At 67.2% G+C, this 51,077-nt stretch carries 47 protein-coding genes; 26 read left to right on the plus strand and 21 right to left on the minus strand.

The features are described 5' to 3' along the window. The coding region (locus HFGMBDPB_RS28595) for an RHS repeat domain-containing protein (protein WP_212646741.1) at positions 1-1,188 on the minus strand (1,188 nt) is incomplete at its 3' end. Positions 1,189-1,445: 257 nt separating this feature from the next. Here HFGMBDPB_RS28595 and HFGMBDPB_RS28600 point away from each other — a divergent pair. Both HFGMBDPB_RS28600 and HFGMBDPB_RS28605 read left to right on the plus strand, forming a co-directional pair. Then, entirely contained in the window at positions 1,446-2,348 is a 903-nt protein-coding gene (locus HFGMBDPB_RS28600; protein WP_016453252.1) for a LysR family transcriptional regulator, read from the plus strand. Between the two features lie 2 nt (positions 2,349-2,350). Continuing rightward, the gene (locus HFGMBDPB_RS28605; protein WP_016450580.1) at positions 2,351-2,854 is read left to right on the plus strand and encodes a hypothetical protein; all 504 of its coding nucleotides are present in this window, start codon (positions 2,351-2,353) and stop codon (positions 2,852-2,854) included. Between the two features lies 1 nt (position 2,855). Here the strand turns inward: HFGMBDPB_RS28605 and HFGMBDPB_RS28610 are convergent, their stop codons facing one another. Beyond that, complete coding sequence (locus HFGMBDPB_RS28610; RefSeq protein ID WP_046241376.1) at positions 2,856-3,395, minus strand: pyridoxamine 5'-phosphate oxidase family protein; 540 nt, start codon at positions 3,393-3,395, stop codon at positions 2,856-2,858. A gap of 227 nt (positions 3,396-3,622) precedes the next feature. Between HFGMBDPB_RS28610 and HFGMBDPB_RS28615 the strand changes: the two genes are divergently transcribed. From HFGMBDPB_RS28615 to HFGMBDPB_RS28625, 3 genes are all read left to right on the plus strand, one after another. After that, a complete protein-coding gene (locus tag HFGMBDPB_RS28615; RefSeq protein ID WP_016450578.1) occupies positions 3,623-5,314 on the plus strand; it encodes a long-chain fatty acid--CoA ligase in 1,692 nt (563 codons plus the stop codon). A 143-nt stretch (positions 5,315-5,457) separates the two neighbouring features. After that, positions 5,458-6,270, plus strand: coding sequence for a class D beta-lactamase (gene blaOXA, locus HFGMBDPB_RS28620; protein WP_212646742.1), 813 nt, complete (start codon positions 5,458-5,460; stop codon positions 6,268-6,270). 61 nt (positions 6,271-6,331) lie between these two features. Next, positions 6,332-6,550 carry a hypothetical protein gene (locus HFGMBDPB_RS28625; protein ID WP_016450576.1) on the plus strand — a complete coding sequence of 73 codons (219 nt, stop codon included), beginning with the start codon at positions 6,332-6,334 and terminating at the stop codon, positions 6,548-6,550. An 87-nt stretch (positions 6,551-6,637) separates the two neighbouring features. Here HFGMBDPB_RS28625 and HFGMBDPB_RS28630 read toward each other — a convergent pair whose 3' ends face one another. The 5 genes from HFGMBDPB_RS28630 to HFGMBDPB_RS28650 form a co-directional block, all read right to left on the minus strand. Beyond that, positions 6,638-7,537, minus strand: coding sequence for an NAD(P)/FAD-dependent oxidoreductase (locus tag HFGMBDPB_RS28630; protein WP_212646743.1), 900 nt, complete (start codon positions 7,535-7,537; stop codon positions 6,638-6,640). Beyond that, positions 7,524-8,009: an Rrf2 family transcriptional regulator gene (locus tag HFGMBDPB_RS28635; RefSeq protein ID WP_016453247.1), complete on the minus strand. Its 486-nt coding sequence runs from the start codon at positions 8,007-8,009 to the stop codon at positions 7,524-7,526. Before HFGMBDPB_RS28635 ends, HFGMBDPB_RS28630 begins: the two co-directional genes overlap by 14 nt. A 71-nt stretch (positions 8,010-8,080) precedes the next feature. Beyond that, entirely contained in the window at positions 8,081-9,073 is a 993-nt protein-coding gene (locus HFGMBDPB_RS28640; RefSeq protein WP_016450573.1) for a tripartite tricarboxylate transporter substrate-binding protein, read from the minus strand. 47 nt (positions 9,074-9,120) lie between these two features. Beyond that, entirely contained in the window at positions 9,121-10,269 is a 1,149-nt protein-coding gene (locus HFGMBDPB_RS28645) for a porin (protein WP_016450572.1), read from the minus strand. A gap of 194 nt (positions 10,270-10,463) precedes the next feature. Continuing rightward, positions 10,464-12,173 (minus strand): tannase/feruloyl esterase family alpha/beta hydrolase, encoded by a 1,710-nt coding sequence (locus HFGMBDPB_RS28650; protein WP_160854530.1) that lies wholly within the window; start codon positions 12,171-12,173, stop codon positions 10,464-10,466. Between the two features lie 195 nt (positions 12,174-12,368). Here HFGMBDPB_RS28650 and HFGMBDPB_RS28655 point away from each other — a divergent pair, with 195 nt between their 5' ends. Continuing rightward, on the plus strand, positions 12,369-13,256 hold the full coding sequence (locus tag HFGMBDPB_RS28655; RefSeq protein WP_016450570.1) for a 4-hydroxyphenyl-beta-ketoacyl-CoA hydrolase: 888 nt from the start codon (positions 12,369-12,371) through the stop codon (positions 13,254-13,256). A 6-nt stretch (positions 13,257-13,262) separates the two neighbouring features. Here HFGMBDPB_RS28655 and HFGMBDPB_RS28660 read toward each other — a convergent pair whose 3' ends face one another. Continuing rightward, the gene (locus HFGMBDPB_RS28660) at positions 13,263-13,763 is read right to left on the minus strand and encodes a MarR family winged helix-turn-helix transcriptional regulator (RefSeq protein ID WP_016453244.1); all 501 of its coding nucleotides are present in this window, start codon (positions 13,761-13,763) and stop codon (positions 13,263-13,265) included. A 216-nt stretch (positions 13,764-13,979) separates the two neighbouring features. On the opposite strand from HFGMBDPB_RS28660, the gene HFGMBDPB_RS28665 reads away from it, so the two are divergent. The 9 genes from HFGMBDPB_RS28665 (at position 13,980) to HFGMBDPB_RS28705 (ending at position 23,768) form a co-directional block, all read left to right on the plus strand. Further along, on the plus strand, positions 13,980-15,809 hold the full coding sequence (locus tag HFGMBDPB_RS28665; protein WP_212646744.1) for a CocE/NonD family hydrolase: 1,830 nt from the start codon (positions 13,980-13,982) through the stop codon (positions 15,807-15,809). A 51-nt stretch (positions 15,810-15,860) separates the two neighbouring features. Further along, positions 15,861-16,487: a TetR/AcrR family transcriptional regulator gene (locus tag HFGMBDPB_RS28670; protein WP_043790249.1), complete on the plus strand. Its 627-nt coding sequence runs from the start codon at positions 15,861-15,863 to the stop codon at positions 16,485-16,487. Then, the gene (locus HFGMBDPB_RS28675; protein ID WP_043790250.1) at positions 16,484-17,533 is read left to right on the plus strand and encodes a DUF418 domain-containing protein; all 1,050 of its coding nucleotides are present in this window, start codon (positions 16,484-16,486) and stop codon (positions 17,531-17,533) included. Before HFGMBDPB_RS28670 ends, HFGMBDPB_RS28675 begins: the two co-directional genes overlap by 4 nt. 218 nt (positions 17,534-17,751) lie before the next feature. Next, positions 17,752-18,870: a LuxE/PaaK family acyltransferase gene (locus HFGMBDPB_RS28680; protein ID WP_212646745.1), complete on the plus strand. Its 1,119-nt coding sequence runs from the start codon at positions 17,752-17,754 to the stop codon at positions 18,868-18,870. Next, positions 18,867-20,363 (plus strand): acyl-CoA reductase, encoded by a 1,497-nt coding sequence (locus HFGMBDPB_RS28685; protein WP_212646746.1) that lies wholly within the window; start codon positions 18,867-18,869, stop codon positions 20,361-20,363. Before HFGMBDPB_RS28680 ends, HFGMBDPB_RS28685 begins: the two co-directional genes overlap by 4 nt. A gap of 1 nt (position 20,364) precedes the next feature. Beyond that, the gene (locus HFGMBDPB_RS28690) at positions 20,365-21,150 is read left to right on the plus strand and encodes an ABC transporter ATP-binding protein (RefSeq protein ID WP_016453238.1); all 786 of its coding nucleotides are present in this window, start codon (positions 20,365-20,367) and stop codon (positions 21,148-21,150) included. Next, complete coding sequence (locus tag HFGMBDPB_RS28695) at positions 21,147-21,908, plus strand: ABC transporter permease (protein WP_212646747.1); 762 nt, start codon at positions 21,147-21,149, stop codon at positions 21,906-21,908. Before HFGMBDPB_RS28690 ends, HFGMBDPB_RS28695 begins: the two co-directional genes overlap by 4 nt. Before the next feature lie 38 nt (positions 21,909-21,946). Further along, positions 21,947-22,969 (plus strand): ABC transporter substrate-binding protein, encoded by a 1,023-nt coding sequence (locus HFGMBDPB_RS28700; RefSeq protein WP_209672901.1) that lies wholly within the window; start codon positions 21,947-21,949, stop codon positions 22,967-22,969. A gap of 1 nt (position 22,970) precedes the next feature. After that, a complete protein-coding gene (locus tag HFGMBDPB_RS28705; RefSeq protein WP_046239924.1) occupies positions 22,971-23,768 on the plus strand; it encodes an SDR family oxidoreductase in 798 nt (265 codons plus the stop codon). 7 nt (positions 23,769-23,775) lie between these two features. Here HFGMBDPB_RS28705 and HFGMBDPB_RS28710 read toward each other — a convergent pair whose 3' ends face one another. From HFGMBDPB_RS28710 to HFGMBDPB_RS28720, 3 genes are all read right to left on the minus strand, one after another. Continuing rightward, entirely contained in the window at positions 23,776-25,584 is a 1,809-nt protein-coding gene (locus HFGMBDPB_RS28710; protein WP_212646748.1) for a methyl-accepting chemotaxis protein, read from the minus strand. A 93-nt stretch (positions 25,585-25,677) separates the two neighbouring features. Continuing rightward, on the minus strand, positions 25,678-26,871 hold the full coding sequence (locus HFGMBDPB_RS28715) for a helix-turn-helix domain-containing protein (protein WP_212646749.1): 1,194 nt from the start codon (positions 26,869-26,871) through the stop codon (positions 25,678-25,680). 181 nt (positions 26,872-27,052) lie between these two features. Further along, entirely contained in the window at positions 27,053-27,403 is a 351-nt protein-coding gene (locus HFGMBDPB_RS28720) for a hypothetical protein (RefSeq protein WP_126312084.1), read from the minus strand. 300 nt (positions 27,404-27,703) lie between these two features. Between HFGMBDPB_RS28720 and HFGMBDPB_RS28725 the strand changes: the two genes are divergently transcribed. After that, positions 27,704-30,322, plus strand: a complete 2,619-nt coding sequence (locus tag HFGMBDPB_RS28725; protein ID WP_212646750.1) for a midcut-by-XrtH protein — start codon at positions 27,704-27,706, stop codon at positions 30,320-30,322. A gap of 54 nt (positions 30,323-30,376) precedes the next feature. Here the strand turns inward: HFGMBDPB_RS28725 and HFGMBDPB_RS28730 are convergent, their stop codons facing one another. From HFGMBDPB_RS28730 to HFGMBDPB_RS28750, 5 genes are all read right to left on the minus strand, one after another. Further along, positions 30,377-31,645, minus strand: coding sequence for a ferritin-like domain-containing protein (locus tag HFGMBDPB_RS28730; RefSeq protein ID WP_043790255.1), 1,269 nt, complete (start codon positions 31,643-31,645; stop codon positions 30,377-30,379). 8 nt (positions 31,646-31,653) lie between these two features. Further along, entirely contained in the window at positions 31,654-32,520 is an 867-nt protein-coding gene (locus HFGMBDPB_RS28735; protein ID WP_016450660.1) for a phosphate/phosphite/phosphonate ABC transporter substrate-binding protein, read from the minus strand. A gap of 64 nt (positions 32,521-32,584) precedes the next feature. Then, entirely contained in the window at positions 32,585-33,694 is a 1,110-nt protein-coding gene (locus HFGMBDPB_RS28740; protein WP_026062547.1) for an acyl-CoA dehydrogenase family protein, read from the minus strand. Between the two features lie 308 nt (positions 33,695-34,002). Beyond that, complete coding sequence (locus HFGMBDPB_RS28745) at positions 34,003-35,235, minus strand: sensor domain-containing phosphodiesterase (RefSeq protein ID WP_034367634.1); 1,233 nt, start codon at positions 35,233-35,235, stop codon at positions 34,003-34,005. Between the two features lie 369 nt (positions 35,236-35,604). After that, positions 35,605-36,420, minus strand: a complete 816-nt coding sequence (locus HFGMBDPB_RS28750) for a helix-turn-helix domain-containing protein (protein WP_046986573.1) — start codon at positions 36,418-36,420, stop codon at positions 35,605-35,607. 73 nt (positions 36,421-36,493) lie between these two features. Between HFGMBDPB_RS28750 and HFGMBDPB_RS28755 the strand changes: the two genes are divergently transcribed. Beyond that, positions 36,494-37,210: an aspartate/glutamate racemase family protein gene (locus tag HFGMBDPB_RS28755; protein WP_016450656.1), complete on the plus strand. Its 717-nt coding sequence runs from the start codon at positions 36,494-36,496 to the stop codon at positions 37,208-37,210. Between the two features lie 96 nt (positions 37,211-37,306). On the opposite strand, the gene HFGMBDPB_RS28760 is transcribed toward HFGMBDPB_RS28755, so the two are convergent. The 3 genes from HFGMBDPB_RS28760 to HFGMBDPB_RS28770 all read right to left on the minus strand — a co-directional run bounded on the left by HFGMBDPB_RS28760 (position 37,307) and on the right by HFGMBDPB_RS28770 (position 40,273). Continuing rightward, positions 37,307-38,473, minus strand: coding sequence for a GGDEF domain-containing protein (locus tag HFGMBDPB_RS28760; protein WP_212646751.1), 1,167 nt, complete (start codon positions 38,471-38,473; stop codon positions 37,307-37,309). A 524-nt stretch (positions 38,474-38,997) separates the two neighbouring features. After that, on the minus strand, positions 38,998-39,681 hold the full coding sequence (locus HFGMBDPB_RS28765) for an energy-coupling factor ABC transporter permease (RefSeq protein WP_016453227.1): 684 nt from the start codon (positions 39,679-39,681) through the stop codon (positions 38,998-39,000). A gap of 202 nt (positions 39,682-39,883) precedes the next feature. After that, positions 39,884-40,273 (minus strand): MerR family transcriptional regulator, encoded by a 390-nt coding sequence (locus HFGMBDPB_RS28770; protein ID WP_043790259.1) that lies wholly within the window; start codon positions 40,271-40,273, stop codon positions 39,884-39,886. 72 nt (positions 40,274-40,345) lie between these two features. Between HFGMBDPB_RS28770 and HFGMBDPB_RS28775 the strand changes: the two genes are divergently transcribed. The 3 genes from HFGMBDPB_RS28775 to HFGMBDPB_RS28785 all read left to right on the plus strand — a co-directional run bounded on the left by HFGMBDPB_RS28775 (position 40,346) and on the right by HFGMBDPB_RS28785 (position 44,359). Next, the gene (locus HFGMBDPB_RS28775; RefSeq protein ID WP_212646752.1) at positions 40,346-41,425 is read left to right on the plus strand and encodes an SDR family oxidoreductase; all 1,080 of its coding nucleotides are present in this window, start codon (positions 40,346-40,348) and stop codon (positions 41,423-41,425) included. A gap of 161 nt (positions 41,426-41,586) precedes the next feature. Beyond that, positions 41,587-42,483: an oxidoreductase gene (locus HFGMBDPB_RS28780; RefSeq protein WP_046986576.1), complete on the plus strand. Its 897-nt coding sequence runs from the start codon at positions 41,587-41,589 to the stop codon at positions 42,481-42,483. Between the two features lie 250 nt (positions 42,484-42,733). Continuing rightward, entirely contained in the window at positions 42,734-44,359 is a 1,626-nt protein-coding gene (locus tag HFGMBDPB_RS28785; RefSeq protein ID WP_016450650.1) for a sensor domain-containing diguanylate cyclase, read from the plus strand. A 22-nt stretch (positions 44,360-44,381) separates the two neighbouring features. Here HFGMBDPB_RS28785 and HFGMBDPB_RS28790 read toward each other — a convergent pair whose 3' ends face one another. Then, positions 44,382-44,870 (minus strand): MarR family winged helix-turn-helix transcriptional regulator, encoded by a 489-nt coding sequence (locus HFGMBDPB_RS28790; RefSeq protein ID WP_034395585.1) that lies wholly within the window; start codon positions 44,868-44,870, stop codon positions 44,382-44,384. Continuing rightward, positions 44,867-45,772: an alpha/beta hydrolase gene (locus HFGMBDPB_RS28795; protein WP_065347527.1), complete on the minus strand. Its 906-nt coding sequence runs from the start codon at positions 45,770-45,772 to the stop codon at positions 44,867-44,869. The genes HFGMBDPB_RS28790 and HFGMBDPB_RS28795 overlap by 4 nt, the downstream gene beginning before the upstream one ends. A 197-nt stretch (positions 45,773-45,969) precedes the next feature. Between HFGMBDPB_RS28795 and HFGMBDPB_RS28800 the strand changes: the two genes are divergently transcribed. The 6 genes from HFGMBDPB_RS28800 to HFGMBDPB_RS28825 all read left to right on the plus strand — a co-directional run. After that, positions 45,970-47,145, plus strand: a complete 1,176-nt coding sequence (locus HFGMBDPB_RS28800) for an ABC transporter substrate-binding protein (protein WP_016450648.1) — start codon at positions 45,970-45,972, stop codon at positions 47,143-47,145. 110 nt (positions 47,146-47,255) lie between these two features. After that, on the plus strand, positions 47,256-48,176 hold the full coding sequence (locus tag HFGMBDPB_RS28805) for a branched-chain amino acid ABC transporter permease (protein WP_013801787.1): 921 nt from the start codon (positions 47,256-47,258) through the stop codon (positions 48,174-48,176). A gap of 2 nt (positions 48,177-48,178) precedes the next feature. Next, positions 48,179-49,141 carry a branched-chain amino acid ABC transporter permease gene (locus HFGMBDPB_RS28810; protein WP_070080314.1) on the plus strand — a complete coding sequence of 321 codons (963 nt, stop codon included), beginning with the start codon at positions 48,179-48,181 and terminating at the stop codon, positions 49,139-49,141. Next, positions 49,138-49,932 (plus strand): ABC transporter ATP-binding protein, encoded by a 795-nt coding sequence (locus HFGMBDPB_RS28815; RefSeq protein ID WP_212646753.1) that lies wholly within the window; start codon positions 49,138-49,140, stop codon positions 49,930-49,932. Before HFGMBDPB_RS28810 ends, HFGMBDPB_RS28815 begins: the two co-directional genes overlap by 4 nt. Then, positions 49,932-50,645, plus strand: a complete 714-nt coding sequence (locus tag HFGMBDPB_RS28820; RefSeq protein ID WP_212646754.1) for an ABC transporter ATP-binding protein — start codon at positions 49,932-49,934, stop codon at positions 50,643-50,645. Before HFGMBDPB_RS28815 ends, HFGMBDPB_RS28820 begins: the two co-directional genes overlap by 1 nt. A 235-nt stretch (positions 50,646-50,880) precedes the next feature. After that, positions 50,881-51,077, plus strand: a 197-nt coding sequence (locus tag HFGMBDPB_RS28825; RefSeq protein ID WP_212646707.1) for a contractile injection system protein, VgrG/Pvc8 family, incomplete at its 3' end; no start/stop codon positions are given.

Here is a 51,077-nt window from a genome sequence, read left to right on the forward strand (position 1 = left end):
GGGCTGGCTGAGGTCCAGGGTGACTTTTTCCTGCTGGCTGTCCGGCGGGCCGCGCACGCTCAAGATGGCGCGGCCGGTGTCGCCGTAGGCGTAGCTGGCGATGCGCTCGTCCATGGGCTTGCCGTCGCTGCCCTGGCCCTGGACGCTGATGCCCGTGAGCAAGGTGGGGTGGCGCGGGTCCTCATAGTGGTAGTGGCGCTGGACCGGGGCTTGGCCATCGGCCGATGGGAGGCTGACCTGCACGAGGCTGGCGTTCAGCTTGGCCTGGGGCTGGGTGCTGCCGGGCAACGGTGCGCTGCCGTGGCGGTAGTCGATGCGGCCCAGCGGGGTGTCGATGGCCTGCACGCCGGTGAAGCTGCCCTCGCCCGAAGCTTGGGCGTAGTGCAGGCGCAGGCTGCGGCCCTGCGGGTCGGTGACCTTGAGCAGGCGGTTGCCCTTGGCGTTGTAGTCCAGGCGGACCTGTTCGCCCGAGGGCAGGCTGATGCGGGTCAGGCGCCCCCGGTGGTTGAAGCGCAGCTCGCGCCCGTCCATCCATTGCCAGGTGTAGTGCCGTTCCTGGCCGGGCTTGGTTTCCTTGGTGCCCTTTGTATCCGGGCCTTCGATGCGCACGATGCCGTTGCCCGGCTGCTCGCTGGCGCACAGGCTGGGATGCTCGCGCAGCTTGCTGAAGATGATGCGGGTGCCGTCGGCCTGCACGATCTGCAGGTTGGTGGGGTGGTCGTACAGGCGGGCCTCGTAGCTGAGCAGCCAGCCGCGGCCGAGCAGGCCTGGCGGCACGTAGGCCCGGCTGTAGCTGCTGTTGTAGTGGCGCACGACTTCCAGGCCGAGCACGCCTGGCAAGGCGGGCATGTCCACTTCGCGCTGGTATTTGTTGCCGTTGATGAGGTGGATTGGGTTGCCTGCGCCCTGGTTGGTGCTGCTGGAGTTGCCCTGGGTGGCGGGGCCGGCGCCGCCGCAGGGGCTGCCGCCGGGCGTGGGGGTGCAGGTGCCGCCGCCCGAGCTGCCACCGCCACCGCCGAGGTCGATGCCGCCGCCCGCGCCGGGGGCGCAGCTTTGCACGGTGGGGTCGCATTTGCTGGAGCCGCCGCCCAGGTTGGGGGCGGCAGCCGCCAGGGTGGGCGTGGCCTGGGCCAGCAGTGCGGCAATGCATAGCAAGGCGCTGCGCAGCAGCGTGTGCCGTGGGTGCATGTGAGTTTCTCCCTCGGGATTTTTAGGAATCTCGGGCAGGAGGCGGCCATGCGTCTGGCGGGGAGCTGGTGGAGGCAAGCCTGTGTCCGGGTTGCCGGTCAATCTAGGCAGCTGCGGCGTGCTTGTCTCTAGGAATAGTCTGTTTCTGCGGCCCAAGGGGAGGAATGGGTCGGAAAAGGGGCTGGCGTGGGGCTGTGGCGCAACGGAATGCGGCCGCCCGCATGCCCCACAATCCCCGCCAAAGGAGTGCACGGGCAATGGACAGATGGCAGGCCATGCGGGTGTTTTGCGGCGTGGTGGATGCGCAGGGCTTCACGGCGGCGCAGGACAGGCTGGGCATGACGCATTCGACCGCCTCGCGCCATGTCAAATGGCTGGAGTCGGAACTGGGCACGCAGCTGCTGCAGCGCAATTCGCGCGGGCTGAGCCTGACCGAGGCGGGGCGCAGCTACTACCTCAGCTGCGTGCAGTTGCTGGAGCAGCTCGATGCGGCCGAGGCCGCGCTGGCCGTGCGCCGCGCACGCGTGGCGGGCGTGCTGCGCATCACGCTGCCGCTGGCCGTGGGCGCCATCGAGCTGGGCGACTGGCTGCCCGAGTTCGAGCAGCAATTCCCGGATCTGGAGCTGCAACTGCTGTGCACCGACCGGCTGGTGGACTTGGTGGCCGAGGGCGTGGATGCAGCCGTGCGCATCAGCCGGCAATTGCCGGACAGTGGACTGCAGGCGCGGCTGCTCACGCATTCGCCTCTGGTGCTGGTGGCTTCGCCCGCCTATCTGATGCGCCACGGGGTGGTGCAGGCGCCAGAGCAACTGGCCGCGCACCGCGCCCTGGCCTTTGCTGCGGGTCCGGCCCAGCTGCGCTGGAGCGTGGTGTCCGGGCAGGGCGCTGTCACCGAGGTCCAGCCGCTAGCGGCATTGCGCACCGATTCGGTGGCCACCATCTTCGAGGCTGCACGCGCGGGGCGGGGCATTGCGGCGCTGACCTGGCATACCGTGCGCTCGGCCATCGAGCGCGGCCAGCTGGTGCGGGTGCTGCCCTGTTTTCATCTGGGGCAGTACAGCTACCACGCGCTGTATCCGCGCACGCGGCATCTGCGCCCGGCCGTGCGTGCCTTCGTGGATTTCATGGCACGGCGCTATCGGCAGGGGCCGGGGGACTGAGCATGGTGTTCTGGAGCCGGCCGCTCGATGCGCAGGAACAGGCCTTTGTGCGCACGCACTTCGGCGCCTCGCTGGATGCGCTGCTGCCGCGCATGCGCCTTTATCTGCGCCGCCTGGGCGACACGCGCAGGGCGCTGTCCATGAATGGCGGGCGCATCTTCATGCCGCGCGCCTTTTTCATGCAGTCCGATCCGCGCCAGCCGCTGCGCCTGTCGCATCCGCAGATCGCAGGCATCTTTGCCCATGAGCTGCTGCACCAGTGGCAGCGCCTGCAGGGCATGCCCGTGACGCGGCAGGCCGCCTGGCTGCAGTTCAAGGCGCTGTGCACGCGCGGTGATCCCTATGCCTACGAGCGCTGCGACGATCCCCGGCGCATGCTGCAGCGCTTTGTCCATGCCCAGGTGGAGCAGCAGGGCCAGATGTGGGAGGACCATGTGCGCGCCTGCGTGGCGGGGCAGGGCGATGCGGCGGGCGCCCTGATCGCGGCCCACGTGCGGGGCACGTGAGTCAGCTGGGCTGGATGCTCAGTGCTTCGATCAGGTCATGGGCCGACACATCGCGCGCCGCGCCAAAGCCCGCCACGTGCCGGGCGATGGATGGCGTGATGCAGACAAAGCGGAAGTCGCCCAGATCGGTCATGAACGCGGCTTCGGGGAAGCGCAGCACATAGCTGTCGCGCGCGCCATCGGCCAGCACGCTGCCGGGCGGAGGTGTGCTGGCCACGCCTTCAATGGCCACGCGCTCCAGTGCATGCACGCCCTCGCCGTCCACTTCGGCCGCGCACACCAGCAGGCTGACGGCCGGGTGCAGTTCCATGGCCCGCGTGTGCGCTGCCAGTGCGCTGACGTGCAGCACAAAGCAGCCAAACTGCGCATTCCAGGCCCAGGGCACCATGGACAGACGGGGAGCGGGCAGTGCATCGCCAGCCCCGGGGGCAGGGGAGTCGGCGGGCTGGGTGGCCAGGGCCGCGCTGCGGCGGCGGGCCAGCAGATCGCGCAGCGACAGCTGCAGGCGGGACAGGTGGGGCATGTCGGGCGTGGAGGGCATGGCGCCATCGTACCCGTGGCGTACTTGTGGCGTTCGCGTGGCCGGCTTGCGAAAGCACAAGGCGAGTTGCGGTGGCACCGGTATGCCATGGGCGCTCAAGCGTCACTTTGGCGACGATTCCCTGGGGCCTTCCCCAATGCCGGGAACCGGGTGTGCGCCTAGCCTCGCTGGCAAGGCGGATTGCCGCCGTCCGATCCACTCACCGACCATTCAACGCCCATCCGTCCATGTCGACCCTGCCCGCGCACCACGCCTTCTGGCCCAGCCGTCTGCCCCATTCCATCACCGTGCCCGCCACCAGCGTATGGGAGAACCTGGCCGTCAACGCGCGCCGCTATCCCGACAAGCCGGCCATCCGCTACTTCGGCAGCTCCATCAGCTACCGCGAGCTGTGCGAGGGCACGGAGCGCATGGCGGCCTACCTGCACAGCCTGGGCGTGCAGCGCGGCGACCGCGTGATCCTGCTGATGCAGAACACGCCTCAGCTCATCCTGGCGCACTACGCCATCTTCCGCGCCAATGCCGTGGTGGTGCCGGTCAATCCCATGAACATGGCCGAGGAGCTCAAGCACTACATCACCGACGCCGACGCCAAGGTCGCCATCACCACGGCCGACCTGGCCCCCGAGCTGGCCAAGGCCAGCAACGCGCTGGCGCCGGGCCAGCGGCTCGATCACCTGATCGTCACCCAGTTCACCGATGCCTTCGATGCCGGTGTGCAGGGCGACGATGCGCCGCCTGCGCAGTGGCACGACTGGCTGCTCACCCGGCGCGAGCCGGCTGTGCTGGAGGGCGGCAGCGTCCACACCTGGCAGCAGGCCCTGGCCTGCACCGACGCTGCGCCGCCCCATGTGGTGGGCCGCGACGACATGGCCGTGCTGCCCTACACCAGCGGCACCACGGGCCACCCCAAGGGCTGCATGCACCCGCACCGCTCCATCAACCACAACGCCGTGGCCGGCAGCTACTGGGGCAGCGGCACCAGCGAGGCGGTCGTGCTGGCGGTGGTGCCCATGTTCCACATCACGGGCATGGTGTCGGTACTGCACACGGCCATCTTCATGGGTGCCACCGTGGTGGTCATGCCGCGCTGGGACCGCGAGCTGGCCGGGCGGCTGATCTCGCGCTACCAGGTCACCAGCTGGACCAACATCCCCACCATGGTCATCGACCTGCTGGGCAGCCCCAACTTCGCACAGTTCGACCTCACCAGCCTCAAGTACATCGGCGGCGGCGGCGCGGCCATGCCCCAGGCTGTGGCCCAGCGCCTGCTGGAGCAATACGGCCTGCGCTTTTGCGAGGGCTACGGCCTGACCGAGACCGCTGCGCCCACGCACAGCAACCCGTCCGAGCACCCCAAGCAGCAGTGCCTGGGCATTCCCTTCATGAGCACGGAGGCGCGCGTCATCGATCCTGACACCGGTGCCGAAGTGCCCCAGGGTGAGCAGGGCGAGATCGTGGTCCACGGGCCCGAGGTCTTCGACGGCTACTGGAAGCGCCCCGACGCCACGGCCCAGGTCTTCATGGAGATCGACGGCAAGCGGTTCTTTCGCACCGGCGACCTGGGCCACGTGGATGAGGACGGCTACTACTTCATCACCGACCGCCTCAAGCGCATGATCAACGCCAGCGGCTTCAAGGTCTGGCCGGCCGAGGTCGAGTCGCTGATGTTCCGCCACCCCGCCATCCAGGAAGCCTGCGTGATCTCCACCCGCGACGCCTACCGGGGCGAGTCGGTCAAGGCCGTCGTCGTGCTGCGTGCCGGCAAGGAAGACACCACGGCCGAGGACATCATCCAGTGGTGCCGCGAGAACATGGCCGTCTACAAGGCGCCCAAGGTGGTGGAGTTCGTCAAGGCCCTGCCCAAGAGCGGCAGCGGCAAGGTGATGTGGCGGCAGTTGCAGGAGGCGCAGGCGTAGCCCCGCGGGCAGTTCCCATCCATGGGCAAGTCCCACACGCGCTTGCCCAGGGCGTCGTGGGGCTGTTTGCTGCAGGGGCTCTGCAAAGGCTGCGCGCGCATCTATGATCGCGCGCCAGATACGAACACCGCAGCGCACAGCACATGCATAGATTTCCTGGGACCGCTGCCACGGCCGTGGCAGCTTTTTTTTGGGTTTCCGTTCCCGCCCCCGTTGTCGCGCACGAACTGTGCACCCTCGTCGCCGACGCCGACACGGGCCAGTCCCTGGTGCACAGCGGCCCGGCCTGCGCCGAGCGGGTCACGCCGGCCTCCACCTTCAAGATCGCCATCAGCCTGATGGGCTATGACGCCGGCATCCTGCAGGACGAGTCCCGGCCCGCGTGGCCGTACCAACCGGAGTATCCGGACTGGGGTGGGGATGCCTGGCGGCGCGATATCACGCCCCAGGCGTGGATGAAAGACTCGGTGTTCTGGTACTCGCAGCAGGTGGTGATGCGTCTGGGCCAGCAGCGCTTTGACGCCTACGTGAAGGCCTTCCGCTATGGCAACGAGGATGTCTCTGCCGTGCCAGTGGCCGACCCGGGCCACAACGGCGTGTGGGTGGTGTCTTCGCTGCGCATCTCGGCGGCCGAGCAGGTGGCCTTCATGCGCAGGATCGTGCGCCGGGAACTGTCTGTGAGCAGTCAGGCCTTCGACATGACTGCGCGCATCACCCGGCACCCCGTGCCTGTGGACGGCTGGACCGTGCATGGCAAGACGGGCACGGGCTCGCCGGGCAGCGACAACCGCTACGACGCCAGCAGGGCCTATGGCTGGTACGTGGGCTGGGCCACCAAGGACCAGCGCAGGCTGGTGTTCGCCACGCTGATCCAGGACGAGCAGGCGCAAAAGCCCAATGCCGGCCTGCGCGCCCGCGATGCCCTGCTGCAGCGACTGCCTGCCGTGGACCGCTGACAATGCACGGGCCGTTCCTTTTCCGTACACCTTCCGCACACGAGCGACAGACCGACACCCGATGAAGACCATTGACGAAATGCTGAACCTGGACCTGCTCACCCCCGAGCAGCACGTTGAGATCAGCGACTGGATCGCCCGCGCGAACTCCCCCGAGGAAATACTGCAGATGCCGGCCCCCCTGTGGCAGGCCGTGGAGCGGGCCAGCGAGGCCATGGGCGTCAATGCCGATCTTCTGCGGCCGCCCGCGCTGGATGCGGGCGGCGCGGTCTTCGGATAAAGCGTGCTACGCCTCGTCCCGGACCCCTTTCCCGGCTTTCACGGGCACATCAAAGTGCATAGCACGCTCTAGGGCAGGCGCCGCAGTTCACCATCCCATCATCGACCGGTGCGCGCCAATGCCGGCCATGGCGCCATCGCTCACGGCCATGGCCACGTTGCCGGCCGCGCGGGTCGCGTCGCCACAGGCGAACACGTTGGGGACGCTGGTGGCCTGGCCTTCCGCGACCTTGATGAAGGGACCCATGGGGCCTTCTTCCAGGGCGCAGCCCAGCTGTTCGGCCACGGGGCTGGCGATGCGGGTGCGCGGCTGGGTGAACAGGCCATCCATGACCAGGCGGCGGCCGTCCTGCAGCAGCACGTCGGCCCGGCCTTCCAGGCGGGCGATGGGGGTGGCCTCCACCTGCGTGCCGCGGCGTGCGAAGGTGGCCAGCTCATCGGCACTTGGCGCGTAGGCGCCGTTGAGCAGCAGGGTGGTCTGGCCCCAGTCGGGCAGCATGACGGCGTGGTGATGGGCCAGTGCCGAGCTGGCAATGATGCCGATGCGGCCCGCATTCATCTCGTAGCCGTGGCAGTACGGGCAATGGAAGACGCTGCGGCCCCAGCGCTCGGCCAGTCCCGGCACGGGCGGCAGGCTGTCATGCACGCCCAGCGCCAGGACGAGGCGGGCAGCGCTGATGGCGGTGCCCGCTGCATGGAACTCCAGCCGGCCATCGGGCGCCACGCGGGCGTCTTCGGCCGTGCCGTCCAGCCACTGCACGGTGGGGTAGGCCATCAGCTGCTGCCGGGCCTGGGCGGCGATCTGGGCGGGGGCGACGCCATCCTGGGTGAGAAAGCCGTGCGATGTCTCGCCGGCCTGGTCCACGAAGCGGTTGCGCCGCAGCCCGGCATCGACCACCAGCACCTGGCGGCGCGCACGCGCCAGTTGCAGGGCGGCGGACAGGCCGGCATAGCTGCCGCCGATGACGGCGAAATCAATGTGTTTCATGCTGGTGCTCCTGCAGTTGGTACCAGCCCTGGCCGCCCGCTGCGCGGTGGCGCGCCAGGCGGGCATGGAAGTCCTGGGACAGGGCAGCCAGCGTCACCGAGCCCAGCCGCGCGAGCAGGGCGGCCTCGGCTTGCTGCACCGCGTTGCTCAGCGCTTCGTTCACGGCCTGGGCGACCAGGCATTCGGGCCGGTCTTCCCTGAAGCCCAGCGACACCAGATCAGGGGCGCCCAAGGCTTCATGCACGTCGCGCAGCGTGGTGCGGTCCAGCTCGCAAGACAGCACCCAGCCCCCGCCATGGCCTTTGGCGGAGGTGACAAGGCCTGCATCGCGCAGGCCCGACATCAGCCGGCGCAGCACGACCGGGTTGGTCTGCAGCGCGGCGGCGAGCATGTCGGAGGTGGCAGGTCCATCGCCCTCGGCCATGTGCAGCAGCACATGCAGGACGTCCGAGAATTGGCTGTTCTGTTTCATGCAACATTATTTGTTGCATGAGTGTGGCCTTGTTTCGCGAAGGGATATGGACCTGCCGTCCGGGTGCGCCATCAGGACTCGCCCGTGAACCCGATCTGCTTGACCAGCGAACTCCAGCGCTCGAACTCGGCCTGCTGGTCGGCGGCCATCTCCTGCTGCGTGCTGCCGCGCGCCAGCAGGCCCAGGGCCGCCAGCCCGTCGATCACGGCCTTGTCCTTGAGCGCGGCGGTGATGGCCGCGTTGGCGTTGGCAATGGTGGCGGCCGGTGTCTTGGCGGGCGCGTAGAACCCGAACCATTCCTCCACCGTGACATCGGGAAAGCCCAGCTCGGTGAAGGTGGGCACCTCGGGCAGGAAGGGCGAGCGCTGCCTGCCCGAGGTGGCCAGCACGCGCAGGCGGCCGGCCTTCAGGTACTGCAGGTAGTCGCCGCTGGGGTTCATGGTGGCCGCGATCTGGCCGCCCACCAGGTCCGTGATGCTGGGCACGGTGCCGCGATAGGGCGCGTGCTTGAGCTCCACGCCCGAGCGCAGGCCCAGCAGCGCGCCCAGCAGGTGCGGCATGGAGCCCGCGCCCGGCGAGCCGAAGCTGGCGCGGTCGGGGTTGGCCTTGGCCCAGGCCAGGAAGTCCTTGAGCGTCTTGACCTCGGCCGGCACGGCGGGGCCCACGGCCAGGCCGTGGTAGATCACGGCGCCAATCGATACGGGCGTTGCGTCTTCGGGCCTGTAGGTCAGCTTGGGGTAGATGTGGGGATAGACCGAGAAGGCCGATACGGGGGCCAGTGCCAGCACGGAACCGTTGGGCGGGGAGTTCTTCAAGGCCTCCACCGCGATGCGGCCTCCGGCGCCGGGCTTGTTCTCCACAAAGCCCGGGCCCTTGCTGTAGGGCGTGCCGCCCAGCCGCTCGGCCACGCGGCGGGCCACGCTGTCGCCCGAGCTGCCGGCCGGAAAGCCGTACATGATCTTGACCTGGTCCAGTGCCTGGGCCAGGGCTTGCAGCGGTGACAGCGAGCCCAGGGCGGCGGCGCTGCCCAGGGCCTGGACGAAATGACGGCGATGCATCTGCATGGGATGTCTCCTGGTGAATATGGGAAAGGCAGGCGGATGGAAGCGGCTCAGAACATGTGGCGGATGCCCACGTTGATGCCGGTCTGCGAGCGTCCCGGCGCGGTGTTGCTGCCCGGCGCGCCGCCGCTGACCGAGACGGTCGCCAGGCGGTCGTTGCGGATGTGGCCGAGCTGCGTGTAGACGGCCGTGCGCTTGGACAGGTTGTAGATGGCGCGTGCCACCAGCAGGTCGGAGTCGTAGCCCGACACGCCGCGGTAGCGCAGCGTGAGCCACTGGGTTTCGAGCACCAGGGCCTCGGTGACCGGGTAGGAGGCGCCCACGTACCACAGGTTGCTGCGTGGCTTGACGGCGTCGCCGTCGTTGTCGCGGCGCAGCAGGCCGCCGCCGATCTTCACGCCGGCCAGCTTGAAGTAGCCGCCCAGGTGCAGGCGCTCGTCATGCTTGGCGCTGGAGTTCATGCCGCCGAACACCGGGTCGGTGGACGAGGCCGGCGTGCGGCCGTTTTGCTGCTCGTAGCCCAGCGCCACGCCCCAGGCCGGTGTGTCGTACTTGGCGTACAGCGACCATTGGCGGCAGGCCTGCGTGTCCGATCCGCTCTCGCCCGGGCAGTTGGTGCCTGCCGGGCTGGGGCCGGCATTGACGGTGTCACGCCCGAAGCTGTAGCCCGCGCCCAGTGCCAGCCCGCCGAAGTTGCCGCGCCAGGCCAGCATGTTGTCGGCGCGCGAGTTGGGAATGTAGGCGTCCAGCGAGCCCATGGCGAAGACGGCTGGGCCGATGATGTCCGAGTCCAGCAGCGACCAGAACAGCATGGAGTTCTGGCGGCCCATGGTCAGGCTGCCCCAGTTGCCGCCCAGGCCCACCCAGCTTTGGCGGCCAAAGCCGCGCCCGCCCTGGTTGAAGGTGCCCTGGTCGGGCGCAAAGCCCGACTCCAGCGTGTAGATGGCCTTGAGGCCGCCGCCCAGGTCCTCGCTGCCGCGCAGGCCCCAGCGCGAGGGCACCATGCTGGTGGTCGATGGCATGCGGCTGAGACCGCCGCCCGCCGCCACATTGTTCAGGTGCTCCACGCCCACATCGACGATGCCGTAGAGCGTGACGCTGGAGGTGCCTTGCGCGAAGGCGCCGAAGCTGGCGCCGGAGCCGGCCAGGGCCAGCACGGCGGTGGCCGCCAGGGTCCGCGGGGATGGGGTGGTTTTCATGGTGATGTCTCCTCTGGTTTGAAAAATCGTTGCCGTCTTGGCGTGGGTGTCCGCGCGCCTTTTCTCGGGCGCAGCGGGGCCCGGCCCCGCCGGGGGCGGGACTGCGGACAAGGGGTGGATGGGGGCGGAGGGGGCGTGCCGTTCAGGTGACCTTTCAGGTGACCGTTCAGGCGCCGGCCGCCTTCAGTGCATGGTCAGCGGCAACTGAAGCTGGCAGCGCTTTCCATGTCGCCGCTGCCGTTGTAGCGGGCGGCCAGCGGATGGGGGCACAGCGGCCGGGTGCGCGTGGGCGACCAGTTGGCGGGCAGGTCGGCGTTGGCGCCGCCCGCGTTGCCCGCGCCGCGCGCACTGGCGATCACGCGGTCCGGCGCCTGGCCTTTCTCCACCCAGGCCACGAGGGAGCTGAGCATGTCGAACTGATCGGTGGCCGGGCCGCCGCTGCAGTGGTTCATGCCGGGCACCAGGTACAGGCGGGCGAAGTCGGCGGCGTCGCCATGGTTGCGGCGCAGCGTGTCGTACCACTGCACGGTGTCATCGCTGGAGAAGATGGGGTCGGCCGTGCCGTGGTAGACCATGAGCTTGGCGCCCCGGTTGCGCAGCACGGGCAGCTTGCCGTAGTCGGGCGGCATCATCAGCGACAGGCCGCTTTCCGTGAAGGTGCCGTTGGTCGCCTGCACCTTGGCCAGCATGCTGTCCACGCTGCCGTTGAGGGCGAACTGCGCGTCGTTGAAGCTGGCGGCGCTTTCCGGCGGCGTCTGCCAGATGAAGGCCACGGCACCGGAGTCGCGGCTGATGGGGTTGGAGAATTTCCAGCCGGCCCAGCCGGCCGTATCCAGGCCCGCGTCATATGGGAAGCTGCTGTAGATGCGGCTGCCGCCGCTGGTGGTGGCGCCCTTGAACAGGCCGGCAATGGTGCTCTTTTGCTCGGCGCTGAGGCAGCTGCCGTCGCGCGCACCGCCGCAGGTGGGCACGTCGCGCGACAGGTCGAAGCTCGCCTGGCAGGCTGCGCCGGCCTGCACCATGCCGTCGGTGGCCCCGTCCAGCGCATCGCACCGGGCCAGCACGGCCTGGCTGACCAGGCGGCGCTCGGCCTGGGTGAAGCCCGTGCCCAGGTCCGAGGGCGTGGTGGCCAGCTTCGCATAGCCCTGGGCGCCGGCAATGTTGGCAATGGCCGCCAGCGGCAGGCGCGTGCCGGGGTTGCCGGCGATGATGCCGTCGTACTGGTCGGCATAGCGCGAGGCCGCCACCATGGCGTGGCGCCCGCCGTTGGAGCAGCCGCCCAGGTAGGAGCGGTCAGGCCCCTTGCCATAGGCCGTCTGCAGCGCGCTGCGCGCCATGGGCGTGAGCTTGCCCACGGCCTGGTAGCCATAGTCCAGCCGCGCCTGCGGGTCCAGGCCGAAGAAGGGACCCAGGCTGCCTGCATGCCCCGCATCGGAGCTGAGCACGGCAAAGCCCATCTGCAACGCATTGCCCAGCGGCCCGCCGCCCAGCGCGCCCACGGCCGTGCTCACGACGCCGTCCAGCCCGCCGTTGGCCTGGTAGAAGAAGCGCCCGTTCCAGTCGCGCGGCAGGCGCATCTCGAAGCCCACGGCGTAGTTCTGGCCATCCACGGTGCTGACGCGCTCGTGCATTCGGCCGGTCACGCGGCAGTGCTCGGCAATGGGCTTGCCCGCCACCGCCAGCGTGCCGGCGGCCACGGTCTCGGCGGCGGTGATGCGGGTGTTGGGGAAGGATATTTTCGCGGCCAGGTCCGTGCACGACAGCAGCGTGGCGGGGCGGGCCTCGGCCAGCTGCGCAATGCCGTCGCTCGAGCCGCCGCAGGCCGACAGCAGCAGGGCGGGCAGGGCGGCGGCCAGCGCGGCCGGCAAGGCGCGGGAACGGGTCTTGTGGATCTTTCTGTCCATGTCTGTCTCCTCGGAAGGTGGTGTGAAGCCTCAGCGCGAATCCGTTGCGTGGCAGCCGTTGCCTGCATCTGCATCGCTTTCTGATGGCCGCGATTTTGGTTATATTTAATAACCAATTCAAGCGGCCTTTGCGAATTTCTTATTGGGACTTCCCCTTGATTGCGGGGCAGGCAGCAGGCCGCACAGGAGACAGACATGGACCACGAAAAACTCATTGCCATCGACATCCACACGCACGCCGAGGTGAGCTGCTGGAACCCGTTCGACAACTACGGCGAGGAGTACGACCGCGCCGCCGACAAGTACTTCGGCAACGGCCGGCGCCCGACCATCGCCGAGACTGTTGCCTATTACCGCGAGCGCAACCTGGGCCTGGTGATGTTCACGGTGGACAGCGAATCGCAGCTGGGCCGGCGCCGCATTCCCAACGAGGAGATCGCCGAGGCTGCGCGGGCCAACAGCGACATGATGGTGGCCTTCGCCAGCATCGATCCGCACAAGGGCCGCATGGGTGCGCGCGAGGCGCGGCGGCTGATCGAGGAAGAGGGCGTCAGGGGCTTCAAGTTCCACCCCACGGTGCAGGGCTTCCATCCCTACGACCGCATGGCCTGGCCGATCTACGAGGTGGTGGCCGAGCACCAACTGCCGGCCATCTTCCACACGGGCCACAGCGGCATTGGCAGCGGCATGCGCTGCGGCGGCGGCCTGCGCCTGGCCTACAGCAATCCCATGCACCTGGACGACGTGGCCATCGACTTTCCCGACATGCAGATCGTGATGGCCCACCCCAGCTTTCCCTGGCAGGACGAGGCCCTGTCCGTGGCCCTGCACAAGCCCAATGTCTGGATCGATCTGTCGGGCTGGAGCCCCAAGTACTTTCCCCGGCAGCTGGTGCAGTACGCCAACACCCTGCTCAGGGACCGCGTGCTGTTCGGCAGCGACTATCCCCTGATCACGCCCGAGCGCTGGATGAAGGATTTCCAGGAAGCCGGCTTCAAGCCCGAGGTGATGCCCGGCATCCTCAAGGGCAATGCGGTGCGGCTGCTGGGCTTGGACCGGCCCGCCGCGCAGAAGGCGGACTGAGCGCGCTCAGTTGTAGATCTTCTGCAGCAGCTGGATCAGCGTTTTGCGCTCGGCATCGGTCAGGCGGTAGGTGGCATCCATCTCCAGCTGGGCCGCCGTTCTTTCTGCCTGGGCCGTGAGTTCGGCGCCGGCCGGCGTCAGGTGCACGCCCACGGCGCGGCGGTCTGTGGGATGGGGGCGGCGCTCGATGAGCTTGCGCCGCTCCAGCGCGGCGATCAGGCCCACCAGGTTGGGCGGCATCACGTCCAGCGCCGTGCACAGCTGGCGCGAGGTGATGCCGGGGTTGTGGGACACCAGGGACAGCACGGAGAACTCCACCATCTTGAGATCGTGGGTGGCCATGCGCTCCACGAACACCTCGATGATGGACATCGAGGCACGCCGGGCGTTGTAGCCGACCAGGGTGTGCAGGAAAGAGGCGTCGATGGACGGCCCCGGCGCTGTGGTGCCGGACGGGGCCGTGTTCTCTTCGGACGGAGCGGGCTTGGATGTGCGGGCGCGGGGCATGGGTTCAAGGAACTGAAAATCGAATCATAGTGTGGCGCGCGGCTGCCGTGGTTCGGGGCCTAAGGCCGTGGCGATTGGCCGCGTTCGCCTTCAGCCTGTCTTCAGGCGTGCTTCAGCCCCCCTTCAGCCTGCGCGTGCGCCATGCGCCCGGACGGTCCTACATTGCGGCCTGCCCCCTTGCGGGCATGACTGCATCAGCAACCAGGAGGACCATCCATGATGACTTTTCGCCATTCCCGCGCGTGGCTCGGCGCGGCCGGCATCGCCACCCTTGCCCTGGGCCTTGCGGCCTGCGGCGGGGGCTCGTCGGGCAGCACCAACCCCGGGCCGCGCATCTGGGGCTACATCCAGCTGCCTGACGGCAACAAGATGCGCTATTCGGTGGTCTTTCCCAAGGGGCCGGGGCCGTTTCCCGTGCTGATGGAGTACGACGGCTACGGATCGGGCTCGGTCACGGAACAGACCACCCAGGAATGGACCAAGGAAGGCTATGCCGTGATGGGCCTGAACGTGCCCGGCACGGGCTGCTCCACGGGCGAGAACCAGTGGGCCGACGCCTCCGTGGGCGCGGCCGGGGCGCACGCGGTGGAGTGGGCTGCGCGCCAGGCGTGGTCCACGGGCAAGGTGGGCATGGTGGGCTATTCATACTCGGGCTACGACCAGCTGTGGGTGGCGGCCCAGCGTCCGCCCAGCCTCAAGGCGATCGCGCCTGGCAAGAACGTGGCCGATCCCTACCGCGACGTGGCCTATCCGGGCGGCATCCAGAACATCGGCTTTCCCGCCAATTGGTGGGGGCAGTTCCCCGCGATATGGCGCAAGGCCGCCGAGGACGCCAAGGCTCTGGACGGCGATACCGGATGCGCCCAGGTGGTGGAGGACAACATCCGCAAGATCCAGCGCCCCGACCTGGACATGGCGCGCTGGCTGGACGAGGACCGCTTCTTCGGCGCCCGCTTCGCGCGCAAGAGCGCCATGTACACCACGCACCGCATCGACATCCCCACGCTGGGCACCCAGTCCTGGCAGGACGAGCAGGTGGGCACCCGCATGGGCTACTACGAGGACAGCATCGCCCCGGACAAGATGTGGCTGATCAGCTCCAACGGCGACCACCACACCGACAGCGCCCCCTTTATTCGCGAGACCATGAAGCGTTTTTACGCGCGCTTTCTCAAGGGCGAGAGCAACGGCTTCGAGCACACGCCGCGCGTGCTGCTGGCGCAGGAAATGCAGTGGATGAACGGTGGGGGCGACTATGGGCAGCTGCGCCCCTCGGCCGTGGCCAGCTTTGACCGGCTGCCCGTGCGCGTCACGCCCATGACGCTGTGGCTGCAGCCGGGCGGCGGGCTGGGCGATGCGCCCCCGCAGGCCGAGCGCCAATCGGCCAGCTACCGCTACCCGCTGCCGGGCGCCGATGCCAACCATCCCGACGCGGACACCGAGTCCGGCGCGGGCCAATGGATGGCCAGCCCCGCCGGGCAGGGCCTGCTGCGCTTTACCACGGCCCCGCTGCCGCGCGCGCTGAGCTTTTATGGCGAGGCCTCGCTGGACCTGTGGCTCAGCGCCACGGCCGGCGACACCGATGTGCAGGTCACCGTCTCGGAGGTGCGTCCCGACGGCCAGGAGATGTTCGTGCAGCGCGGCTGGCTGCGTGCCTCCATGCGCGCGCTGGACGGCCAGCGCTCCACCGCCTTGCGGCCCTGGGGCGATTTCACCGAGGCCGCCGTGCGCCCGCTGCGCCCCGGCGAGCCCACGCTGATGCGCGTGGAAATCCAGAAGTTTGCCCATGTGTTCCGCGCGGGCTCCAGCCTGCGCGTGACCCTGGACACGCCTTCGCAGACCGGGTACTGGGCCTTCGACCATCTGTCCACGCCTTCGACCAACACCGTCTGGCTGGACCGCAGCCGGCCGTCGAAGATCGTGCTGGGCCACATCGCCTATGCCCATGAGCGGCAGCTGCCGGACTGCCGGCGCATGCTGCGCCAGCCCTGCAGGCCCAACGAGGAGGCCGTTCCTTCGGGCGTGGGCCCCCTGCCGCCGCTGTGATTTCATGCCCCGGTGTTGACCATGAATGAACGTTCGTTCATCATTCGGGGCATGAAAAAGAAAGAAGACATCAGCGAGCGCCGGGCTGTCATCGTGGAGGCCGCCCTGCAGTGTTTCGTGGAGCGCGGCTTTCACTGCACCAGCATGCGCGACATCGCGCAGGCTGCCTCGGTGAGCCTGGGCAACCTGTACAACCACTTCGACAGCAAGCAGGCCTTGATTGCCGAGGTCGCCACGCAGGAGCAGACCGAGCTGCTGCCCTTGCTTCAGGCGCTGGAGCGGGCCGCAGCCCCTTCGCTGCCGGTGGTGGCGCAATTCCTGGCCGCCTACCAGGCGCTGTGCCGTCAGCGGGAATGGGCCGTGCTCAGCGCCGAGTGCCTGTCCGAGATCGCGCGTTCGCCGGGCCTGGCGCCGGCCTTCGAGGCCAACCGCAGGCGCATGCTCGACGGCCTGGCAGGCTTCATGGAGCGCGGGGCGCAGCAGGGCCTCTTGCGGCCCGCCGTGCCCGTGCGCCTGGCCGCGCAATTGCTGCTGGATGCCGTGGAAAGCGATGCGCTGCGCTTTGCGCTGGCGGTGACGCCGCAAGAAGACGCGGGGGCGGATGAAGGGGTCGATGTGCTGCATCCCGCCTTGCTGGCCTGCCTTCTTGGAGGCGAGGCACAGGGAGACGCGACATGAGGCATGCCACCGGCAGGGGCGCCCGCCTGGCGGGGCTGGACCTGGCGCGCTACCTGGCGCTGGCAGGCATGGTGTTCGTCAACTTCAAGCAGGCCATGCATCCCGCGCTGCAGGAGCCGGGCTGGCTGCTGTCGTTCTTCCATTTCCTGGAGGGCAAGGCCTCGGCCACCTTCGTGGTGCTGGCAGGCCTGGGCCTGGTGCTGGCCACGCGCTCGCTGGAGCCGGCCACGGCGCGCCTCTGGACACTGCGCCGCGCGCTGTTCCTGCTGGTGGCCGGTGGCATGAACCTGGTGATCTTTCCGGCCGACATCATTCACTACTACGCGGTGTATTTCGTGCTGGCCATCGCCTGGCTGCAGGCCGGCGCACGGGCGCTGCTGGCCGGCATGGCGGCCGTGGCCGTGCTGTCCGCCTGGGCCTTGCTGCAGCTGGACTACAGCCAGGGCTGGGACTGGGCGAGCCTTTCCTACCAGGGCCTGTGGGAGCCGGCCGGCTTTGCGCGCAACCTGTTGTTCAACGGCTTCCATCCGGTGCTGCCCTGGTTTGCGTTCTTCCTCTGCGGCATGCTGCTGGCGCGCCTGCCGCTGGCCGAGCCGCGCGTGCAATGGGGTCTGGTGGCTTCTGGTGTAGCGATGGTGGGCTTGGCCTGCGCCGTCTCGGCACTTGCGGCACAGAGTGAATGGGCTCCCTGGCTGGCCACCGGCCCCATGCCGCCCGGCCCGGCCTACCTGCTGATGGGCCTGGGCTGCGCCAGCATTGCCATCGGCGCCTGCCTGCGGCTGGCCGACCGCTGGCCCGCTGGACCGTGGCGCGGCCTGCTGCCGGCCGGGCGCATGACGCTGACCCTGTACCTGGCACACATCCTCATCGGCATGGGCCTGCTGGAGGCCATGGGCGCGCTGGACGGCTCACGCAGCCTGCGCGAAGTGGCCGTGGCCGCCGCGCTGTACGTGATCATCGCCAGCCTGGCCGCCTGGGCCTGGAGCAAGAAGGTGGCGCAGGGGCCCGTGGAGTGGGTGATGCGGCGGCTGACGGCACTGGGTTGACGCAGTCTTGCAGGGCGATGGCCCCGGGCCTGCGGCGTTGGCGACCCTGCTGTAAGATAGCCCTCCGCTCCGGGGTGCACGCCAGTGCTGAGATCCACACCCGAGAACTTGAACCGGGTCATTCCGGCGGAAGAAGAGCTTGCACCCCTGCGTGGCCGCCCATGCGCCACGGGCGGGGCGCCTTCGGAGCATCACGTCCCAGCTCTCGAAGGAATTCCATGGACAAGGCCCGGCCCCAGGCGGCTTCTCTGGTCGCAGACCTGCTTGCATTCATCGCCATGGACGGCTGCACCGACGAGCAGTTCGATGCACTGGCCCTGCGGCTGTTCGCCTACCAATACGAATCGAATGCGCCGTTTCGCAGCTTCTGCCAGCGGCGCGGCGCCACGCTGCGCAATGTGAAGACCTGGAGCGACATTCCCGCCGTGCCCATCGATGCGTTCAAGGCCATGGAGCTGCGCAGCGAGCCGGCCTCGCCCGCGGAGCGCGTGTTCATGACCAGCGGCACCACGGGCCAGGCCAAGGGACTGTCCGCGCGCGGGCGCCATTTCCATCCCGCGCTCGATGTCTACGATGCGTCGATGACGCGCAACTTCGCGCAGCGCTTCATGGCCGGGCACGAGCGCCTGCCCATGGGCATCCTCTTTCCCGACGAGCAGGCCATGCCCAACTCTTCGCTGGCCCACTACCTGGCGCTGGCCAAGACGGAATTCGGCACTCCCGACAGCCGCTACTTCCTCACCCCCGACGGCCTGGACATGCCCGGCCTGTGCGCCGTGCTGGAGGAGTCCGAGCGCAGCGGCCGCCCCTATGCGCTGCTGGGCGCCAGCTTCAGCCTGGTGCATGTGATGGACGCACTGCGCGAGCAGAGCCGCAGCTTCCGTCTGCCGCCGGGCAGCCGCATCCTGGACACGGGCGGCTACAAGGGCCAGTCGCGCGAGCTGCCGCTGGAGGATTTCTACGCCGACCTGTCCCGGCTGCTGGGCGTGCCGCGCAGCCACTGCATCAACATGTACGGCATGACCGAGTTGAGCACGCAGTTCTATGACGACGGCAATGACACGCTGCCCTCGGTCAAGTCGGGGCCGCACTGGATACGCTCGCGCCTGGTCGAGCCCGTCACCGGCCGCAGCGTGGCGCCCGGCGAGCGCGGCATTCTCGTGCACTGCGACCTGGCCAACTACAACGCGGTCACCACCATCCTCACCGAGGACGTGGGCCTGTGGGCCGGCCATGGCGAGAACAGCGGTTTCCTGTTGCTGGGGCGTGCCGAGGGCGCAGCGGCCAAGGGCTGCTCGCTGGCGGTCGATGAATTCGTGAAGGCCGCTGCTGCATGAACATCGAGCGGATCACGGCCGGCTACCTGCCCGAACTGCCTGGTTTGCGCGAGGACGAGGTGCAGTGGCATGTGCTGCCCTTCGAACGCGGCGGCGTGCGGCTGGAAGTCTCCGTGCCCCTGCTGACCGGCCCGCAGATGCATGCGCTGGCAGCCCATGTGCGCCGTGCCGCCGACCGCCACCTCAGGGCCATGCCCGTGGCCGAGATCATCGACGCCATCGACCGTGCCATTGCCCGCCTGCTGGACCGCAGCGATCCCTATCGGCGCCAGGCCGAGGCCTGGCTGCCCGTGGTCAGCGGCTATGACGCCGACATGGTGCGCCTGGGGCTGACGGGCTTCTTCAAGACCTTCCGCGCCGCGCAGCTGCGGCGCTTCGTGGCCGAGGACTTTGCCAACCCGGCCGTGCTGGACGGCTTCCAGCCCGCGCCCAAGGGCGGCGCGGTGCGCGCCTTCGGGCCCGACCTGCTGATGCACAGCTGGGCCGGCAATGTGCCTGCGCTGTCCCTGTGGAGCCTGGTCTGCGGCCTGCTGGTCAAGGCGCCAGCCATTGGCAAGCTGGCCAGCGCCGAGCCGCTGTTCGCGGGCTGGTTCGCACGGCTGCTGGCCGAGGTGCACCCGCCGCTGGCCGATTGCCTGGCCGTGGTGTGGTGGAGCGGCGCGGGTGGTGTGGATGGGGCGGATGGCGCCGATGGCGTGGATGGCGGTGGAGCCGCCGCGCTCCATGCCGAGGCCGACACCGTGCTCGCCTACGGCGGCAACCAGACGCTGCAGGCGCTGCGCCAGCGCCTGCCCGTGACCACGCGCTTTCTGCCGCATGGCCACAAGCTGGGCTTCGGCATGGTGGGCGCCCAGGCGCTGGACACGCTCAAGGCGCCCGCCGTGGCGCGGCTGGCGGCCTGGGACGTGATGCGCTACGACCAGCAGGGTTGCTACTCGCCCCATGTCTTCTACGTGGAGCGCGGTGCCCCCGTGCCGCCGCGTGCCTTTGCCGACTACCTGGCGGCCGAGCTGGCCAACCTGCAGCGGCGCTTTGCGCGCCGGCCGTTGGAGCTGGAGGAGGGCGCCGCCGTGGCCCGCTGGCAGCAGTCCGTGGAATGGTCGGGTGACGAACAGCAACTGCTGGGTCCGGTGGACGCGCCCTGGAGCGTGGCGTACAGCGACAGCCTGCAGCCGCTGGCGCCCACGGCCCTGTACCGCACGATTGCCGTGGTGGGCGTGGACTGCCTGGATGACGCCGTGCCCGTGGTGGCCGCGCAGCGCGACTACCTGCAGACGGCCGGCATTGCCGCCTCGCCCGAGCAGCTGTACCGCCTGGCCGGCCTGCTGGGCGCGGCCGGCGTCACACGCATCAGCGCCATCGGCTCCATGAGCATGCCCGAGGCCGGCTGGCACCATGACGGCCGCTTCAACCTGCTGGACCTGGTGCGCATGACCGAGATAGAGCAATCTGCCGAGGCGGCGGCGCAGCCGTTTGCGCCGTATGCGGACTGATATGGCGAACCTGCAAGAGGGGACGGACGGGGCTGCAACCATGGCGTTTCTCGATGTCGAGCAAGTGGTCTTCACCTACCCGGGCCGCCCGCCCGTGGTGGACGGCGTGGACTGGCGCGTGCAGGCCGGTGAGGTCCACTGCCTGCTGGGCCGCAGCGGCTGCGGCAAGACCACCTTGCTCAAGCTGGCGGCGGGGCTGCTCAGGCCGCAGTCGGGCCGCATCCTGCTGCGTGGCGCCGAGCTGGCCGAGCCCGGCCCGCAGCTGGGCTTCATGTTCCAGGCGCCTACGCTGCTGGAGTGGCATACGGCGCTGGGCAATGTGCTGCTGCCCGTGTCGCTGCAAAGGCGACCCGCGCCGCAGGACGAACAACGCGCCCTGGCGCTGCTGGAGCAGCTGGGCCTGGCCAGCCATGCGCAGCGCCATCCGCGCCATCTCTCGGGCGGGCAGCAAAGCCGCGTGGCGCTGGCGCGGGCGCTGGTCCTCGATCCGCCGCTGCTGCTGCTGGACGAGCCCTTTGCCGCGCTGGACGCCATCACGCGCGCCGAGCTGCAGGACGACCTGCTGCGCACCTGCCGCGAGCGCGGCACCACGGTGCTCTTCGTCACCCACGACATCAACGAGGCCGTCTACCTGGGCGACCGCATCGCCCTCATGCACGGCGGGCGCATCGTGGCCGATATGGCGGTCGATCTGCCCGCGCCGCGCACCCAGGCCATGCGCCACGGGCCGGCGTTCAACGAACACTGCGCCCGCGTGCGCGCAGCCCTGGACAGGACGGCGGCATGACGATGTCCTTGTTCCATGCCCGCCTGCTGGCCGCCGCGCTGGCGCTGGTCCTGCTGGGCCTGTGGGAGCTGCTGGTGCGGCAATGGGGCCTGTCCGCCCTGGTGCTGCCGGCGCCCTCGGCCATTGCGGCATCGCTGTGGACGGGGCTGGCCACGGGCTATTTCTGGCCGCACATCCGGGCGACGCTCCAGGCCCTGCTGCTGGGGCTGGCGGCCGGCAGCGCGATCGGCCTGCTGGCGGGCATGGCCCTGGCTGAATCCGAGCTGCTGGAGCGTGTGCTCAAGCCCTACGTGGTGGTCAGCCAGGTCGTGCCCAAGCTGGCGCTGGCGCCGCTGTTCGTGCTGTGGTTCGGCTTCGGCATGCTGCCCACGGTGCTGATCACGGCGCTGATCTGCTTTTTCCCGCTGATGGAAAACACCCTGACCGGCCTGCGCCAGGTCGATGCCCAGCGGCTGCAGCTGTTTCGCATGCTGGGCGCCACGCGGCTGCAGACGCTGCTGCGCCTGAAGCTGCCCACGGGCCTGCCCGCCATTCTTGCGGGCCTGCGCGTGGCCGTGGTGCTGGCCCTGGTCGGCGCCGTGGTGGCCGAATTCATGGGCGCCAGCCGGGGCCTGGGCGCCGTGGTCATCGCCGCCCAGGGAATGATGGACACCACCCTCATGTTCGCCGCCCTGGTGCTGATCGCCGCCATGGGCCTGCTGCTGTACCAGGCCTGCCTGGTGCTGGAGCGCCGGCTGCTGCGCTCGCGCGCCGCCTGACCGTCCTGAACACTTCTGAAACCTTTTCCCCAAGCGCCATGCACACACCGCAATCCCCCTTCCTCACCCGCCGCAGCCTGCTGGGCGCCACCGCTGGCCTGGCAGGCTTGGCAGGCCTGACTCTGGCCGGCACCTCGGCAGCGGCCGCGCCCGCCCAGGGCAAGATCCGCCTGGCGGGCTGGAGCAAGCCCATCAGCGAGATCACCAACATCCTGGCCGAGCCCGACAAGGGCTTCTTCAAGGCCCAGGGCGTGGAGCTGGCTTACCTGCCCGGCGCGGGCGGCGGCGACGCCATCCGCAACATGCTCAGCGGCCAGGCCGATGTGGCCTTCACCGACCCCGGCTCCTTCTTTATGGCGCTGGACAAGGGCGAGAAGCTGGTCGCCATCTACGACATCTACCCGCAGAACGTGTTCAACGTGGTCTCGCTCAAGTCGGCCGGCATCCGCAAGCCGGCGGACCTCAAGGGCAAGAAGATCGGCGTCTACAGCCTGTCCAGCGGCACGCGCCAGAACCTGCTGGTGATGCTGCACCAGGCCGGCCTCAAGGAGTCGGACGTGACCATCGTCGTCACCGGCCTGCTCAACTTCGCGCCGCTGATGCAGGGCCAGGTCGATGCCACGGCCGCCACCGACACCGGCCTGGCCGTGGGCCTGCGCAAAGGCATTGGCGAGGTCGATGTGATGCAGGTGCGCGACCACCTCAACATCTCCAGCGACATGTTCGTGGTGCGTGAGGACACGCTGCGCGACAAGAAGGACCTGCTGCGCGCCTTCCTCAAGGGCTACCGCGACAGCGCCGCCTGGATGATGGCCAACCCCGAGGAAGCCGCCACGCTGGCCGGCAAGCACGCCATCGACGGCACCCAGCGCGATATCAACCTGGACGTGATCCGCCTGCGCAATGCGTCTTCGCAGCCGCTGCAGGCCGGCAAGCCGCTGGGCAGCTTCGACCTGGCCGCCCTGCAAAAGGGCGCCGACGCCTACCGCGCGCAGGGCATGGTGCAAAGGCAGATCAAGGTGTCCGACGTGGTGGACACCAGCCTGCTGCCCGGGGCCTGAGATGGCACAGCCGTCTTCCCTGGGCCTGCAAGGCAAGGTGGTACTGGTCACCGGCGCCGGCCGCGGCATAGGCGCGGCCATTGCCACCGCCTTCGCGCGCGAGGGCGCCCTCGTGGCGGTCAACCACCTGTCCAACGACGCTGCCGCCGCCCGCACCGTGGCGGCCTGCCAGGCTGCGGGCAAGCAGGCCGGAGGCGATGCCTGGGCCATCAAGGCCGATGTAGGCTCGCAGCCTGCCGTCCAGGCCATGGCCGAGGCCATCGCGCGCGAGGCCGGCGCCATCGACATCGTGGTCAACAACGCCTTCAAACCCTACGCCTTCGACCCCGAGCGCCGCCGCCGCTTCGACGACCTGGACTGGAGCGACTACCAAGCCCAGTACGACGGTGCCGTGGGCGCGGCCTTCAACGTCTGCCGCGCCGTGCTGCCGCAGATGCGCCAGCGTGCGCGGGGCAGCATCGTCAACATCGCCAGCAACCTGGTGGAGCACCCCGTCGTGCCCTACCACGACTACACCACGGCCAAGGCCTCGCTGGTGGCCTTCAGCCGCAACCTGGCCAGCGAACTGGGGCCCGTGGGCATACGCGTCAACTGCGTCGCGCCGGGCCTGGTCTATCCCACGCAGGGCACCCAGGACACGCGCGAGTCCTTCCGCGAATCGCTGATGGCCGCCACGCCGCTGCGCCGCCTGGCAAGCCCCGAAGACGTGGCGGGGCCGGTGCTGTTCCTGGCCTCGGAACTGAGCGGCTTCATGACGGGACAGGTACTGTTCGTCGATGGCGGCCTGGTGATGCGCTGAGCCTGTTCTAGAACTGCTCCCACTCATCGGCCTCGGCCATCTCGGCCATTCCGGCCGCCGTGGCGCGGCGGGGTGTTGCCGCCTTGGCGGGCAGCGCCACAGGCGCGCTGGAGGCCGCAGCCGCTGCCGCGCGCAAGGGCTTGGCGGGGCGGGGCACGGCAGGGGCCAGCGCGGGAGACGGCCTGGCGGTCTGTGCGCGCGCCGGCACGGCCGCTGCCACCGGCGCGGACACGGCCTGTGCCCGGGCCTCCCTTTCATCCAGGCGGAACACGCTGACCAGCTGCACCAGCTGCGCCGCCTGCTTGTTCAGGCTGTCGGCAGCAGCGGCAGACTCTTCCACCAGGGAAGCGTTTTGCTGCGTCACCTGGTCGAGCTGCTGCACCGCGTCGCTGACCTGGGTCACGCCCTGGGACTGCTCCTGCGTGGCGGCACCGATGTCGGAGATCAGTTCGGCCACGCGGTGCGTCTGGGTGACGATGTCGTTCATGGTGCTGCCGGCCTCGGCCACCTGGCGGGAGCCGGCGGCGACCTTGCCCACGCTCTCGCTGATCAGGCCCTTGATCTCCTTGGCCGCATTGGCGCAGCGCTGGGCCAGGGAGCGCACCTCCGAGGCGACCACCGCAAAGCCCTTGCCCTGTTCCCCGGCACGCGCGGCCTCCACGGCGGCGTTGAGCGCGAGGATGTTGGTCTGGAACGCAATGGCGTCGATCACGCCGATGATTTCCCCGATCTTGCGCGAGCTGTGCGTGATGTCCTCCATGGTGCTGACCACGCCATGCACCACCTCGCCGCCGTGCACGGCCGTGGCGCTGGCCGACTGGGCCAGGCCCGAGGCACTGCGCACCGTGTCCACGTTCTGCTGAATGGTGGCGGTCATCTGCTCCATGGAGGCGGCCGTTTCCTCCAGGTTGGCGGCCTGCTCTTCCGTGCGCGCGCTCAGGTCGGCGTTGCCCGAGGCGATCTGGCTGGCGCCCGTGGCAATCGATTCGCTGCTGTGGCGCACCTGGCTGACGATGCCGGCCAGGCTGGCGCGCATGGCCTCCAGGCTGGCCAGCAGGCTGGTGGTATCGCCCCGGCGCAGCTGCACGTTCACCGCCAGGTTGCCCTTGGCCACTTCCTGCGTGACCTGGGCCGCGTAGGCCGGCTCGCCACCGAGCAGGCCCTTGATGCGGCGGGTGATGGCCCAGGCCACCAGCGCACCCAGCAACAGCGAGGCCAGGGCCAGCGACAGCATCTGCCGGCCGGCGGCCAGCGATTTGCCTTCGGTGGCCTGGGCCGTTTCCGTGGCACGCACCTGCTGGTGGGCCAGCATGTCGTTGATGGCGGCAAAGAACGCGTCCTGCTGCCTGCGGAACTCTCCGCTGCTGCCCAGCATGGCCGAGACGGTGGGCAGGTCATGCCGCATGGCCGCGGCCATGAACTGGTCCAGCAGCGGCAGGTAGGCGGTGCGCGCATTCCTCATGCGGTCGTACAGGGCGATGCCCTGCGGCGTGGTCAGTCCCTCGCGGAACTGCTCCATGAGCTGGCCTATCTTCTGGCGCTGCGTGTCCAGCGTGGCCTTGGCCAGGGCCTTTTCCGCAGGGTCTTCGATCAGCGCCAGACTGCGCACGCCGCGGAAGATGAACTCCACCGAGCTCTTGACCTCCACCAGCCTGAGCAGGCTGGTGATGCGCGTGTCGGCCAGGTAGGAGACATCGTCCGAGGCCTGGATCAGCCGCGCTCGGCCCAGCAGCGCAATCGACAGCGCGATGAGGATGAGAACCGAGAAACCCAGACCCAGCATGGAGCCCGTTTTCATATTCTTCAGATATTTCATGCGTCTTCCTTTGCGTCCTACTTTGCATGTTGCTTCGGGTGATCGGTAGGGCCTGAATACACGCCCGTCATATGCATTCCAGGATTTTTCAAATCACGTCAGCCTGTGGTGCCGAACCCAGGCCGATGGCGGTATCCCATAATGGCCGGAAAAATCCCTGGAAAATGTGGAGAGGGAGGAATATCCAAGCCGGGAGGAAATCTGTCCTATGCTTTGATCCGTGGTCAGCAAGGATTCCGCAGCCAGGTGGATACGGCTTTGTCTTATATATTCACCAATGCTGCATGATCGGCTATGGCGAAATGAAACTTCCAGCGTGCGGCGGCTGACGCGGCAATGGTCGGCAATGGACTGCACCAGCAGTTTCTTGTCCAGGTTGTCTTCTATGTATTGAAGGGCGCGTTTCACATAGGCAGGTTCCAGGTCATGCAACCGCGCCTCGTCCATGGCCGTGAATCGTGATTTCTCCAGATAAGGACTGATGGCCATGCTCTTGAGTCGCATGATGTTCAGCGCCTTCAGCGTGGACAGTGCGCCCGCGAAATCGCCCTGCGTTTCCTGTATGTGGTACTCATAGACCAGCGCATTGCGGTGCAGGCCCTCCAACTGGTAGGTCTGCGCCGTGGACTTGGCCAGTACGGCGGCCTGCAGCGCCTGTCCGTACTGGCGCTTGCTGCAATGCACCAGCGCACTGCTGAGCCAGGCCCAGCCTGCAATGGGCGGGTTCTTGGCCTGGTAGTGGATGCCGATGCGCTCAATGGAGCGGACCACGGCGGCAGCCTCGCGCCGGCCCGACTCCAGCCCCTTGAGCGACAGCCGCAGCAGCTCGCTGTACGGCCAGGCCAGGCCCGCTGGCAGCTGGCGGCCCACATTCCCCAGCAGGTCCTGCAAGGCAACGCTGTCGGGCGCAGCGGCACCCAGCTGGACCAGGCCTGAATCGGGCGGCGGCCCGCACCACAGGTCCTGGTGGTTTTTATAAAGAAAGACCTTCCAGAGGATTTGCGCCCTGGCCCAGGTGATCAGGGTGGGCAGCCAGGGGCTGTCTCCGGGCGCCATTTGCGCAAAATCATGGTCCTTGCCTTCGATCAATTGCAGGGCGGTATCGAGCTCGCCCAGCCGGCCATGCGCCAGCGCCAGCACATAGGTGGCGCGCACCAGGGCCTCGGGCGGCAGCAGCGCGGGATTGGCCATGGCCGCCGTGGCCAGTGAAATGGCATTGCGCTCCTCACCCAGCTGGCAATGGATGAAGGCCGCTGCGATGCGCGACGACACCGCGCGGTCAGGCATGCGGTGCAATTCGAAAATCGCCTGCGCTTCCTGAATATGCCTGAGTACCAATGATGGATATATCGGCGGCTCCGGCCATTTGCAGGCCTGCAGCAATTGCTCGGCCCGGCTGATTTTATTGTTTCCTTGATCAGTACGCTGGTGATGGTCGGATATTATTCTCCACAATCTGGATGCGCTCTCATCTGGGTGGCCGTGGATGTTGTGCGTCAAAAGATGGATTGAGTAAGAATTCTTGCATGAAAAAATCAATGATCCTGCTCGATTGATGCATTTTCATGATGAATGCATCTGTGGGGTGGCGCAGGCCTGTCCCATGGGAAACACTGATTGACTGGAGGAATCTTACAGGCTGAATAAACAATTGTTTACATTTGGAAAAGCTTTCTCTTGTCAGATTGCGCAGGCGTTTGTCTTTTTGCGAAACTTTCTCCGGCTCCATTGACTTAATTCGCTGATGCGGCTCGGTTTTTCTGATGGGAAAAATCACAAAGGCCCGCGAGAAAATCCCTGGGTTTTCTAGGGTTGTCACAAGTCGAGTGATATGCGGCCCGCATGTGGGCGGGGTGGATCTGGGCCGGTACCTGCCAGGCAAGGGCGGGCGGTCGGACGAGCTGGGCGCATTGGAGGGGTCGTGCGGCCTTCGAGCGGCCCTTGCCAGAGCCGGTGCCCGCTGGCCAATTACCTGCTTTCAGGGATATGCGCTGCGCAGGCCGTCGTCTAAAGTAAGAAATTGTCAGCAGCGCAGTCATTTGTGGCCTGCCTGAAGGCAGTGGCGGGGACCGCTCCCCGCCTGTTCGGATCTTCGGATCTTTTCTTCCAGGCCAGACCCATGCTGCAACTTTTCCAATTCCTTGCCCGCGGCACGTGGCTCGCACAGGCGTTGGGCGCCTTGGCCGTGGCCTGTGCCGTGCCGGCAGCCCAGGCCCAGAGCATCACTGCGGCACCGCTGGCGGCCGTGGCGCCGGCGGCGATTTCTGTGGACCACCCTGGCGCTCTTGCGCTGCTGGCACTGGCCATGGGGGCCTGCCTTGCATGGGGGGTGCGCACAGGGCGGATTTCCCCGGCCAGCCTGCGCGCCTGGGCCCTGGGCGGTGCTGTCGTGGCGACAGCGGCCACGGCGGCCTGGGGCGACCGGGTGCAGGCCCAGATACAGGAATTGCAGGAAGCCTTCAACCAGGCTGCGGGCGAGACGCTTGTCATTCCCGTGCAGGCGAGCGCCCTGGGCGCCGCTGGAGCGCCGCAGGGCTTCCTGCCCGTGGTCTACCGCAACCAGACATCGCTACGGCTGAAAATCACCGGCATCACGGACCCTGTGTGGAACACCTGCTTTCCGCTGGGCGTGCCGGGCACGATTCCTACGACGGCCCCACGTCCCGGCAGCGCCTGCGCGGTCGGCGCCGCGCTGGAGGCGGGCGGCTCCTGCTGGGTGGACGTGGCGCAGCTGTGCGCCAACGCGGCGGCCGCCGCGCACGGCAGCCACGCCAGCGTGCTTGCGCCCGACAGCGTGCAGGTGGACACGGCCGGGCAGCGCACGGGCAATGTGCTGTCCAACGATTCCGATGCCGATGGGGCGCTCGTGGTCGCCAGCTTCACCTATGAAGGCCAGACCGTGGCGGCCGGCAGCTCCCGGAACGTGGCGGGGCGCGGGACCTTCGCGCTGCAGGCAGACGGCAGCTTCACTTTCCAGGCGGATGCGAACTACAGCGGCGGCCATCCGCTGGGCATCGGCTACACCGTGCAGACCGGCGCGTCCAGCACGCTGAGTGTTTTCGTGAACCGGGTGCCCGTGGCCGGCAACGATACGGCCACCACCGATGCCGATACATCCGTCGCCATCGCCGTGCGCGGGAACGACAGCGATGCGGATGGGGACAGCCTGACCGTTTCCGGCATCACCCAGGGCACCCACGGTTCCGTGGTCGTGGATGCCGTCACGGGCAATCCGGTCTACACGCCGAACGCCAACTTCACCGGCAGCGACAGCTTCACCTACACCGTCGGCGACGGCAGGGGCGGCTTTGCCACGGCCAGCGTGTCGGTGACGGTTGCTGCTTCGCCCGCCAGCAATCAACCGCCAGTGTCTGTCTCCGATGCGATAGTGGTGGCCGAGGGCGCTGTGGCCACGGTCCTTGCCAGCGGTGCAACCAGCGTGCTGGCCAACGACACGGACCCTGACGGCAATCCGCTCGTCGCGGTGCTGGTGACGGGTCCGGCGAACGGGTCCCTGACGCTGAGCGGCAATGGCACCTTCACCTATATCCACAACGGCAGCGAGACGGTTTCCGACAGCTTTGCCTACCGTGCCAGCGATGGGCTGGCCATGGGAAACATCGTCACCGTTTCCATCACGGTCACTCCCGTGAACGATGCACCGGTTGCCGTGGCAGATCAATGGATGGTTGCCACGGACATCCCGCGTAGCATCAGCTTTGCCACGTTGCTGGCCATCGCACACGGCACAGGCGGGACCAGCGTCAGGTTTCCGATAACCGCGAAGCTGGTGGATACGGATGGCTCGGAAACCCTGTCGATCAGGATCAGTGGACTGCCCACCAATCTGTCCTTCAATGCGGGCACGAACCTGGGTGGTGGTGTCTGGCAGTTCACCGAAGCCGACCTGCCCAATCTCATCCTGAATCTGCCTGGCAGCTACACCACGAACGCCACCAATCTCACGGTCCAGGTCACGGCGACGGAGGTGAGCGGCGGCTTCACGGCATCGACATCCACCGTGGTCACGCTCAAGGCCTCATATACGACCGTGGATATCACCACGACCGAGAGCGGCAACCATACGGGCAACTCGGCCAGCGAATACATCACCGGTGGCAACGGCGCCAACACCATCAACGCCGGCAGCGGAAACAACATCGTTTTCGGGGGCGCTGGCGACGACAACCTGTCGGCGGACTCGGGCTCCGATGTGCTGATCGGCGGCAGCGGCAACGACACCCTCAACGCGGGATCGGGCACGGACCTGCTGGCCGGTGGCCCCGGCAACGATCTGATGAGCGGCGGTGATGCGGGCGAGAACTTCGTGGATGTCTTTGTCTGGTCGCTGGGAGACCAGGGGGCGGCAGGAACACCGGCCATGGACCGAATCCAGAACTTCGCCACGGCGGCCGCGGGAGCCAACGGCGCAGGCGGTGATGTACTGGACCTGCGCGACCTGCTGCAGGGTGAATCCGCAGGCCCCGGCAATGCCGCAGGCAACCTGGCCGACTACCTGCACTTCGAGATCACAGGAGGTGATACCTGGGTCCATGTCAGCCACACGGGCGGCTTCGGTGCGGACTCCCATGCGGTGGGTGCAAGCTATTCGGCATCGGCCGAGACCCAGCAGATCATCCTGGAAGGCGTGAATCTGCAGACGCTGTATTCCGGTGCCGCCACGGATCAGCAGATCATCACGCAGCTGCTGAACAACAGCAAATTGATCGTGGATTGACCGGCGCCGGTCCTATGGCCACCGGGCACCGCGCACCGGGTCCGTTTCTCGTGCCTACATGAAATTGCGCGTATGCAGCGAAGCCAGCCGCTCCGCATGCCCACGCTCGAACCCCAGCCGCAGCAGCTTGGAAAACCGGCCGTCTGCCATGTCGCGCATGAGCTGCTGCACGCGGGCGGCGCCACGGGCCAGGGCCTCGGGGGTGAGGGTGCCGGCCGCGATGAGGATCAGGGCGTCGAAGACTTCCTCGTTCAGGCCCGAGGTGCCGGCCAGGTTGTCGAAGCGCTGCTCCACGGCCTGGGCCAGCTGGTGCTGGAAGCCGGGCTCGTGCTGCAGGCGGTACAGCAGGTGGGACATGCCCAGGGCCACATGGCGCGCCTCGTCGCGCGCGGCCAGGCGGCAGATCTGGCGTGTGAGGGGGTCGGGCGCCTCGGTCTGCAGGAACTGCAGCAGGTGCACGAAGGTGCCTTCGCCCAGTACCGACAGCAGGAAACCCGCCACGGAAAAATCCGTCTCGTCCAGCAGGCTCTTGAGCGAGGCCTGGCCACCCGCCGTGGACAGCGCGGGCTCGCGGCCATGGCGGCGGATGCGGCGCGTGAAGACATCGATGTGCCGCGCCTCGTCGGCCACCTGGATGGCCAGCGCAGCCTGCAGTTCGCGGTAGTGCGGGTGCAGCTGGCCGAGGAAGCGCGCAGGCACCAGCAGGGCCGCGTTCTCGTTCTCGACCATGTAGGTCATGAGCTGGACGATGGCGTCCTCCACGGGCGCGGGCAGCTCGGGTGCGTCGTTCCAGTCGATATCGGTGTCGGCATTCCACTGCGCGGCCACGGCCTGGGCGTAGAGGTCGGAGGCGCTGTCGGTCCAGACCTGCAGCTTGTCGCTGAGCCGGAAATGGAAGGCCGGCGCGCCGGCTTCCACCTGCGCGCCACGCGCGGCCAGGCCCCAGAAAGGCTGGGCCTGCGCGGCCACGGCACCGTCGCCCGAGCGCGCATCGCTGCGGCCCGTCTGCGCCGCGCCGCGCCAGCGCCCGGCCTGGGCGCTGCCGCGCGCCACGATGGCCATGGCCTGTGCTGCATCCACGCCATCCTCCCAGCGCAGGCCATGGCCCTGGTCGCTGCACCAGCCCGACAGTTGGGCCTGCCAGCCCGGCGCGCTGCCGGTCACGCGCAGCTGCCCGCCCACGGGCAGGGCGGCCAGCGCGTGCTTGACCAGCAGATGGGCGCCGGCATCGAAGCCCAGGCCCTGCAGGTCGATGACAGGCAGGGTGGAGGCGGGCAGGGTGGAGGCGGGCAGGGCGCCGCTGTCGGAATCAGGCATGGCCATGGCGCGTATCAGTAACGGTAGTCCTGCACGGTGATGCGGCCTTCGGCGTCGTAGAAGGCCTCGTCCGTCACCGCGCGCTCCAGCAGGCCGTAGCCCGTGCCGCGGCCCGGGTGCCAGACCTTCAGGCCTTCCAGCTCCAGCAGCGGGCGCACTGCCGCGTCGTCCCAGGACATGGCCAGCAGGATGTCGCGGAAGGCGGCGGCACGCCCGGCATCGATGTGCGGGCCGGCCGTCATGTTGCAGTGGTCGAAGGCGCCCGAGGTGGCCAGCACGCGCGTGCCGCCGGCCGGCAGCGTGCCTTCGCGCGCAAAGGCCAGGTAGTTCTTGCCCACCATCCATGAAGCCTGTATCTCGCCGGCCACCATGGCGGCGGCGGCCAGGCGCTCGCCGCCGATGTGGTCGCCGTGCTTGCCGCCCAGCACGTCAAAGCGGCGTGCCGTGTAGTCGCGCCCGGCCACCAGCCCTTGCTGGCGCAGATGGTCCAGCGGGATCAGCGTGGCCTGGGGCGAATCCACGGCACCGAAGCCCACGGTCTTGCCGCGCAGGTCCTGCACGCTCTGGATGGGGCTGTCTGCGGGAACGACCAGCAGCGAATGCAGGTCCAGGTCGGTATCGCGCATGGCGATGGACTCCACGCGCAGGCCGCGCGCGCGGGCCATGCGGTCGGCGCGCACAAAGGCCAGCGGCGAGTTCCAGGCCAGGTGCACATCGCCTGCCATCAACGCCTCGGTCAGCGACTCGTAGTTGGAATAGAGAACGTAGTCGAAGTAGTAGCCGCGCTCGATGAAATACGCCTTGAAGCCTTCCCAGATGGTGATCACCTTGGGGGCGTAGGCCACGGCGCCGAGCTTGATCACGGGGGCGGTTGTCGTCATGCGGAAGTCCTTTGCTGGATGGGGGAGGAGGGGTGAAGCGATCGACGGGTTCTGCCGTTCAGGCTCAGGCGGCGGCGTCGCACATGCCTTTGCCCAGCATGTCGTAGATCACATCGGTGGTGGGCGCCATGACCGAGGCGGCGCGCGCATCGCGGAACAGGCGCTCTATGCCCAGCTCCTTGCGGAAGGCGGCGCCGCCGCACACGCGCATGGCAATGTCGGTCACTTCCAGTGCGGCCTCGGCGGCTGCGGCCTTGCTCTGCAGCAGGCGGGTGCGCGCATCGGCCCGGGCCGCCTGCACGGCGGCCACGGTATCGTCGCGCAGCAGGCGGGCCTGCTCCAGGCGCAGCTGGGCACGGGCCAGGTAGGCGCGGATGGTGGGCAGGTCGGCCAGCGAGCTGCCGCTTTCCGCAAAGCGCGTGCCCGCCACATGGGCCACGGCGCGGCGCAGCGCGCCCTGCATCAGGCCGATGGACGTGGTGGCGATCAGCGTGGGAAAGAAGGGCATCAGATAGCGGCCCTTCACGGCCTCGCCCTCGCCGTCGGCGCCCAGCATGCGGGCGCGTGGAACGCCCACGTTGCGTGCCTCGATGGGCGAGGACGCATTGCCGCGCAGCCCCATGCCGTTGAAGCGTCCGGGAATGGACAGGCCCGGCAGCCGGCTGTCCACCAGCCACAGCGTATTGCCCTCGCCCTGCGTGGCGCGCGAGATCCAGACATAGGAATCGGCCTCGCCGGCCGACGTGATCATGCTCTTGAGCGCGTTCAGGTGGATGACATCTTCAGCGGCGGTCGCCGTGCCCGTCGGCGCCCAGATATGGCTGCGCGAGCCGGCTTCGGACACGGCCAGCGTGGTGAGGTGGCGGCCGGCCGCGATCTCGCGGCGCACAGGGTCGTCGGCAAAGGGTTCGATCAGCGCCACGCCGCAGTAGTGCATGGTCAGCACCATGGCCGTGCAGGGGCAGTCCTGGGCAATGCGCTCGACGACCTGCACCGCTTCGGCCAGGCCCTTGCCCAGGCCGCCCACCTCGCTGGCGCTGATCAGGCCCAGCAGGCCGGCTGCCGCCAGTGCATCCAGCGCGGCGCGCGGGTAGCGTGCCTGCTCGTCGATCTGCGCGGCCTGGGGCGCGATGATGTCGCGCATGAGGGGTTCGAGTTGCTTCAAAACTTCCATCTGGGTTCACCGTAGGCATGCCCATGACCGCCTGCCGGGAGGCTGTTGCTGGAAGTCTGGGGAAATGCTGGGGCGCCGCGATGGCCGCTGGACGCGCCTGCCGCATGCAGACCTGCAATGGCGGATGGGCTGGGGAAAGAATGCAGGCGATTATGCGCCGGGTGCACTACGGCTTCGCGCAACGGGCGCCTTGCTCGGGCACCATGGCTGGTGTGTGCTTGATCCCGGTCAAGGTGGCGGGAGAACGCTGCGTCGTCACAGCACATTCACGCACGCATGCAGGCAGGCAGGCTCGAAAGCTTGAACGCCTAGGCCCTGGCAAGCCCCATGGCCAGCGCCTGTGCTGACCCCATCGGCTTGGCAAAGAAGTAGCCCTGGGCCAGATCCACGCCAAGGCTTGCCAGCGCATTGAATTCCTCGGCAGTCTCCACACCTTCGGCGACCACCACGCTTCCTATTTCGTGCGCGAAACTCGTGAGCCCCTTGGCGAGCGCACGGCGACTGCGGTCGGTATCGACGTCGTGCGTGATGCTCATGTCCAGCTTGATCATGTCCGGTTGAAGATGCAGGATGTGCCGCATGCTGGAGTAGCCGGCACCGGCATCGTCGACTGCCAAGGTCGCGCCCCGGCGCCGCAGCGGAGCCAGTGCATCGGCCAAAGCCCTGTAGTCATCCACGGCGGCATGCTCCGTGATTTCCAGCGTCACGCGCGACAGATCCTGATCCGAACCCAGAAGCCGGGGCAGCTGCCCCGACTGGATCAGCTGCGGCGAGCAGTTGACTGCGAGCAGCCAATCGGTTGGCAGGCGACCGAGCGCGCCAAGCGCCGTGTCGATTGCATGGCGCTCCAGCTCCAGCCCCAGGCCGACTTCGTGCGCTGCCTTGAACCATTGGTCTGGCGGGCGAAATGGCTCCAGGTCAAAGCGCGACAAGCACTCAAAACCGTGCAGCTTGCCTGTCGCGATGGTGTATACGGGCTGAAATACAGGGCGCAGCGCATTGCCCTGCATGGCAAGGCGGATTTCGTTGGCCGCTTTGTCCCTTGCATGCTGGACCGCAGAAGTTGCACTGAAATGCAGTCCCAATAAATCGGAGAATGCCCGCAACAGCGACATATCATGCTCACCCAGCGCGGGATTGGGCTGGTGGCTGAAGCAGCACAAAGTGCCGTACAGACGGTTGTCATCCAGGCGGATCGGTACGCTCAGGTGCGAGCCGATGGGAATGGTGTGCGTCTCCGGTATTCCCTGTGCAGCGGGTAAACGGGACGTGTCTGGAATCAACTGCGGCAATTCGCCATTGACCACCTTCTGGCAATAGCCCTCGTTCAATGGAATCTTCTGCTGCCGGAAAATCACACCGCCAGTGCTCTCGTCCACATGCTCCAGCACCCGATCCGCTTCGCGGAATCGGGCCACAAAGGCCACATCCATGCCCAGATGCCGCCGGACCACGGACAGCACACGGTCCACTCCATCCAGTTCAATGGCGAAAGCAAAAATTCTGCTCAAAGGTGCGAATGTGGATTTTCGAGGGGTCATTTCATTGATCTGCTCTATCAGATGTGTACGCACATTGAATTGACGCGCTGCTGGCGGATTGGCGGTCCTCAGTTCTGCCCGGTATGGCCGAGCGGCACGATATGCCGTTGATAACGGGAATGAATTATCGGTAGTCCGCTCCATTGGCAGGAACACGGCAAGGTTGGGGTTGCCGCGCCATCGCAAATCAGAACAGGGGGAGAGCAATGGCCCTAAGTATGCGCGGTTGAAGTGCGCAGGTCGAGTCCGTCTGTTCGGATTGACAATGGGAATGAAAAGCCAACGCGGGAACTTGCAAGTTCATTGCACCGTCTGGAACACCGGTCATGCCGCATGCCCCGGGCGTGACGGTTCCAGGTGCTCCATCGGTCACTGCCTGGCCGTATGGCGAATGCGGGCCAGGTACTGGCTGGGCGTCAGCCCCAGATGTTTGCGAAACGCGGCTCCCATGTGCGATTGATGGCTGAAGCCGCAATCGTGGGCGATACAGGCCAGCGAATCGGCATCCGCCCGCATCATGGAGCGGGCCGCCTGTATGCGGGTCTCCACAAGATAGGCATGCGGAGTCATGCCAAGCAGCTGGGAAAACTCACGCAGAAAACGCAGCGGGGTGCGACGGGTCATCCGGGCCAGCTGGGAAATGCTCAACGGCTGTGCAAACTCGGCCGCCATGCGCTCCAGAACCGGCCGATACACCGGGCGCAATGCATCGATGCGCGGGATGGGCGCATGGGGCACATCCCTCGCATCGACGCATTGCCGGGCCATGAAGTGCAGGGCTGCCTGCTCTATTGCCAGGGTGTCCGTCTCGGGGCAAAGCAGCAGTTGCCGCAGCTGGTGCGCAATCTGCAAGGCGGCGCGCTGGCCAGGGTGCACAACGCGCCGGGCTTCGGTGTCAGGCACTGCGTCGTCCAGCCATTGCTCCCATTGCGCAGGGGTACAGCGAACCACCAGGTACTCGCCGCCCGTGGCCGATTCGGAAAACACATCCACCCCCGGTGGCGTGCGTGCCACCGTGCCGGGCCATGTGTCGAAGTCCACGCGGCGGTCGCTGCCAATGGCATGCACGCCTTGCTGGCGCTCCAGCGCAATGCCCAGCGAATGAAGGCGGGTCGGGTCATGGCTGCTATAGGCGGCGCGGCCCAGCAGCTGCACCTCGAATCCCGGTAGTTCCTGAACTTTCATCACCCTGGCGCCTTGTGTCTTGAACTGAAATTTCTTGATAGACGGGAAACCGGGCGCTGCCCACACTGAAGGCATGAACGCAAACCACACGGAAATTCACCGCATCATCGGTCTCATCGGGGGCATGAGCTGGGAGTCCAGCGCCGAGTACTACCGGCTCATCAACCAGGGCGTGCGCGACCGGCTGGGTCCGCTGCGCTCTGCAAAACTGCTCATGTACAGCGTGGATTTTGGCCCCATCGAGCTGGCCCAGCATGAAGGCCGCTGGGATGACGCAGCCGCCTTGCTGGAAGATGCCGCGCGGCGGCTGCAGGATGGCGGGGCGGATGGGGTGCTGCTGTGCACCAACACCATGCACAAGCTGGCAGACCGCATTGCGGCAGCGGTGCGCATCCCTTTTCTGCACATTGCCGACCCGGTGGCCGATGCGGCCCGGGCGGCAGGCCACCGCAGGCTGGGGCTGCTGGGCACCCGCTTCACCATGGAGCAGCCCTTCATGCGCGAGCGCCTGCAGCAGCAGGGGCTGGAGGTGATGGTGCCGCAGGAGGCGGACCGCGCCGAAGTGCACCGCATCATCTACGAGGAACTGTGCGCAGGCCGGATACGGGAAGAGTCGCGGCGCACCTATCAGCGCATCATGGCGCAGCTGGCCGGGCAGGGCGCCCAGGCCATGGTGCTGGGCTGCACGGAAATCAGCCTGCTGGTGCAGCAGGCGCATTGCCCCGTGCCCGTGCTGGACACCACGGCCTTGCATGCCGAGGCTGCGGTGGACTTTGCATTGACGCCTTGAGGCGCCAAAACGACCCGGACTGAACCGGCCCGGACCCCTATCAGTGGCAGATGTGACCTGCAAGCGCACGCAAGCGGCCCACCTGCGGCAAGCAGATCATCCGTGGGGCCGCCCTGGCGCAAGCGGGGCGAGTTCCATCCGGTCCCGTCCCTTGCGCTTCGATGCATAGAGGGCCTCGTCGGCCTGCTTGAGCCAGTGGGACAGCTCTGTTCCGGGCTGGTCGAACAAGGCCGCACCGATGCTCAGGGACACGGGCTGCGGCGTCGCGAACATCGTGCGCGCCTGCTGCACGAACGCTTCGCGCAAGTCCTGGCCCAGCGCCTGCGCGGCCGTGCCGCAGACGTTGTGCAGCAGGATCACGAACTCATCCCCGCCCAGCCGCGCGGCCAGTGCGCCGCGAGGCAGCACGCTGCGGATGAGGTCGCTCAGCGTCACCAGCAGGCGGTCGCCGGCATCGTGGCCGTGCAGGTCGTTGACCTGCTTGAAGTGGTCGATGTCGATCAGCAGCAGGGCGCCGGGGCGGGCCGGCGAGGCTTGTGCCAGCAGCGCCGGTGCGCGCAGATAGAGCGCGCGGCGGTTGTCCAGGGAGGTCAGCGGATCGCGGGCGGCAATCTGCGCGATGCGCTCCTCGCGGCGATGGCGCTCCGTCCCGGTCATGGACATGGCCAGCAGCATGATCGCCATCACGCCCTCCACCAGCGAGATCAGGATCACCGTGCCGCGGAAACTGCCCAGGTTGACGAAGGCGTCCAGCGCCACGGTCGATCCTGCCTTGGCGAGGTAGAACAGGCCGTGGGCCAGCAGCACGAAACTCAACTGCGCCGCGCCCATGCCCAGCGCGCCGCCATGCGGGCGCAGCAGCAGGCCGGCGCGCAAGGTGGTGATGGCGATCAGCAGCGACTGGATGCCCAGCATCGCCTTGGACCACCAGGGCCCGTCTGGCAGAAACAGCATGGCCAGCCAGACGACGGCCAGCAGCCACCAGAAGTGCGACAGCCGCACGCGCATGAATCCGGCGACCCCGGCCAGGAACAGCCAGTGGGCGGCGATCAGCAGGCCGTTGGGAAACCAGATGCCCAGCAGCACATGGCCGCTGGAACGCAGCAGGGCCAGCACGCAGCCCACGACGATGATGGCGAACCCCGCGCTCCACAGCAGCAGCGAGCGTTCGCGCACGCTGCTCCATTCCGCAGCCAGATACAGCGCCGAAGCGGCCGCCATGGCCGTGGTGAGAACGAGCAGGGTGAAGGGGTCGAGAGCCATGGGCGATGGAGGTATCGGCGCAGGCGCGCTCCTTGTGAGAGCCGCCAGACAAGGAGCAATGCGGCGACGGTCCGTGCCGTCGCGATGCAGTGGAGCAAAGCGAGCGGGGCGGATTGTCGCAGGAAGCGGGTTTTCAGGCTTGCCCGATCACCCGGCTGCAGCGATTCCGGCGTCGGCCGCGTTGCCAAGGCCACGTCGCGGAGGCGAACGCAGGGTCCTTGCACTGCGCAGGCATCCCGCCGCTCCAGACCATGGCGAAGCCGTCCTCACTGCTGGGCTGCGGGCCCTGTTGGAAGCCCGGGGCCTTGTGGAAGGCGGTGGATTTGCCGAGCTTGCTTGCCAGCAGGCTGATGAAGAGGGGCCTGGTCATGCTGGACCAAGAGGAAGCGGCCACGGCTGCGCGCGGGGCCGTCCATGCACCTGCCGCTCCCCGCTTTGCCATGGTGGCCCGGGGGCGGCAAGGCGGGAGCACCGGGGCAAGATGCCCTATGGGGCGTCAACCGTGACCGGGGGAGCCGGCCCTGTCAGACCGCAACGGCGTGCAGGCGGGTATTGAAAAGCGGCCCTTGGGTGAAGGTCGCCAGGCGCTTGGCCAGCCACAGCACCGCCAGGTCCACCAGGGGTTCCACCAGCACGACGCACATGTAGGCAGCACCGAAGCTTGCCACCTCGGTCAAGGTTGCCAGGCTGGCACCGTGGCCGTAGATGGCCCAGAACGCGACCCACAGGACAATGCCGCCCTGGTAGGTGGTGGACAGGGCCAGGGCCTGCCTGTAGCTGATGTCCACATAGGCCGTGCCGGCGGGAATCAGCCGGCGCGCCAGTTGGTTCACCGCATACAGCGGCACCAGCAAGGTGGTGACGTTCATGCCGTACTGCGGCAGGTCGAAGGGGGCAAAGAACAGGCCCTGCACCAGCAGGCCGAACGCCAGGCCGATGGCCGCAGCTCCCGCGCCGAACATCAGCAGCAAGGTCGAGCCCAGGATCAGATGGACCTCGGACACGCCGACCGGCTCGTGCGGAAACACCTCGAAGAAGCTGAACACCAGCGCGGTGGTGATGACACTGCGGGCCAGCAGCGCGAGCCAGCCGCCGTTGTCGCGCAGGCTTTGCCGTGCCAGGGCGGCGGTCAGGCCGAAGGCCGCTGCGGCGGTGACATAACTGAGGGCGATTTTTTCGGGGCTGACGACGCCGGGTTCGATGTGCATGGGAGGTCCTGAACAGTCAAGGTCCGTTGCAGGGCGGGCGCCGGCTGCGCAACGGCAAAGGTATTGAGCATAGCCGTGGATGAATGGCTGCGCCATGCCTTGGCGCGGCAGATGCGTTTTCTGTCCAGGCTGCGCGGATGTACTCGGGTGATGCCGGGAGCAGCCATGCAGCGATTGCCGCTGTTGTCTGGATGCCGACAGCTCACTTCAAGGCGTTGTTGAGTCGCTGAAGCTCAAGTTGCTGGGCAGCACTGGCCTCGAGATTTGCACGCTCCTCGTCCAAATACCGATAAATGCTTTTGAGCTCAGTGATTTTCTTTCTGATTTCCAGCATTTTCTTTTCAATCAACTTGGCACCCTCGGCACAATCGATTGACTTGTTTCTCTGAGCGTCCAGAATTTCGCCTATTTCCGCAAGAGAAAATCCCATGCTTTGTGCGCGCTGGATAAATCCAAGATCCTGCAGGGTTTGTGGTGTGTAAACACGGTAATTGTTGTTTCGCCGCAATGGTGCGATAAGGCCGATCTTCTCGTAGTAGCGCAGGGTATGGCGGCTGGCGCCGCTGCGGACCTCGAGTTCGCCGATATTCATGAAAAAACGCTTGACTATAGAGTTGGGTCGACAGTCTACACTCGATTTTTCATCGTGCCAAGGAGCAGAAAAATGAGCGTGGAGTGCTTTGTTACGGGAGGGACCGGCTTCATCGGCCAGCATCTGGTGTCATGCCTGAGCGCAAAAGGTCACACGATTCGGGTGCTGATGCGTCGCCCGGAGCGCCTGGCGCAACTGCGGGAGCAGGTCGACAATCTGGGAGGTGTCGCAAACCGTGTCTTTGCCGTGGCTGGCGATCTGGAGCAGGAGAGCCTCGGCTTGAGTCTTTCCGATCGAGAGGCTTTGCGGCAGGCCGAAGTTGTGTTCCACCTGGGCGCCCACTTCGCGTGGGGCCTTTCAATGGAGCATTCGCGTGCAGTGAATGTGGAAGGTTCAAAGCGCGTGGCGTTGTTGGCAGCGCAGCAAGATAGCCGGCTGGTGATGATCGGCGGCTATATGCTGAAGAACAATGAACATCTGCAGCGCATCGGAATTGATCCCGGCCATCCGGAAAGGACTCATTGGCCTGCCGTCTATCGGCGTGTCGGCGCTTACGAGGGGAGCAAACTGGAGGCGCATTTCGCGACCCTGGAGTTCATGGCTGCCAAGGGAGGGAAAATGACCGTCGTGCACCCCGCAACGGTCTGTGGTCATAGCCGCACGGGACATATACCTTGCAGCCAGCCACTGGTGGATCTGATACGCAATCTGGCACAGGGAAAACTGGCTGCAGTGCCCGGTAGCGCAGAGCACTGGTTGCCATTGGTCACTGTGGATTATCTGGTCGAGCTGGTTTCGGCTTGCGCTTTTGATCCTTCCATGGCCGGTCAGGAGCTTCTGGCGCTTGACGACCAAAGTCCCAACTTGCGAGAACTCCTGGCAGAGGTGGCACAACCTCTTGGAATAAAGTCCCCAAGGCATCATATTTCGCTCCGATTGCTGAAATGGCTTTTGAGCATTCCTCCGGTCGCACGGTTTTTGAATACGGATGCCGAAGCCCTGGACTTCATCCAGACTACGCGTTTTGACACAGCGGCGGTCGAGCAATTCGCCAAAAGGCACGGAATATCAAAGCCGGATATTCGTCAATCGTTACGGAATACTGCAATGTTCGTCAACTCATATTGCATGCCCAATGAAAGAGTCCACTGACGTGTATTGTGCCGGGATGAATACTGAGAAACTATCAAGATGCATTGCACCTATGCACGCACAGCCAAGAGCAGCCCTCCACTGCGCCCGTGGCACTCCATAATTGTCCTTTTCAGGTGTCGAGGCAGGCGCCGAGCATCCGTTTCGAGGAATCCGCTTCAGTGAATCAACAAGTCCATACAAGAATCGCTGTCCTGGGGCCCGGTGCGATCGGGACAACCGTCGCTGCTGCGTTGCACGAAGTCGGCCGCACGCCCATGCTTTGCGGCCGTACGCCGCGCGACAGCCTGGTGCTGCAAGGTAGCGGTGTTCGCATCGTTGTTCCCGGGCCGGTGAGAACGGATCCAGCACAGATTGCACGCCCGGTGGACCTCGTTTTTCTCGCGGTCAAAGCGACTCAGACCGCTGCCACTGCGCAATGGCTTGCGGCGTTGAGCGGCCCGCAAACCGTCGTGTGTGTCCTGCAAAACGGGGTCGAGCAGTTGGAGAGTGTCACTGCGCTGTGCCCTCAGGGGCGAGTCGTTCCTGCAGTCGTGTGGTTCCCTGCGCAGGCGCAATCCGATGGGTCGGTGCTCCTGCGCAGCGATGCTCGGATCAGCCTGCCTGACGAAGCGGCCTCCCTCGTGGTTGCGCAGGCACTGCAAGGCTCCCGGTGCCTGGTAGACCTGGTTTCGAATTTCAGATCTCTGGCCTGGCAAAAGCTGCTGCAGAACGCGGCGGCCGGGCTCATGGCGCTCACGCATCGCCGCTCGGGCATGTACGGCCGGCACGACATCTCCAAGCTCACACTGGACTACCTGCAGGAGTGCCTGGCCGTGGCACGCGCCGAAGGTGCTGAACTGGGCGATGAGGTCCCGCAGGCGATCCTCGACAAGTTCCAGGCATCCCCTGCCGACCTGGGCACGTCCATACTGGCGGATCGCGAAGCAGGCCGCCCGCTCGAATGGGATATCCGCAACGGCGTTATCGCGCGCCGCGGCCGGGCGCGCGGGGTTCCGACCCCGATCGGTGATGTCTTGGTGCCGCTTCTTGCTGCCGCGAGCGACGGCCCCGGCTGATCACCCATGCCTTGACGATAAGGCCTGTGATCACAGGCCTGCCATCCGCATTCAGCCTGAAACTGCCGGCAGCACCCCCCAATCCCAACTCTGCCGGCCGATTTTTCCGAAGCCGGGGACAATACCGGGTTCGCGGGTTTTTCCGGCTCGACCTGGGTCGAGGACGGGAATCGCTTGCGGAAGGAAGCTGCACTGGCGTTGAACCCGGACGCAGAAAACCCCAAGATCGGACGGCGGCGAGACTGCCGAGATGGCGCAGGTGCATGTGACGAAGAGGGATTGGTGGACAAGGGCCTGCCGCAGCCGCAGCGGTCGGCCCGTCAAACGCGATACCCGCCTGGTGGGCTGGCTGCTGGCCGTGGTGTTCGTGTCGGTATCGGCGGCCACGGTGTGGCAGTTGGTGGCTGCGCGCCAGCGCACGCTGGCCGAGGTGGATACCGTCAACCGCAATCTGGCGCAGACGCTGAATACCTATTCCGAAGGCGTGATCACCCAAAGCTCCATGTTGCTGCTGGGCATTGCCGAAAGGCTGGAGCTGGATGGCGCCGGTGCCGCGCACCTGGAGCGCGTGCTGCATCTGGTCAACCGCCAGGAGCAGTTGCTGAACCAGCTCAACGAGCTGCTGGTCGTGGACGCGCAGGGGCGCTGGCTGATGTCGTCCAAGGGGACGTTTCCCCCAGGAACGCAAAGCGCGGACCGCGACTTCTTCACGCACCACCGCGACGACCCGTCGTCAGGCATCTACATCGGGCCGCCGATCCGCAGCCGCTCCACAAGCGAATGGGTGATCACCATCAGCCGGCGCTATACCGACAGCGAGGGCCAGTTTGCCGGCGTGGTCGTGGTGACGCTGGGTGTGGAAAATTTCCTGCGGCTGTTCGGCAAGATCGACATCGGCGAGCAGGGCGCCATTTCACTGAGCACGCCGGGCGGGCAACTGCTGGTGCGCCACCCCTTCCGTGAGCAGGACCTGGGCCGGGACTTCTCGCAGTCGCCCAATTTCCTGCGCCACTATGCGGGGGCGATGTCGGGCACGGCGTCGTTCCGCTCGGGCCTGGATGGCACGGAAAGAATCTATGCCTTCCTGCGCAGCGAGCGCTATCCGCTGGTGACCACGGTGGCCCTGGGCCGCGACGAGGCGCTCAGTTCCTGGCAGCGCCAGGCGCAGCTGACGCTGGCCGTGGTGCTGGGGCTGTTTCTGGCGATTGCGCTGATCGGCTGGCGGCTGACGGCGGCGATGCGGCTGCGCTCGCGTGCCGAATGCTCCCTGGTCAGCGCGCGCGAGGAATTGCTGCAGGCCAACCGCCGGCTGGAGGTGCTGGCCACCCAGGACCAGCTCACGGGCCTGGCCAACCGGCGCCGCTTCGACGAGGTGCTGGAGCGCGAGGCACGGCGCGCCGTGCGCGAGGGCACGCCGCTGTCGCTGCTGCTGATCGATCTGGACCATTTCAAGGGCTACAACGACGCCTACGGCCATGTGGCGGGCGATGCCTGCCTGCAGACAGTGTGTCGCGCCCTGGCCCAGGCCGTGCAGCGGCCCGGCGACATGGCGGCGCGCTACGGCGGGGAGGAGCTGGCCGTGGTGCTTCCCAATACGGACCAGGCCGGCGGGCTGCAGGTGGCCGAGCGGCTGCGTGCGCGCATCGAGGGCCTGGGCCTGGAGCACCGCAGCAGCCGCTTCGGCCATGTGACGGCCAGCATCGGCGTGGCGACAGCGCAGTGCGGTGAGGCTGGCGCGACTCAAGGCGCTACACAAAGCGCTACACAAGGCACTACCCACGGCTCCACCCAAGGTGCCGCCGTGGCGCTGGTGGAAGCGGCCGACCGTGCGCTGTACCGCGCCAAGGCCGCAGGGCGCAACTGCGTGCAGGGCTGAATGGGGTTGGGTCTGCGCGCGCTCAGTCCATGGGCGAGCGGTGGGCCACCACCTGCTGCTTGAGGTCGCCCAGCGCCTGGTACAGGTCGTTGCGGCTGGCCTGCGGCATGTCGCCGAACATGCCCATGACCCAGGACTCATGCGCCTTGGCCATGCGCGCAAAGGTCTTGCGGCCCAGCGGGGTGAGGTGCAGCACGGAGCTGCGCCGGTCGGACTCCACCTTGGTGCGCACCACCAGGCCCTCCTTCTCCAACTGGTCGGTGATGCCGGTGATGTTGCCGTTGGTCACCATCATGTGGCGCGACAGCTCGCCCATCTTCATGCCCTCTGGCGCCCGCTGCAGCTGGGCCATGAGGTCGAAGCGGGGCAGGGTGGTGTCGAATTCGCTGCGCAGGCGGTTGCGGATCTCGCCTTCGATGAGGTTGCAGCAGGTGAGCATGCGCAGCCACAGGCGCAGCGCATGGTGGTCGTCGGGCGCGGCGCGCGACTCCAGGTCGGGAGCGTGGGTCATGGCTGGTTCTGCGGTGTGGGGGCGCTCAAGCCCATCTGCGCGAGGATGGCGCGCGTCAGCGGGCTGGCCGGGTCGTTCAGGGTGAGCACGATGTCGAAATGGTTGGTGCCGGGCATGGCCACGTACTGGCCTGACGATGGACCGGGGCCACGGCGCTGGTTCCAGGCGGCCAGGTAGTCGTCGCTCTGGCGCTTGAATTCATCGGTCTCGCTCTCGCCGTAGCTGACGATGAGCGGGCAGGCCGCGCCGTGCGGCAGGAGGGCGGGGCTGTTGCGAATGGCGTCCTGCTCGCTCAGGCGCATCCATTCGTTGATGTGGGTGTGCACCAGCGGGCGCAGGTCGAACAGGCCCGACAGCGGTGCGGCGCCGCGCACCACGTCCTCGGGCACGCCGTAGTCCGCATGCCAGCCGCCGGCCAGCAGCATGCCCGCCAGGTGGCCGCCGGCCGAGCTGCCGCAGACATGGATGCGGCCCGGGTCGCCGCCGTAGCGGGCGATGTGCGCATGCACCCAGGCCAGGGCGCGGCGTGTCTGGTCCACGATGCGGTCCAGCGTGACGGCGGGCGCCAGCGAATAGTTCAGGGCCACCACCACGGCGCCGGCGCGCGTGAAGGTGGGCGCCATGCTGCTGGAGTCGTCCTTGGACAGCAGCCGCCAGTACCCGCCATGGATGAAGAAGAGAACAGGGGCGCCTGCCGCCCCGGTTGCTGCCGGGAAAATGTCCAGCAGCTCGTCGGCATGCTCGCCATAGGCCACGTTCAGCGCGCAGGGCAGGCTCTGGCGCGCGGCCCGGCTGTCGTCGGCATAGGCCTTGATGATGGGGGTGATGTCGGGTACCGTCGCGCGGGCGTTGTACTGGACATCGAGTCCGGCGCGGTCGTAGTGACGGTAGAGTGCGGGCATTGGAACGGAGATGGCGCGAAATGGTTTGTATGGCAGGTATTGGTACAAGTCCCAGACTTGTTCTGCAAAATACTTTAAACCTAAACTAAGACCCGCGCCAACCGTTCCAGCCCTTACAGAGTTTCCCGTCCAGCGTGACGGAAGACTGCCTCACCACCGATTGCCATCCGCGCGGCCCGCGCAAGGAGCACAGCAGCATGCGTTTCCTCACCCCCTTCCTGGCCGCAGCGGCCCTGGCCCCTGCCTTTGTTCCCGCGCTCGCGCAGGCGGACACCATCAAGGTCGGTATCGCCAACGATATTTCCGGGCCGTTTGCCGCGCTGGGCGCCGAGGCGCGTGACGGCTTCAACCTCGCCATCAAGCAGCTGGGTGGCAAGCTGGGCGGCCAGCCGGCCGAGTTCCTGCAGACCGACATGGGCGGCAACCCCGACCAGGCGCGCCAGCTGGTCACGCGCTACATACAGCGCGACAAGGTGGATTTCTTCACCGGCCCCATCGGCTCCAACGTGGCCCTGGCCGTGGGCCCGGCGCTGTTCGGCGCCAAGGTGCCCTACCTGTCCAACAATCCCGGCCCCAGCCAGTTCGCGGGCGCGCAGTGCAATGCGTTCTGGTTCGGCACGTCCTACCAGAACGATGCCTTCCACGAGGCAGCCGGCAAGCTGGCCGCCGACCGTGGCTTCAAGAAGATGTTCATCATGGCGCCCGACTATCCGGCCGGCAAGGATGCGCTGGTCGGCTTCAAGCGCGGCTACAAGACCGCGCCCGGCGAAGAGGTCTACACCAAGCTGGGCCAGATCGACTACGCGGCCGAACTGGCCCAGATCCGCGCGGCCAAGCCCGATGCGGTCTACATCTTCCTGCCGGGCGGCATGGGCATCAACTTCGTCAAGCAGTTCGTGTCCACGGGGCTGTCGCAAAGCGTCAAGCTGATCGGCCCGGGCTTCTCGGCCGACGAGGACGTGATCCAGGCCGTGGGCGAGCCCATGCTGGGCATGGTCAACACCGCGCAGTGGGCGCATGACCTGGACGTGCCGCAGAACAAGGCCTTCGTCGAGGCCTTCCGCAAGGAGTACAAGGGCCGCAACCCCTCGGTCTACGCGGCCCAGGCGTATGACGTGATCATGGCCATGGATGCGGCCGTCAAGCAGGCCGGCGGCAAGGCCTCGGACCGCCAGGCCATCGTCAAGGCGCTGGAGAAGGCCGACTACGCCTCGGTGCGCGGCCCCTTCACGTACGGCAAGAACCACTATCCCATCCAGGCCTACTACCAGCGCGTGATCGAGAAGGATGGCAGCGGCCGCATCACCAACAAGCTGGTGGGCAAGGTGTTCGACAAGTACCAGGACGTCTACGTCAACGACTGCAAGATGTGACCCCGCCGCCGCGCCCCCGTCGGGCGCGGCGTGCCTTGATCTTGATTTTCAAAGCCGGATGATTTGTTGACCGCGCGCGGGCCGATGCGCCCGCGGCAGGGGGCGTGTGGATGACGTGGACGCTGCTCTTGGAGCAATTGCTCAATGGCCTGCAGTTCGGGCTGATGCTGTTTCTGATCGCGGCCGGGCTGACCCTGGTGTTCGGCATCATGGACATCATGAACCTGGCCCATGGCTCGCTGTACATGGCGGGCGCCTATGTGGCGGCCGAGACCATGCAGCGCACGGGCTCGTTCACCGCGGCCGTGCTGGTGGCGGCCGTGGCTACGGGCGTGGCGGGTGTGGTGCTGGAGCTGGTGCTGATACGGCGCCTTGCCGTGCGTGACCATCTGGCCCAGGTGCTGGGCAGCTATGCGGTCATCCTCATTGCCAATGACCTGGTCAAGATGGTCTGGGGCCCGGCGCCGGTGATGCTCAACATGCCGGCCGCGCTGTCGGGGCCGGTGCAGTTGCTGCCCGATCTCATGTACCCGGCCTACCGGCTGATGATCATCGTCTTCGGCCTGGCCGCCGCGTTGGGCCTGTACTGGTTCGTGACGCGCACGCGCGCCGGCGTGCTGGTGCGGGCAGGCGCCTCCAACCGCCAGATGGCCACGCTGATGGGCGTGCGCGTGCCGCTGCTGTTCCTGGGCGTGTTCACGCTGGGCGCCATGCTTGCGGCGGTGGCGGGTGCGCTGCTGGGGCCCATCACTTCGGTGCAGGTCGGCATGGGGGAAGAGATCCTCATCCTGGTGCTGGTGTGCATCGTCATCGGCGGCATAGGCTCCATACGGGGGGCCCTGGTGGGCGCCCTGCTGGTGGGCATGGTGGATACGGCGGGGCGGGCCTTCCTGCCCATGCTGCTGCGCCAGGTGTTCTCCCCGGCGGTGGCATCCAGCGTGGGGCCCACGCTGGCGGCGATTTCCATCTACGTGCTGATGGCGGTGGTGCTGGTGTACCGTCCTTCCGGCCTTTTCCCTGCGCGAGGCTGAGCATGGAACACAGCACATTGCAAGGCAGGTTCCAGGCCCGGTTCTTCTGGACCGTGCTCGCGCTGCTGGCGCTGGCGGTGTTCCCGCTGGTGGCGCCTGCACTGGGGCTGGACTTCTACATCTCCTTCGTGCGCCGCGTGCTGATCTACGCGCTGGCCGCCACCAGCCTGAACCTCATCCTGGGCTATGGCGGCATGGTGGCGCTGGGGCATGCGGCCTTCTTCGGTGCTGGGGCCTATGCGGTGGGCATCCTGGCGATGAACGGCGTGACCTCGGCCCTGGTGGCCTGGCCGGCCGCCGCGCTGCTGGCCGGGCTGCTGGCCGCCGCCACGGGCGCCGTGTCGCTGCGCACGCGCGGCGTGTACTTCATCATGATCACGCTGGCCTTTGCGCAAATGCTGTTCTACATCTTCATCTCGCTGCGCCAGTACGGCGGCGAGGACGGGCTCAACCTGCCCGGCCATTCCGTGCTGCCCGGGCTGGACCTGGGCCACGACGTTTCTTTCTACTACGTGGTGCTGGCGCTGTTCGCGGTGCTGATGGCCTTGTTCGGCCGGCTGGTGGATTCGCGCTTCGGCAAGGCGCTGCAGGGCGTACGCGAGAACGAGTCGCGCATGGAGTCGCTGGGCTACCCGGTCTACCGCCTGAAGCTCGTGGCCTTCGTTCTCAGCGGCGCGGTGGCGGGGCTGGCGGGCGCGCTGCTGGCCAACCACAACCTGTTCATCTCGCCCAGCCTCATGCACTGGACCCAGTCGGCCAACCTGCTGATCATGGTGCTGGTGGGGGGCGTGGGCCTGCGCTGGGGCGGCGTGGCCGGCGCCGTCGTCATGCTGACGCTGGAGGAAGTGCTTCGCATGTGGACCGAGTACTGGCACCTGCCGCTGGGCCTGCTGCTGCTGTGCGTGGTGTTCGGCGCGCCACGCGGCCTGACGGGCCTGTGGTCCGCACGCGGGAGGCAGGCATGAGCGGCGCGGCCACACCTATCTCCATTCCCACCCCGGCCCTGGAGGCTAAGGGCCTGGTGCGCCGCTTTGGCGCGCTGCTGGCCACCGACCATGTCTCGCTGTCGCTGGCGCCTGGCGAGATCCATGCGCTGATCGGCCCCAATGGCGCGGGCAAGTCCACGCTCATCCATCTGCTGTCGGGCACGCTGGCGGCCGACGCCGGCACCCTGGCACTGGCCGGGCGCGACGTGAGCGCGCTCAACGCCCACCAGCGCGTGGCGGCGGGGCTGTCGCGGTCGTTCCAGATCACCAACATCTTCAAGCAGTCCAGCGTGCTGGACAACCTGGTGCTGGCCGTGCAGGCGCATGCCGGCAGCAGTTTCCGCTTCTGGCGCCCGCGCGCGGCCGAGGCTGCGCTGTACGAGCAGGCCCGAGAGCTGGCGCGCGAATGCGCCATTGGCGCCAGCCTGCTGCAGCGCCCCGCAGGCACGCTGCCGCATGGCGAGCAGCGCAAGCTGGAGTTCGCGCTGGCCCTGGCCGCGCGGCCCGGCGTGCTGCTGCTGGACGAACCCATGGCCGGCATGGGGCCTGATGAAACACTGCGCCTGACCGAGCTGATCGAATCCCTGCGCGGCCGCGCCGCCATGCTGCTGGTGGAGCACGACATGCAGGCCGTGTTCCGCCTGGCCGACCGCATCTCCGTGCTGGTCTACGGCCGCATCATCGCCACCGGCACGCCCGACGAGATACGTGGCAACGCCGATGTGCGCCAGGCCTACCTGGGAGACGAAGAAGTGAAGGAGGGCGCGTGATGCTCGAAATGCAGGCCGTGCAAAGCGGCTACGGACCCAGCCAGGTGCTGTTCGGCGTGGACCTGCGCATCGAGGCAGGCCAGGTCGTCACCCTGCTGGGCCGCAACGGCATGGGCAAGACCACGCTGCTTCGCACGCTGCTGGGCCAACTGCCGCTGCGCGCTGGCCGCATGGTGTTTGCCGGGCAGGACATCGCCGGCTGGGCCACCGACCGCATCGCCCGCGCCGGCGTGGCCATCGTGCCCGAAGGCCGCCAGTGCTTTCCCAACCTCACGGTGCGCGAGCACCTGACGGCCTTTGTGGCCCATCGCAATTCGGGCAGCCCCGGCGCGGCAGAGCCCTGGTCGCCCGAGCGCGTGTTCGCCCTGTTCCCCCGCCTGGGCGAGCGTGCCTCCAACATGGGCAACCAACTGTCGGGCGGTGAACAGCAAATGCTGGCCATAGGCCGCGCCCTGGTCACCAACCCGCGCCTGCTCATCCTGGACGAAGCCACCGAGGGCCTGGCCCCCCGCATCCGCGAAGAGATCTGGTCCTGCCTGGCCCAGGTGCGCGCCGCTGGCCAGACCATCCTGGTCATCGACAAATACGTGGAGCGCCTGCTGGGCCTGGCCGACCGCCACCTCATCCTGGAGCGCGGCAAGGTCGTATGGAGCGGAGACTCGGCCGCGCTGGATGGGGACAGAGCGCTGTGGGAACGGTATTTGGGAGTGTGAGCACGCGCAATGCATTCGCAGTTCAAGGCGAAATTCAAGACGCGATGGAGGGTTGAATGGCATTGAAGATCAATGGGTGGCATGCCATTCAAATACATGCCTGTATCCAAGATGGGAAATTGCTTACATTTATAGGATGTATCTGACCCTGCATTTGATTGCTCTATAGCCATAGGCTTGTCTATGATCCCCGCTCACCAAGAGACGGGAGGCCGCCCCCAGGGCGGTTCATACAATGACACGCCGAGTCACCATCCATACGCCATTGGGCGATGAGCTGCATTTCCGTGAATTGCGCGGCCAGGAAAACATCAGCCAGCTCTTCAGCCTCGATGTGGAAATGCTCAGCGAAAACGAAAGCATCGATCCCAAGGCCCTATTGGGCAAAAACGCCACCATAGAAATTGAAACCCAGGGCGGCGGCAGGCGCTT

Origin of the sequence: Delftia sp. PE138 (assembly GCF_018320755.1) — a bacterium.
Lineage (GTDB): Bacteria > Pseudomonadota > Gammaproteobacteria > Burkholderiales > Burkholderiaceae_C > Comamonas > Comamonas tsuruhatensis.

Bases quoted from the DNA above. Each gene is read 5' to 3' on its own strand.
- HFGMBDPB_RS28600 (WP_016453252.1), top strand. From the start codon at position 1,446: ATGGACAGATGGCAGGCCATGCGGGTGTTTTGCGGCGTGGTGGATGCG.
- HFGMBDPB_RS28605 (WP_016450580.1), top strand. From the start codon at position 2,351: ATGGTGTTCTGGAGCCGGCCGCTCGATGCGCAGGAACAGGCCTTTGTG.
- HFGMBDPB_RS28610 (WP_046241376.1), bottom strand. From the start codon at position 3,395: ATGCCCTCCACGCCCGACATGCCCCACCTGTCCCGCCTGCAGCTGTCG.
- HFGMBDPB_RS28615 (WP_016450578.1), top strand. From the start codon at position 3,623: ATGTCGACCCTGCCCGCGCACCACGCCTTCTGGCCCAGCCGTCTGCCC.
- blaOXA (WP_212646742.1), top strand. From the start codon at position 5,458: ATGCATAGATTTCCTGGGACCGCTGCCACGGCCGTGGCAGCTTTTTTT.
- HFGMBDPB_RS28625 (WP_016450576.1), top strand. From the start codon at position 6,332: ATGAAGACCATTGACGAAATGCTGAACCTGGACCTGCTCACCCCCGAG.
- HFGMBDPB_RS28630 (WP_212646743.1), bottom strand. From the start codon at position 7,537: ATGAAACACATTGATTTCGCCGTCATCGGCGGCAGCTATGCCGGCCTG.
- HFGMBDPB_RS28635 (WP_016453247.1), bottom strand. From the start codon at position 8,009: ATGAAACAGAACAGCCAATTCTCGGACGTCCTGCATGTGCTGCTGCAC.
- HFGMBDPB_RS28640 (WP_016450573.1), bottom strand. From the start codon at position 9,073: ATGCAGATGCATCGCCGTCATTTCGTCCAGGCCCTGGGCAGCGCCGCC.
- HFGMBDPB_RS28645 (WP_016450572.1), bottom strand. From the start codon at position 10,269: ATGAAAACCACCCCATCCCCGCGGACCCTGGCGGCCACCGCCGTGCTG.
- HFGMBDPB_RS28650 (WP_160854530.1), bottom strand. From the start codon at position 12,173: ATGGACAGAAAGATCCACAAGACCCGTTCCCGCGCCTTGCCGGCCGCG.
- HFGMBDPB_RS28655 (WP_016450570.1), top strand. From the start codon at position 12,369: ATGGACCACGAAAAACTCATTGCCATCGACATCCACACGCACGCCGAG.
- HFGMBDPB_RS28660 (WP_016453244.1), bottom strand. From the start codon at position 13,763: ATGCCCCGCGCCCGCACATCCAAGCCCGCTCCGTCCGAAGAGAACACG.
- HFGMBDPB_RS28665 (WP_212646744.1), top strand. From the start codon at position 13,980: ATGATGACTTTTCGCCATTCCCGCGCGTGGCTCGGCGCGGCCGGCATC.
- HFGMBDPB_RS28670 (WP_043790249.1), top strand. From the start codon at position 15,861: ATGAAAAAGAAAGAAGACATCAGCGAGCGCCGGGCTGTCATCGTGGAG.
- HFGMBDPB_RS28675 (WP_043790250.1), top strand. From the start codon at position 16,484: ATGAGGCATGCCACCGGCAGGGGCGCCCGCCTGGCGGGGCTGGACCTG.
- HFGMBDPB_RS28680 (WP_212646745.1), top strand. From the start codon at position 17,752: ATGGACAAGGCCCGGCCCCAGGCGGCTTCTCTGGTCGCAGACCTGCTT.
- HFGMBDPB_RS28685 (WP_212646746.1), top strand. From the start codon at position 18,867: ATGAACATCGAGCGGATCACGGCCGGCTACCTGCCCGAACTGCCTGGT.
- HFGMBDPB_RS28690 (WP_016453238.1), top strand. From the start codon at position 20,365: ATGGCGAACCTGCAAGAGGGGACGGACGGGGCTGCAACCATGGCGTTT.
- HFGMBDPB_RS28695 (WP_212646747.1), top strand. From the start codon at position 21,147: ATGACGATGTCCTTGTTCCATGCCCGCCTGCTGGCCGCCGCGCTGGCG.
- HFGMBDPB_RS28700 (WP_209672901.1), top strand. From the start codon at position 21,947: ATGCACACACCGCAATCCCCCTTCCTCACCCGCCGCAGCCTGCTGGGC.
- HFGMBDPB_RS28705 (WP_046239924.1), top strand. From the start codon at position 22,971: ATGGCACAGCCGTCTTCCCTGGGCCTGCAAGGCAAGGTGGTACTGGTC.
- HFGMBDPB_RS28710 (WP_212646748.1), bottom strand. From the start codon at position 25,584: ATGAAATATCTGAAGAATATGAAAACGGGCTCCATGCTGGGTCTGGGT.
- HFGMBDPB_RS28715 (WP_212646749.1), bottom strand. From the start codon at position 26,871: ATGCCTGACCGCGCGGTGTCGTCGCGCATCGCAGCGGCCTTCATCCAT.
- HFGMBDPB_RS28725 (WP_212646750.1), top strand. From the start codon at position 27,704: ATGCTGCAACTTTTCCAATTCCTTGCCCGCGGCACGTGGCTCGCACAG.
- HFGMBDPB_RS28730 (WP_043790255.1), bottom strand. From the start codon at position 31,645: ATGGCCATGCCTGATTCCGACAGCGGCGCCCTGCCCGCCTCCACCCTG.
- HFGMBDPB_RS28735 (WP_016450660.1), bottom strand. From the start codon at position 32,520: ATGACGACAACCGCCCCCGTGATCAAGCTCGGCGCCGTGGCCTACGCC.
- HFGMBDPB_RS28740 (WP_026062547.1), bottom strand. From the start codon at position 33,694: ATGGAAGTTTTGAAGCAACTCGAACCCCTCATGCGCGACATCATCGCG.
- HFGMBDPB_RS28745 (WP_034367634.1), bottom strand. From the start codon at position 35,235: ATGACCCCTCGAAAATCCACATTCGCACCTTTGAGCAGAATTTTTGCT.
- HFGMBDPB_RS28750 (WP_046986573.1), bottom strand. From the start codon at position 36,420: ATGAAAGTTCAGGAACTACCGGGATTCGAGGTGCAGCTGCTGGGCCGC.
- HFGMBDPB_RS28755 (WP_016450656.1), top strand. From the start codon at position 36,494: ATGAACGCAAACCACACGGAAATTCACCGCATCATCGGTCTCATCGGG.
- HFGMBDPB_RS28760 (WP_212646751.1), bottom strand. From the start codon at position 38,473: ATGGCTCTCGACCCCTTCACCCTGCTCGTTCTCACCACGGCCATGGCG.
- HFGMBDPB_RS28765 (WP_016453227.1), bottom strand. From the start codon at position 39,681: ATGCACATCGAACCCGGCGTCGTCAGCCCCGAAAAAATCGCCCTCAGT.
- HFGMBDPB_RS28770 (WP_043790259.1), bottom strand. From the start codon at position 40,273: ATGAATATCGGCGAACTCGAGGTCCGCAGCGGCGCCAGCCGCCATACC.
- HFGMBDPB_RS28775 (WP_212646752.1), top strand. From the start codon at position 40,346: ATGAGCGTGGAGTGCTTTGTTACGGGAGGGACCGGCTTCATCGGCCAG.
- HFGMBDPB_RS28785 (WP_016450650.1), top strand. From the start codon at position 42,734: ATGGCGCAGGTGCATGTGACGAAGAGGGATTGGTGGACAAGGGCCTGC.
- HFGMBDPB_RS28790 (WP_034395585.1), bottom strand. From the start codon at position 44,870: ATGACCCACGCTCCCGACCTGGAGTCGCGCGCCGCGCCCGACGACCAC.
- HFGMBDPB_RS28795 (WP_065347527.1), bottom strand. From the start codon at position 45,772: ATGCCCGCACTCTACCGTCACTACGACCGCGCCGGACTCGATGTCCAG.
- HFGMBDPB_RS28800 (WP_016450648.1), top strand. From the start codon at position 45,970: ATGCGTTTCCTCACCCCCTTCCTGGCCGCAGCGGCCCTGGCCCCTGCC.
- HFGMBDPB_RS28805 (WP_013801787.1), top strand. From the start codon at position 47,256: ATGACGTGGACGCTGCTCTTGGAGCAATTGCTCAATGGCCTGCAGTTC.
- HFGMBDPB_RS28810 (WP_070080314.1), top strand. From the start codon at position 48,179: ATGGAACACAGCACATTGCAAGGCAGGTTCCAGGCCCGGTTCTTCTGG.
- HFGMBDPB_RS28815 (WP_212646753.1), top strand. From the start codon at position 49,138: ATGAGCGGCGCGGCCACACCTATCTCCATTCCCACCCCGGCCCTGGAG.
- HFGMBDPB_RS28820 (WP_212646754.1), top strand. From the start codon at position 49,932: ATGCTCGAAATGCAGGCCGTGCAAAGCGGCTACGGACCCAGCCAGGTG.